Origin of the sequence: Photorhabdus temperata, from assembly GCF_025384845.1 — a bacterium.
In the GTDB taxonomy this organism is placed as follows: Bacteria; Pseudomonadota; Gammaproteobacteria; order Enterobacterales; family Enterobacteriaceae; genus Photorhabdus; species Photorhabdus temperata.
Map to the genome: position 1 here is coordinate 57,672 of NZ_JAJAFX010000010.1, position 56,383 is coordinate 114,054.

A 56,383-nucleotide genomic window follows, 5' to 3' on the forward strand; every position below is an offset into this window, starting at 1 on the left:
CATTATTCAGCGCGCAATACAGAAGGTCCCTTATGCGGTAGGAATAAACAACCATATGGGCAGCGCTATGACTTCAAGCTTGCCAGGAATGCAGAAGGTTATGCGTTCGCTGTCCCGCTATGAGCTTTATTTTCTCGATAGTGTGACGATTGGAAATACTCAAGCAACAAAGGCAGCACAAGGTACTCATGTTCGCGTTATCCGCCGCAATATTTTTCTTGATAATGTGCAATCAGAAGCGGAAACCCGCTATCAGTTAAACCGTGCGATTTCCATTGCCCGTAAGAATGGCTCAGCTATTGCTATCGGTCATCCTCATCCGACAACCATTCGTGCATTACAACAGATGCTGCCAACGCTTCCCGCTGATATTGAATTGGTCAGCCCAAGTAGGTTGTTAAATAGCACATCTGTTGGCGACAATCACCGTAAATGGGGCGAGCAGTGTGAAATAAAAGAGGTGCCAACTACGGTTACCAGCCAAGACTATCTGGCGGTCATTAGCAATACTCTGGTTGATAACCCTGTTGTGAATACAGTGAGCCAACATATCCGGAAACTGGCTGGCGATAAATCTCAGGGTAAAACAGAATAAAAAGTCATCTGAAAAAATGACTAATAAAACAGGCGCCCAAAAAACTGCAAGCGCCTGTTAATCTTAGTGGTAATTTATTGATTAATCCCAGCTCAGAATAACTTTACCAGACTGCCCTGAACACATGGTGTCAAAGCCTTGCTGGAAGTCATCAATAGAGAACCGGTGAGTGATAATCGGGGTCAGATCCAAACCAGATTGAATCAATGTCGCCATTTTGTACCAGGTTTCAAACATTTCACGGCCATAAATGCCTTTAATAAACAAGCCCTTGAAAATCACCTGATTCCAGTCGATTGCCATATCTGATGGTGGAATACCCAACAGTGCGACACGGCCACCGTGATTCATGGTATTCAATAAGGTACGAAACGCCGCCGGTGCGCCGGACATTTCCAAACCAACATCAAAACCTTCAGTCATGCCTAACTCTGCCATGACATCGGTCAGATTTTCCTTGCTGACATTCACCGCACGAGTAACCCCTATTTTGCGGGCCAGTTCAAGGCGATATTCGTTAACGTCGGTAATAACAACATGGCGCGCACCAACATGTTTACACACTGCCGCAGCCATAATACCAATTGGGCCTGCACCGGAAACCAGCACATCTTCACCAACCAGATCAAAGGAAAGCGCGGTATGAACAGCATTGCCAAATGGGTCAAAAATAGAAGCCAGTTCATCAGAGATGTTATCTGGGATTTTAAACGCATTAAACGCAGGGATAACCAGATATTGAGCAAAACAACCCGGGCGGTTTACCCCGACACCGGTGGTATTACGGCATAAGTGAGTACGGCCACCACGACAGTTACGGCAGTGACCACAAGTGATATGCCCTTCGCCAGACACCCGGTCACCAATCTTAAAACCTTTCACTTCCTGACCAATAGCAACAACTTCACCAACATATTCATGACCAACAACCATAGGTACAGGAATTGTTTTTTGCGACCAGTCATCCCAGTTATAGATGTGCACATCCGTACCACAAATCGCCGTTTTACGGATTTTGATCATCACATCATTGTGCCCTAATTCCGGCTCGGGCACATCAGTCATCCAGATGCCTTCTTCTGCTTTTAACTTTGACAATGCTTTCATAGAGATGCCTTATGCAATTACTTTTAATTGCTTACCAATTCGCGTGAACGCCTCAACCGCACATTCAATTTGCTCTTCCGTATGTGCCGCTGACATTTGCGTGCGGATACGGGCCTGATTTTTAGGGACTACCGGATAGAAGAAACCGGTGACGTAAATGCCTTCTTTCAGTAATTCTGCGGCAAATTCCTGTGCCAATTTTGCATCGCCTAACATGACCGGAATGATCGCGTGATCAGCACCTGTCAGAGTGAAACCTGCCGCGGTCATTTTTTCACGGAACAGGTTGGCGTTCTTCCACAAGCGATCACGTAATGCATCACCCTCTTTCAGCATATCCAGCACTTTAATGGATGCCGCGACAATCGCCGGAGCCAGTGAATTGGAGAACAGATATGGGCGTGAGCGCTGGCGCAACCACTCAACAACTTCTTTACGCGCCGCAGTATAGCCACCGGAAGCACCACCCAGCGCTTTACCTAATGTGCCAGTAATGATGTCAATACGATCCATTACGTCACAATATTCGTGAGTACCCCGACCATGTGCACCAACAAAACCTACGGCATGGGAGTCATCCACCATCACCATTGCGCCAAATTCATCTGCCAGATCACAGATAGATTTCAGGTCAGCAATGACACCATCCATTGAGAACACACCATCTGTTGCAATCACAATATGACGCGCGTTATCTGCTTTTGCTTGCTCCAATTGTGCTCTCAGTTCCTGCATATCATTATTAGCATAGCGATAACGCTTCGCTTTACATAAGCGGACACCATCAATAATAGAAGCGTGGTTCAGAGCATCCGAGATAATGGCATCTTCCGGCCCAAACAGCGTTTCAAATAAACCGCCATTGGCATCAAAACAAGAAGAATAAAGAATGGCATCTTCCATGCCCAAAAATTCCGCCAGTTTTTTCTCCAGCGCTTTATGAGTATCCTGAGTCCCACAAATAAAGCGAACAGATGCCATACCAAAACCGTGGCTATCCATTCCCGCTTTAGCGGCAGCAATAAGATCAGGGTGATTAGCCAAACCTAAGTAGTTATTTGCGCAAAAGTTAATAACATGGCTGCCATCGGCTACAGCAATGTCAGCATTTTGGGCAGAAGTGATGATGCGCTCATTTTTGAATAACCCTTCAGAATGGGCTTGCTCTAATTGTTCATTAATTTGCTGATAAAATGATGCTGACATTTATTTTCTCCTGATTTAAGTGAAGGGTCGTTACATATTTTACTCATTGATCAGGCAACTGACGACTCTATCAGGCAGTTAATATTAACTTTGCTGTATCCGTCACGTCATGCAACCTGAATGACCATAATATTTCAGTATATTCCCCTGCTTAAGCTGCTGTCGTCATAGATGTTAGATGTTATTATAGAAGCAATTTGCTTCATTAACCCGATTGATAGAGGTGAGTCTGATGATCATTGTCACTGGCGGTGCTGGATTTATTGGCAGCAATATTGTCAAAGCACTAAATGACGAAGGATATAAAGATATTCTGGTCGTAGATAATCTGAAAGATGGTACTAAGTTCGCCAATCTGGCTGACCTGGATATTGCTGATTACATGGACAAGGAAGAGTTTATTGTTAGCATCCTGGCCGGTGATGATTTAGGTGATATTGACGCTGTTTTCCATGAAGGCGCTTGTTCATCCACAACCCAGTGGGATGGTAAGTATATGATGGATAATAACTATCAATATTCAAAAGAATTGCTGCACTATTGCCTTGAACGTGGAATTCCTTTCTTGTACGCCTCTTCCGCAGCAACCTATGGTGGCCGCAGTGATAATTTTATTGAGGAGCGTCAATATGAAAAACCTCTTAATGTTTACGGCTACTCTAAGTTCCTGTTCGACCAGTATGTCCGGGAGCTCTTGCCGCACGCTGACTCACAGATTTGTGGTTTCCGTTATTTCAATGTGTACGGGCCACGCGAAGGGCACAAAGGCAGTATGGCCAGTGTGGCATTTCATCTGAACAATCAAATCAATCAGGGGCAAAACCCCAAGCTATTTGCCGGCAGTGAAGGCTTTCAACGTGATTTTATCTATGTTGGTGATGCCGCTGCGGTTAATCTGTGGTTCTGGAAAAACGGCGTCTCCGGTATTTATAACTGTGGAACAGGTCGTTCTGAATCTTTCCAGGCAGTTGCAGATGCGGTTGTTGAATTTCATAAAGATAAATCACCAGCCGTTGAATATATTAATTTCCCTGAACATTTGAAAGGCCGTTATCAGAGCTTCACTCAGGCAGATCTGACTAAACTTCGCGCGGCGGGTTATGATAGACCATTCAAAACAGTCGCCGAAGGAGTCACGGAATATATGCATTGGCTTAATCAGGATAAATAATCTACTCGCTATGAAAATATTGGTGATCGGCCCTTCGTGGGTGGGTGACATGATGATGTCGCAGAGCCTTTACCGGACATTAAAGGCCCTGCATCCTAATGCAGAAATTGATGTGATGGCTCCAGCCTGGTGCCGTCCGCTACTGGCAAAAATGCCGGAAGTCAATCAGACACTGGCAATGCCATTAGGCCACAGAGCACTGGCATTGGGAGAACGCCATCGTCTTGGCGTCGCACTGCGTGAACATAAATATGATCGCGCTTATGTGCTGCCAAACTCTTTTAAATCTGCGTTGGTGCCTTTCTTCGCCAATATTCCTCTGCGTACCGGCTGGCGCGGTGAAATGAGATATGGATTGCTCAACGATATTCGTATACTGAATAAAGAAGCTTTCCCATTAATGGTTCAACGTTATGTCGCATTGGCTTACGATACAAAACTCAGTAGCGCTACGGAGCTTCCTCAACCATTACTGTGGCCTCAGTTGGCTGTCAGTGATGAAGATGTTGCTGAATCTACCGCAGCATTCAATATTTCTGATCACCGGCCGATTATCGGTTTCTGTCCCGGAGCAGAGTTCGGTCCGGCAAAACGTTGGCCGCACTATCATTATGCCACGTTGGCTCAACAGCTTATCACTAAAAAGGGATATCAAATTCTGCTGTTTGGTTCCGCCAAAGATCATGAAGGTGGAGAAGATATCCGCAAGTCACTGACAGAAGAAACCCGTGAATACTGTATCAATCTTGCCGGACAAACATCTCTTGAGCAGGCGGTCAATATTATTGCGGCCTGTGATGCTATTGTGGCCAACGATTCCGGTTTGATGCATGTCGCCGCGGCACTCAATCGCCCTCTCGTTGCACTCTACGGCCCAAGCAGCCCAGATTTTACTCCGCCATTGTCTGATAAAGCAGAAGTTATCCGCCTTATTACTGGCTATCATAAGGTCAGAAAAGGTGATAGTGCACACGGCTATCATCAGAGTCTGATTGATATTCAACCAGAGCAGGTTATGGCTTCTCTGGATAAATTATTACAAGCGGAGAACCAGGATTAATGCGGGTTTTACTGGTTAAGACTTCTTCCATGGGAGATGTACTCCACTCTCTCCCCGCACTGACTGATGCAGAAAAAAACCTGCCTGGTGTCCGTTTTGACTGGGTGGTAGAAGAAGGATTTGCACAAATTCCCGGCTGGCACAGTGCAGTCGATCAAGTTATTCCTGTTGCTATTCGCCGCTGGCGTAAGAACTGGTTTGGTGAAGAGATCCGCGCAGAACGCTGTTTATTTAAAGAAAAACTAAAATTACATCATTATGATGCCATTATTGATGCTCAGGGGTTATTAAAGAGTGCATTTCTGGTAACTCGATTAGCTCATGGCCCTAAACATGGTTACGACCGTAAAAGTATCCGTGAGCCATTAGCGAGTTTTTTTTATGATTGCCGCCATGCAGTCAGCAAGCAGCAACATGCCGTAGAACGTATCCGCGAGCTGTTTGCTGTCAGCCTGGGTTATGCTAAACCCGCAGAGCTGGGCGATTATGGTATTGCCCGTCACTTTTTAAAGCAACAATCAGAAAATCAAGGGAATTATCTGGTTTTTCTCCATGCCACTACCCGTGATGAAAAACACTGGCCGGAAAGCCATTGGCGTCAGCTTATTGCTGAAATTCAGCCGACGGGTGTGCGAATTAAACTTCCCTGGGGAGCAGAACATGAGCACCAACGTGCATTGAGGCTGGCGGAAGATCTCCCTCATGTGGAGGTTCTGCCAAAACTGACTTTGGCACAAGTCGCTCGGGAATTGGCAGGGGCACAAGCCGTTGTTTCTGTTGATACTGGCCTGAGCCACCTCACCGCCGCACTGGATCGCCCTAATATTACGCTGTTTGGCCCAACCGATCCGGGCCTGATCGGAGGGTACGGCAAGGAACAGATATCCTTGAAAGCAGAAGATGGGAATATCAAAAGTATTACGCCATCGAAAGTACTCTCCTATCTCCGGCAAAAAATATAAAATTAATTTCAAAATACTGGCTAAATGCACCCTTTAACCAGTATTCAATCTTTTTTAATTTTATATATTTTTCTAACAAAGATTTTCCATAATATATTTTTAATCTTTACAGAAAAGGGCCTTCTTTTCCTTATTTCTTTCCAAATTTTTCCTGCCTTAATATTATGCTCACTATCCCGCCCCGATATGGTTGTATTAACAGCATCCTCACTTTCTGTAACCAAAACAGGCACTGTACAACATAATTTTATAACGCCATTTTCCCTGAAAAACTCCCAGCGATCTGCAACCAGCCATACAGGATAAAGGAAAGCAATGAGGTTTTTAGCTGCCTGATTATTCAATACATAACCACAAGTTAATGAAGCATTCAATACCGATTTAATATCCACACCACAAGGAAGCTTATATTTGGAATGTTCAAAATATTGACCAGCTTTACTCAAAAGAATAGCAGAAGGGGCTATTATCTTTTCTTGCTGGATTTCATTTAAGAATTCAGGCAAATGTTCATTTAAGATAACATCATCCTCTAATATTAATGCCATAGGAATATTATTTTCAACTATATTCCTGTAGATTTTTATATGACTTAAAGCACACCCAATCTCACCAGGCGTTATAGCATCACTTAATTCTCTTGTTTGCCTCTGTAACTCCTCCTGTGATAACAGGCGGCCATCAACAGCCTCAATAAATTCATAATCTAAGTTTAGTTTAATACATTGTTCTTCTATTCTTTGCCTTCTCTCTGTAGAATGTTTAAGATTAACAATAAAAGTTTTCATATCCTGTGCTAATGCTCCATTATTATCATAATGATTAAGGAAAAATCACTCTTTGTAAGTTGTCTCTATTACACCACCTATTTTTATATTCAAATGTTGGCCGCCCGAAACTAAATCTCATCTCCAAATTATTTTCATGACTATATTCAATAGCATCCTTAACATTAACCCATGTAGAAACTGTTCCTAACGACAGATTAGGATAACTCAAATCCATTCCGCTATTAACGTAGTCATAGCAAATCCATTTTTCACATTGTTTTTTAACAATAAATTGCATTGCGCAAGGATTTCCTTCTAACCATAAAATATTACCGAAATTTATAGCGGGTATTTCTTCAAGAATTTCTTGCATTTCATTTTTATATGCATGTTCATTCCTGCGTTTAAAATAGAGATAATCATAAATATCTGTTAACTCTTTCGCATCATAATGATCAACATTAACAACACTCCCCCCACTTTTTATAAAACGATTCAACTCTCTATTTCTTGTTTCTCTTGTTTTTCTAGAGATATCCTTAACCAGACAGATCTGTCTTTTAGAATTTAATTTTTCCGAACAGTTAATAGTATTAACTTTATTTTTTGACGACATAAACTTTGATTTAAATGGAATAATAGATCTAACATCCGATCTAATCGGCAATATTATCTCATCAAAATTAAGTGGATATTTGTTAATTCCTTCTTTAATGACAATTTTCTGCTCACCAGCGAGGTAACGATCTCTCCAGCTACAGATACCACCAATGATATTTCCTGAACCATCTCTTTTTATATGGAATTTCTCATTTAGCTGAAAACGCTTATGGAAAAAATCCAAGACTTTTGGAGAAGTGATCACACTTCCCCCATATAAATTATAAGCCTCTCGATAATCATCAAAAGAACCTAATTTCCAACCAAAATTCAGTAGCATCAGTTAATCCTATCAGTTTTATTTTCTCAATTATTACGACTTCTTTAACTGGTAATATTCAGCCAATGTCATCCCTTGAACCCGCGATTTCAAATAGTTAAATAATTCCTCCAAATCCTGATAAAGACTCTCAATTTGTTCTTCATTTTTAAATGTCGGGCTACCACCAGGCATAAATTCAGATGAATGCAGCATAAATTCAACATAATCACAGCCTTCTGCCAATGTTTGCTGAATAACTTTCTTCATTTGCTCCAGATTACCGCCTTTTGGCCGTAACCAGTTAACGGAAGGAGAACGCTGCTTTCCGCGCAAATTATCGTATTTCTGTTTCAGGGAGTTCATCAACGGCGAGTGCTTATATTGGATGCTCATTGGTACTTCCAGCAAAGAAGAACCGCCTTCTTTGGCGATATCCTGCAAATCCATAAAATAGGCATAAGATGGAAAGTGGCTATAATCAGTTCCACCGTTACCATTAGGATCACCTTTTGTGAAACGCCAATTAACCCGCGGCGTTACCGAACAATCGACTTGATAGCCATATTCCACCAACAATTCAGCATAATATTCATTAAATGCCCAACGACCCGCCCGATGGCTTAACATTTTAGTTTGTAGTTTATCTTCTAATAACTGAGTCATTAAACCAACTTTGGCTCTGACCTGTTCTTTTGGAAATTCAATTAGATAAGGTTTATAGCGCATATCATCGTCGGTAAGAGGAACAAGAGGTGGATTATTCCAGGCATGTAAATGCATACCTATTTCACCTTGACCTCTGGCAATAACATCTTTAGCAAAGTCAATGTATAAATCATCCATAGCCATCTCATAGTTCGTCAACCAAACTGGTTTAAAACCAAAACGTTCGCATAGACTCTGAAATCTTGGTAAATAACGCGTATTTTCTGTCGAAATCTGACTGTGGTTTTGCCACAAGTCATCACCTTCAGTATCAATCGTGATAATAAATGCGGGTAAAGTCATTAGAGATGCGCCCAAAACAGACCCAAAATAATGGCGTTATGGTACGCAGGTCAGCGATACAGCGCAATTAACTTATCGCTAAAACAGTAGCTATGTGCAGCTTTATTTACTCATATTAAACAATTAGTTAGCTTATTCAGCTTTATAAAGATAAATATCTTGCCAAAACAATATCTAAATCAAACTTCTTATACATATCCTCTGTGATGACAGGAGGCTCCAAGAAAACAAGCTTCATTTTTTCTGCAAGTGAGCCAACTGTCAGTTCTGATTTATATTTTTCCAGCTCACCAACCATAATTTCATTCACTCCACCCGGACATGCCACACTGACAATTGGAGTATCGCAAATCAATGATTCAATCAGTACATTACCCAGCCCTTCACTGTCAGAACTCAAGACAACCGCTTTAGCTCCACGAATAACAGGTAATGGATTTTCGAGGAATCCGGTTAAGATGACTTTAGATTGTAAGTTTAAATCCACAATCTTTTGTTTTATCTGTTGAGTAATAGACTCATCTCCATGACCAACAATCAATAATTTACATGGCAAAGCTGCTTTCGCAAAAGCCTCTAATAAACGATCATGCCGCTTAACCTGGTGAAATCGGCCAACATGTAATAAATACGTTTCATCCGAATAAGGATTATTTTGCAAAGATTTTTCTTTAATGTCAGGAATATTAAAAGGATTATAAATTGTCACCATTTTCTTAGGCATGAGTGACAGATTAATTGCTAAATCTTTCCCAACGGCATCAGATACACAAATTAGATTCCGGTTGTTATATGTCCATTTAATTTTCTGTTTTTTTATCCAACGGGGTAATCCGCTTTTATTGCCAAGGTACGAACTCGAGAACACACCATGAATACAAAACCACACATTTAATCCCGCCAGTACCTTTGATTTCACGACAATGCGATCGGTTTTATGCAAATTTGATACAATCAATGAGGGGATTCCCTTCCGAAGAAATATTTTTTCTAAAACTTTATCCATAGATTTAGCCCTACGGCAAATCTCAGTCTGTCTTCTGAAAGGCCCATTGTACTCGTCAGCATCAATAATTAGTTCAATACCACCAGGCACTAAATACTCACATTTTTCCGCCAGAGAAAGCAGCGTAATATCATACCCTTTCTGTTGCAGACCATCACAAAGCCGGATAGTGACATTTTCTGCACCTCCACCAGGTAATCCATCAATGATAAATAATATGTGTCCTTTCATGATGAGAGCACCCTTTCGTATAGTCCAATCAGCTGTTGTGATAAATGTTGCGGTGTATAAGGCAGTACCTTAGTTCTCGCTAATTCCGACATTTTATTATTCAAATGATCAGAAGGCGTATTTTGAATCGCTTCTGTAATATCCCGGATATTCAAAGCATCACATATAAACCCGTTACTTCCAGAGGTAACAAATTCAGCACCACCGCATGTTGTACTGGTTATGACCGGAAGCCCACAAGCCATTGCCTCCAATATCACATTTGGGAATGGATCATATAAGGTAGGTAACAATAAGCCATCTGCAATCTGATAAAAAGGCAGTGTCTTTTTCTGAATGCCCATAAATCTGATTCGCTCATTGCACCCCAGAGAATTGGCTAATTGCTTATATTTCTTCTCTTCTTTATCCTGACCCACAACAATTAAATAGGCATCAGTAGCACTCACTGCTTGAATCGCTACTTTTAGCCCCTTTCGCTCAAACCCGGAACCAACATAAACGAAACATTTCGCCTGTTGGGGAAGATCATACTCTTTCCTTAACAGCATTCTCTGAGATGCTATTGCCGGAAAAAATTGCTTATGATCTATCGCATTATAAATAACTGATATTTTTTTCTGCGAAAGGCCAAAATCCGCCATGACCTCTCGTTTTACCATTTCCGAGTTACAAATAACCATTTTTAGTTCTGGTGCCGAATACATTTTTTGCTCAGCATCCATCACATAACGATGGTAACGACTCGCAAAAAGTAATTTGCCTCTCCAGGAAGATAAAACCCGGGCACGCTGCTGCAACCACCGCTGATGAACACCATCACCCGCACGGTAAATATCGCAACCCGCAATGCGTTCGTGACTTTGAACAAGATCAAATTGCTCTTTTTCCCATACTGCTCTGGCCGCTTTAGCAAATCCTCTCTCACGGCTGATTCTTCCCCATTTATGAGGATTTGCTAAATGAACATACCAGTCAGGGCTAATGTCTCCCTGCCAAGAACGAGTAATAACATTAAGCTCCAGATTTTCATTACCTAAAGCTTCTAAGGCGCGGGAGACAAAACGTTCTGCACCACCATCCGGGCGATATTTCTGCCGAACAATCGCAAGACGTACTGATTTCATAATAAATTTCTCCGGGCAGCAGCAATAACTACATCACTGGGAATGACATTCAGATAACGTATGCCCGTTTTAGTATCAACATCATCAGGATCAGGTAAATCACCGTAATCACCAGCCCAAATTACTTCACCCTTCGCTTCCCATGGGTGCCAGAATACTAACTTTGATGGCCCAAATAAAGCAATACAAGGTGTTTTCAATGCTGCGGCCATATGCATAGAAATAGAGTCTACCCCTATGAATAAATTAGCTTCATCAATCAGCGCTGCAAGTTGAGGCAAGGTTAATAGGCCAGCAAAAGAAATAACTCTTTCTTTTGGGCAGCTTGATAAAATAGTCTCGACCATATCTTCTTCCTTACGATCTGGCCCAGAGGTAACAACAATTGCCCCACCATCAGACTGTAATGCACTAATCGTTTCACCCATCTTTTTCTCATCCCAACATTTGAAAAACCAGCGGGATGTTGGCTGCACAACAATATATTTTTGACTTACCCCGTGCTGCTCAAGAAGTGCCCGGACAACTTCTCTATCTTCCTGACGGTAACTCATTGTCACTTTAGTACTGGTCGATGGAAGATTTAACAGCGAAAGAGTTGACAAATTTTGCTCAACAATATGCAAAAATTCACTATGCTCTGTCGGCACTAGATTTGTGAAACATTTTTTCCAAAACAGGCTTCGTCGTTTTGCTAAATCAAACCCAATACGTACTTTTGCTCTGGTAAATCGTGTCACAAACGCACTATACCATTGATCAGAGAGATTAATAACTATGTCATAGTTACGCTTCCTTAATTGTTTAAGTAATCTCCATTCATGACGAAAACGTGCTCTGGTTCCTTGCTTCTTCCATTGCCTATCCATACAAAATAGATTTGCCACAGAAGAAAAATTAGCCAGTATCGGTTCTGTTTCTTTGTAGAGTAAAACATCAATGTCTACTGAGGGATAATTATCCTTCAGAGTATTAATAACCGGTGTAACTAATAGCACATCACCATGATGTCGTAACTTTATTATCAGAATACGGCTAAATCGAGTTGGTAATTTACTCATGGCATTCCCAGTATAAAGGCACAGATAATAAGGAAAAAGCTGTCTCTATATGTTCGGAAGCTGCAAGAAACCCCTGCTACTTTTATATATAATAGAAGCACAATTTTACCCCAAAAACCTAATTTACCGTTCCTATTCTGTTCAGATTCTAGAAGCCATACGCATTTTCATACTTTCTTTGAAGCAGTGTGGTACTATTGGCGCTAATTTATATAAATGAATTTGATAGAATGTTACTGCGTTTATATCAGGTACTTCTCTACCTTATCCAACCTCTGATTTGGTTGCGCTTATTACTTCGCAGCCGCAAGGCTCCGGCTTACCGTAAACGTTGGGGTGAACGTTATGGTTTCTGTGCCGGTAAAGTTGCCGCTGGGGGCATTCTGCTTCACTCAGTGTCCGTCGGTGAGACATTGGCTGCAATCCCTTTAGTTAGAGCTTTACGCCATCATTATCCTTTTTTACCGATTACGGTGACGACGATGACACCAACGGGTTCAGAAAGAGTCCTCTCCGCGTTGGGAAATGATGTCAATCACGTCTATTTGCCATACGATCTTCCCGGCTCCATGGAGCGTTTTCTCAATCAAGTTAATCCAAAGTTAGTCATCATTATGGAAACAGAGCTTTGGCCTAATCTGATTTTTCAACTCCATCGACGTAACATTCCTCTGGTTATTGCTAATGCCCGTTTATCTGCACGTTCAGCGGCGGGATACCAGAAAGTCGGTAATTTCGTAAAAATAATTTTACGAAAAATTACCCTGATTGCGGCTCAGAATCAGGAAGATAGCGAACGTTTTATTGAACTGGGTTTGCGGCGCTCTCAACTGGCTGTCACCGGTAGTTTAAAATTCGATATCTCAGTAACACCTGAATTGGCCGCTAAGGCCGTAACACTACGACGCCAATGGGCTGCTCGCCGTCCTGTCTGGATAGCGACCAGTACTCATGATGGAGAAGAGAGCATTATTCTGGATGCTCATTGCAAGTTACTAAAACAATGTCCAAATCTGCTGCTGATCCTGGTGCCACGCCATCCTGAACGTTTTGCTAAAGCTGAAGAATTAACAAAGAAAGCCGGGCTAAGTTATATCCTTCGCAGCTCCGATAAAATTCCTGACGCCAATATTCAAGTTGTTATCGGCGATACTATGGGTGAGCTGATGCTGCTCTATGGTATTGCCGATCTGGCTTTTGTTGGTGGCAGCCTAGTTGAACGCGGTGGGCATAACCCACTGGAAGCCGCAGCTCATGCCATTCCAGTGTTGATGGGCCCACATACCTTTAACTTTAAAGATATCTGCGCCAAACTGGATCAGGCTAATGGTCTGATTACCGTTACGGATAGCCAGTCTTTATTCACCGAAATCAATAGCTTACTGACTGACGAAGATTATCGCCTGTATTATGGCCGCCACGCAGCGGAAGTATTACATGAAAATCAGGGAGCACTTCAACGTCTGCTTAAATTACTGGAACCCTACCTCCCATCCCGGAGTCACTAAATGAATGAGAGAAAGCGCCTTTCCGTTGTAATGATTGCTAAGAACTCAGCGGATCTGATAGCAGATTGCCTGGCCTCAGTCAGTTGGGCTGATGAGATCATCGTGCTTGATTCTGGCAGTTCAGACGATACCTGCCAGATAGCACAGGCAATGGGGGCAAAAGTATTCTCTAATATTCACTGGCCGGGGTTTGGTCGTCAGCGTCAACTGGCTCAGCAATATGCTTCTGGCGATTATATTTTTATGATTGATACCGATGAGCGTGTGACGCCAGAACTGAGAATATCCATAGAGCAGGTTCTGGCACATGCTGATGACAATAAGGTCTATAGTTGCGCCCGCCGGAATCTGTTTCTTGGCCGCTTTATGCAACACAGCGGCTGGTACCCAGATCGAGTTATTCGCCTCTACGCCCGCAATCGTTATCAATACAATGATAATCAGGTTCATGAATCCCTTGAATCTCATGGAGTTCCAATTGTTATTTTGAAAGGGGATTTACGCCATCTTACTTGCCGTAATCTGATTGAGTTTCAGACAAAACAGCTGAATTACGCTAAAGCATGGGCAAAACAGCGTCATGAACAAGGTAAACAGTGCAGTTATTTTTCGATTTTCAGTCATACTTTTGGGGCTTTCTTTAAAACCTGGCTGTTGCGTGCTGGCTTTCTTGATGGTAAACAGGGATTAGTACTGGCTATCGTTAACGCTCAATATACGTTTAATAAGTATGTCGCGTTGTGGGAAAAGAGATTGCAAAAGGGTAAAAATTGATGACAACCAAAGCTATTTATCCCGGAACATTTGATCCTGTTACCTATGGGCATATTGATATCGTTACCCGCGCTGCAAATATGTTTGACCACGTTTTATTTGCTATCGCCAATAGCGCCAGAAAGAACCCAATGTTTACTCTGGATGAGCGCATTACCCTGGCGAAAGAGGTGACCTCACATCTGGATAATGTAGAAGTGGTCGGCTTTTGTGAATTGATGGCTAATTTCGCCAAAAAACAACAAGTCAATGTTCTTATCCGCGGTCTCCGTTCAGTATCTGATTTTGAGTATGAATGGCAGCTCGCCAATATGAACCGCCACTTTATGCCTGAGTTAGAAAGTGTCTTTTTACTGCCATCACAAAATCTCTCGTTTATATCTTCATCCTTGATTAAAGATGTCGCCCGCCACGATGGCGATATCTCATCATTTCTACCAGAACCTGTTGCACAAGCCATGCTAAAAAAACTCGGCAAGTAATTTACTGAGCTTACTGGGAGCGACGCACAGTAGGATCGCTCCCTATGCTACGCCTCCCCAAGTTTCCGGTATCAACTAAAACTGACAGCGACGACAAAAGAAAGTACTGCGCTGCCCAAGTTTAATACTTTCTATTTTCTCACCACAAATCCGGCATGGCTCTCCTGCCCTACCATACACAAACAGTTCCTGAGCAAAATACCCCGGTTTACCATCAGATTGCAGGAAATCCCTGAGTGTTGTCCCTCCCTGCTCAATCGATCGTTGCAGGACCTTTTTAATCGTTTCTGCTAGTAAATCCGCCTCACGCTCAGTTAATGTATATGCTGGGCGATCAGGCCGAATATGAGCAGTAAACAACGCTTCATTCGCATAGATATTACCGACACCGACAACCAGTTTATTATCCATTAACCAAGGCTTAATCAATGTTCTTTTACTATTTGATCGGGTGTAGAGATAAGCACCGTTAAAATCATTAGAAAGTGGTTCAGGCCCCAAATGCGTTAATACTGAGCACTGATTGAGATCATCACTCCATAGCCACGCTCCAAATCGTCTTGGGTCGGTATAACGCAAAACCTTGCCGTCTGCCATGACTAAATCCACATGATCATGTTTCTCCGCAGGGCGTTCCTCCAATAAGATCCGCAAACTGCCCGACATCCCCAAATGGACAATAATCCAACCATCTGCCAATTCAATCAGCAAATATTTGGCCCGGCGTTGAACACTGAGCACAAGCTGATCACTCAGCTTCATAATTTCTTCCGCTACCGGCCAACGTAACCTCCCATTCCGGACTACCGCATGTTGGATCACGTTCCCTACCAGATGTGGTTCTATCCCTCTCCGGCTGGTTTCTACCTCTGGTAGTTCTGGCATGATAATAACTCCTGTATTATGTCTGTTTGTTTCAACTCTATTGCATCTCAGCAGATTAAGATAATCTTTTCATGTATCATTTCCAACCAAGTTCAACCGAAATGAAAACAGATTGATGAATATGTTTAATCTTAGAAGTTGTAATAAAAAATCATTATGGAATTTATCGCTTATTGGGATTTATATAGCCCTTGTTTATCTACCTGATATAACAAGATATAAAAACCTGGTTATTATCCTGATTGGCATAACCGCGCTGACCTATCTGGTAACAGATTTTCGTCAGGTAATGCACTCTATGCGTAATTCGCTATTCCTATCTATTTTGCTATTCATCTTAGCAATGTTCTATTCAGTCGCGATTTCAGTCGATCCCGCGTTGAGTTTTCAAGAGATGAATAAACCTATTCTAAATGGATTGCTGCTGTTCAGTTTTACTTTTCCGGTTGTATTGTACAAAGAGAATAAAGAAAGCATTGCCAAGATGATTCTGTTCTCATTCGCCATTGGGATGCTGGCAATATGCCTGACTGATATCGGTAGATACATTATTAACTACAATCGGGGTGAAATGCCGTTTACCGACTACAACCACCGGGAATTTTCTTACGGTTTTATTTTCTATTTCCCAATATTACTTTGCACCTGGGCATTGTGGAAAAAGCATACCTTAGTTAGCTGGCTGATATTGGCTGTTGCTTCGGCTATCAGCCTGTTTCTGTTGTTAGGCACCTTAACCCGTGGTGCCTGGGTAGCTGCTGTTGTTATAACGACCTTTATCATCACTATTAACCGGGAATGGAAACTAATTATAGTGGCAGGTTTAAGCCTTAGTCTTTTGGCCGGAGTTAGCCACCTCACTATGACAGATAATGCAAATACCAAATTACTATTTAAACTTACCCAAACAGATAGCAGCTATCGCTATACCAATGGCACCCAAGGAGCTGCTTTTGAGTTAATTCTGGAAAATCCAATTAAAGGCTATGGTTATGGCAATAAAGTCTACCATAAGGTCTACAACGAACGAGTTGCTGACTATCCAGGCTGGGTATTTCGCACGTCTATCGGCCCCCATAATATCTTTCTGGCGCTCTGGTTTGCAGGTGGAATCATCGGCCTAATCACAACTTTATTGATGACTATCTCAGCACTGTACACCGGTAGTCATATTATCACCCGTAACAACGGAAGGATAAAGCAGGCAGGCACTATTCTACTGACCGGGTTTATCGGGCTATTTATTGTCCGTGGCGCCTTTGAAAATACCTATATCAATGAAATAGGTATTTTATTTGGCTTGATGATTGCGCTGTATAAAAAGAAAAGTGACTAGCAAAATATTCCAGCTATATCATCAGTGGCTGTATATCGCCTATCTCTACACCGATTATTATGCAGAAATGTCCTTTGATATCGTCTGCATAATAAGCCTGGCCCGTTTATCCCAGTTAAGATGCTCTGTTACCAGCATTTTTGCATAACTGACTTGCGCTTTAACTCTCTCTGAATTGTCTCTCAATAACTGGATTTGCTGAGCAAAACTTTCCGCATTCTCACTGTCAGCAAAACTGACTGCATTTTCATCAACCACATCACGAATAGAAGGAAAATCGGAAATAACCACAGGTTTCCCCATCGCCATATACTCAAATAGCTTCAGTGGTGAGGTATAGCGGCTACCAATACTGGTTTTAGTTAATGGCAACAGACAAATATCATTATCTGCAATTATCTGGAAACGCAATTTAGGCTGAATAAACCCAAGAAAATTGACTCGGTCACAAACACCAATCTGCTGAGCAATCTGCCGTAACTGTTGAATCTGTTCTGGTTCACCACCCGCAATATTCAGTACTGCATCTTCAAGATGACTCATCGCCTTAATCGCCGTCGGAACCCCCTTCCAACGATGCAAACTTCCCAGATAAAGAATTTGGGTTGGTAATTTGTGGTTAGTTAATGCGAGTTCATTTGATGATATCGACTCTACTGCCAGCATATCTACACCATCTGGCGTAACAACAATAGATGTATCGACCTTATATTCATTGATAATGTCATCACGCAGTAGCGACGTCAGAACAAAAACAACCCTGGACTGACTATAAACAAGATGTTCAGTTTCTCTTAACTTCTCATATTTATGCTGATCTTTATTTTTACTCAAATCATGTGACTCTTTAAACGATTGAGCAAAAACCTCATGACTTTCGAAAAAAAGAGGAATTTCTGGATGTTTACATAAGAGATACTTCGCCATTTTCAGATTACGGGTAAAAACGGCATCTATCCTGTTCTTTTTCAACCAACTGGAAACCTGAAAATAGAACATCTTTTGGGTATTCAACGGAAAGTACCATTTACGCCGGATATTGCGTAATGATATCAATTTAGCCGATGATGATAATGAGCGTCCAAGAATCTCCTCTACGGTATTTTTACCTTCAGGCGTAACCAGATAGACATCAGCCCCCTGTCGAGCAAACGCATCAACATTCTGCAAAATTTGTAATGATGCAACCCGATAGTCAGGAACCGGATAAGGATCAATATAGGCAATCTTCATTGTTTATTGCTTTCAGTAAACGATTTGCTGAATGTTCCCAGGTATACATTGTTTCAATCCGCTGGCGAGCTTCTTTTCCCATTCTTTGCCCTCTGTCTGGCTGAGACAATAAAAAATTAACTGCATCGACAATGGCTGAAGCATCCCCTGGCGTGACCAAAATACCTGACTTATTCTCGTTACCGACAACTTCCGGTATGCCTCCGATATAACTGGCAATAACAGGTCTGCCACACGCCATAGCTTCCGCGATTGTTATTCCAAACGCTTCATCACCAATACTTGGGAAGATCCCCGCATCACCAGCAACATAATATTCAGGCAATTGATCATGTCCTACCGGTGGGTGAAAAATTACCTGTTTTTCCAATCGCAGTGCCGCAACCCGTTTTTCCAGACGTTTCAGATCTTCACCCGCTCCGATAATCAGTAATTTAACATCTTTATCCTGTAGCTGAGCCATTGCATCAACCGCCACATGCATACCTTTCCAGCCAACCAAACGCCCGGCAAAGGTCAGTAAAAATGTTTCATCACTGATTCCAAGACGAGTTCTGACAGAAGAGTCAGTCGGCCTGAATTTATTAATATCAACTCCGTTGTAAATAACCTTTGGGAATTGTTTAAAATGGTGCTGAATCTGCCAAGCATTAAAATGACTGCATGCTACCCAGGCTGAAATTCGTTTACTCAGCGTCCTGTCACCCTTGAAGAAACTGGTACCGCCGCTCATATAACAAAACTTAGTACGACTCCCTTTTGGCATCATTCGTGGCCAGAAAAAATCAAATGGTTTAGTCAGAATAATCCAGTCAAAATCTTCAGTAATCACCGTATTACGGGCATGGCGGGCAAACGAGTAGCGTTCAATAATACGCTGAAAACGCCGGCCGATATTAATCACTTTCTCTCTGGGAGTGAATGGAAAAGTATGAATCTGTATTGTTCTCCCATTTAGCTCTGGCCGGACATCACCCGTTCCCCCCAAAATATGGATCTCATGACCGGCATCAGTCAGCGCTTTCGCAAGTTCCCAGACTGCCGTCTGAATTCCACCGTAAGACATAGTCACAGTGACATCAATTAAACCTATTTTCATCTGTCTATTACCCTGCTGACCTGGTTGCCAATAATTTCTGAGTTGCCTGCCAGACTTGTTCAACAGATATAGCAGACATCGAATCTTCACGTGTGGCTTGCATATAATGAACAGGATGCTCAATCACTACCAAATGTGCATGTTGTTGAGGCGCTAAAAAACGGCCCGGGTGAAAACTGTGATACATCGCAACCATCGGGATACCTAATGCGCCTGCTAAATGGGTCGGCCCAGTATCAACACCAACGTACAAATCAAGTTTACTCATCATTGCCGCATTCTGTCGCATTGTCAGTCTCCCTACCAACGAAGTACATTTTTCAGCACCGAGTCTTTCTGCCAGTGATTGAGCAACAATTTCACCATCAGCGCTGCCTAATAACATAATATGCGAATGTGGATAACCGCGATAAATGCATTGCGCTAATTTATAAAAATGTTCAACCGGCCAGTCACGATAAGCTTTTGCCGGGAAGCTTTGTAACTGAAAACCAATCAGGAGCTTATTATTCAAATGATGCTGCCGCATAAAATCATCGGCAAAACGGAGTTCCCCTTCACTAACACAATAATTCAACCGCCAATCACTCACCTCAACATCTACCGCATTAGCCAGCATCGCCCGTTCTTGTTGAGCTGGCACTAATACTTCCGGCTTTTTCACTGCCATCCAACCCGATTGCAACGAAGATTCATCTGAAAATGAAACTGTTAAGTATGATTTGCGTTTTGCATACTGTAATAACGGTTTATCGTCGCTATATACTAAAGCTAAATCATAATGCTTACGGGTAAACCAACCACACCATTTTGCTTTGCCTTTTGAAAAAGCAGTCAATCTATTGATATCACTTATATTTTCAAGGATCTGTTTAGTTCTTTTATGCGCCATAACATCAATATTCGCACCAGGCCACTTCTGTTTTAAAGCACGAAGTACCGGTGTCACCAGTAAGGTATCACCGAAACGCGCTATGACAATGACCAGAATATTTTGGATTTGCATAAGACAATTATCTGATTAATCTGCTATAAAATTCAACAAAATATACAACAAAGCTTTTTTGTATGCTATCGTTCGGGGCAGGATAATTAAACTACAATCAACTTTATAGCCATTTAATATCAACAAATTACTTTTCGTCCAGAACCACAAATCAAAGGATAGCACCGAGAATAATCTTAAAGAATGTTAATGATTTTTACCTTTAATGCTATGAAAGAAGATCTTTTCCATTTTATCCAGCATATTATCCATTCCAAATAAAGCAATTGCCCGCTCTAATGAAGAATGGCTGAATTGCAAGCGCAGTTCATTATTATGAATCAACAACTCTAAACTTTCTGTCAATAGCTCTACGTTTCTGGGTTCCACGATATAACCCGTTTCACCATCAACTACCGCTTCGGTAATCGCGCCAACTGAGGTTGATACAACAGGTATCCCACACGCCATTGCCTGCATAATCCCTTGTGGCACGCCTTCATTACCAAAAGAAGGTAATGCAAATAAATCCATCGCATTCAGGCAATCAGGAACATCCTGACGGTTACCTAAAAAAATGACACTATCCGACAAACCTTCTCGCCTCACCAACGGTTCCAGTGACTTACGTTGTGGACCATCACCAACAAACAAAAGCTGCCAGTCAGGATATTTCTGGTGCAGAACTTTCCAACTTTCTAACAGATAACGATGCCCTTTCCAAGTTCTCATCGTCGCAACGACACCTAATGTCGGTTTATCCTTAATACCAATCCGCTGACGGCAAACCTTCTTATCTTCCGGCCGGAAACGATCCAAGTTGACACCGGTGGGTACTGATGTCATATGTTGTAATGGATAACGATTATTGGCATGCAAATGCTGACGTAGTTTTTCACCTGTAGTCGCAATATGCCGGCACGCTTTCAGATACAACCAACGGGTTGTCATTGAATTAGAAACCTGGGTTGAGACATGCCGGGTTCTGATTATCGGCGGCATATACCTCAACGTTGCACAAGCCAAAGCAACCAACCATGAATCTGTCGAGCTGTGTGTATTAATAATGTCAAACTGACGGCCTTCTTTTTTCAACCAGTTACGCATAGCAAGAAAGCTGGACCGCCGTTTTTTCTCAATAGGCAAGGCTACAACCGGCACACCATAAGATTCTGCTTCACGGTAGATGTTAGAATTTGGACAGCAAACAATAACCACCTTGTGCCCACGTTTTATCATTCCCTGGGATTCCGTCAGAATACGAATTTCCTGACCTCCCCAACCACAAGAAGATTCTGTATGTAAAATATTTAGTTTTTCTTTAGCCATTTCGGCTCCATATCCAGCCTGCCGGAAGACGTTAGTATAGCGAAACAGCATCTTACGTCTATGAATAACCGGATATATATGAAACGTTGAGAAGAATGAGTGACTATCGACTATAAAATCTATAGACAACAAAAAACCCGGCCTAAGCCGGGTTTTTTATCAAATCAGCCAAAGTTATTTAATCTTAGCTTCTTTGTACATTACATGCTGACGAACAACCGGATCAAACTTTTTCATTTCCAGTTTCTCAGGCATAGTGCGCTTGTTCTTCGTAGTGGTATAGAAGTGACCAGTACCAGCTGAAGAAACCAGCTTGATTTTATCGCGAATACCTTTAGCCATTTTTCAGCTCCTTAGTACTTCTCACCACGGGTACGAAGTTCAGCCAAAACTGCATCGATACCCTTCTTATCAATCACACGCATACCTTTAGCAGATACACGCAGAGTTACAAAGCGCTTCTCGGACTCAACCCAGAAACGGTGGGAATGCAGGTTAGGCAGAAAACGACGCTTAGTCGCATTCAATGCGTGAGAGCGGTTATTACCACTCATCGGGCGTTTGCCAGTAACTTGGCAGACTCGGGACATGTCTATTCTCCAAAAATCAAATCAGCTCGAGCTTTGTATTTGGTATGGCCGCCTCGTCAGGCTTAGGAGCCCATCTCAGCAAATTCTACTGAAAAGACTCACATTTACTCAGAAAATGTGCTGAGATAGGCTCTTCTCGCCAAACCAAAGATCCTCAAAGGTGGCGTAGTATACGCCCTCAATCGCTGACGCTCAAGTCCCGCACAACTAAAGATCCCCAAGGAGCTTGAAAAAGTTGGCTAAATCCAGCCTCGTTCAGCAAATGAGACACAACATTGCCGACCAATAACCAGATGATCCAACACTTGTACACCAACCAAATTGCAGGCATCAATGACTTTGTCTGTAACAATTTTATCCGCCAGGCTAGGCTCCGCATGACCTGATGGGTGATTATGCGCCAAAATAATAGATGAAGCATTTACCTTTATCGCCGATCTGACAATTTCACGAGGATGAACTTCAACTTTATTGATTGTGCCTTTAAACATCTCCTCATGACAGATGACCTTATTTTGATTATTGAGAAACAACACAACAAATACTTCCCTGTCACGCCCTGATAACAAGTTTTGCAAATACTCTTGAGTCACACTTGGGCTGCTCATAATATCTTCATGAACGAACTGACTGGAGAAAAAACGCTTTGCCAATTCTGCAATAGCTTGCAATTGTGCATATTTGGCTAATCCCATCCCTTTATGAGAACAAAAAGTGTCATAATCAGCAGAGAGTAAATGGTACAGAGACCCAAATTCTTTCAGCAAAAATTCAGCCATCCGTAAAACCGGAAGCCCTCTGGTCCCGGTACGCAGAAAAATAGCCAGTAGCTCCGCATCCGTTAGAGAAACTGAACCATATGCCAGTAATTTTTCTCTGGGCGCTAAATTTGAATATATTTCTTCTGTATTTTCAGCAATGCCAACTTCCATATATTCATCTCCCTGCCCCTGTTTCATCTGATACAAACAGTATTCCATGCCTTAACAATAAGGACGAACATCATATTCATAAGCTGCGTAGCCGCTCGCAAACTTACCCTTTTTCACTATCAAAGTTCAGACTATCCTCAACTCTGTAATCTCTTGTGATAAAATCCAGAACCCTTGCAACTTAATATTCGGACAACCACGATGGCAGGACTTTCCGGCAAACAGATTGTACTCGGTATTAGCGGAGGGATCGCCGCTTACAAAACACCCGAACTGGTACGCCGCCTGCGTGATCGCGGCGCACAGGTACGTGTAGTGATGACACCGGCAGCAGAAGCGTTTATTACGCCACTGACGTTGCAGGCAGTTTCCGGTTACCCCGTCTCCGACGACCTGTTAGATCTGGCAGCGGAAGCTGCTATGGGGCATATAGAACTTGGCAAATGGGCTGATCTCATTATTCTCGCCCCAGCTACGGCTGATTTACTGGCTCGTCTGGTAGTTGGTATGGCAAATGATCTGGTGACAACTGTCTGTCTGGCTTCCCCGGCACCCATTGCCGTGTTACCTGCAATGAATCAACAAATGTTTTGTGCTCAAGCAACACAACATAATCTTAAGGTTCTTGAAGAGCGAGGGGTTTTCCTGTGGGGTCCGGACAGTGGCAATCAGGCTTGTGGTGACGTTGGCCCCGGTAGAATGTTGAATCCAATAGCAATTGTTGAACTGGTAGAACAACATTTTCAAACAAGCCACGACTTAGCTCACCTAAAACTTGCTATTACCGCCGGACCAACCCGTGAAGCACTGGATCCTATCCGTTTTATCAGCAATCACAGCTCCGGCAAAATGGGGTTTGCCATCGCCCAAGCCGCAGCGGCACGTGGCGCAGAAGTTACCCTTATCACAGGCCCCGTTAATTTACCGACCCCACCGGGTATCAAACGAATCGACGTAACCAGCGCCTTGGAAATGAATGAACAAGTACAGGCAGTAGCTGGTTCACAGGACATTTTTATTGGTTGTGCTGCGGTTGCAGATTACCGCGCTAAACAAATTGCCCCAGAAAAAATTAAAAAACAGGGTGAAGAAATTACTTTTACTCTGATTAAAAACCCGGACATTGTTGCCAATGTAGCCACAATGCAAGAAAATCGCCCTTTTGTTGTTGGATTTGCGGCTGAAACCCAGAATGTGGAAGAATATGCACGTAAAAAACTGGACCAAAAACATTTGGATCTGATTTGTGCGAATGATGTATCCCTTACTGGTCACGGCTTTAACAGTGATACTAATGCACTACATTTGTTCTGGCATGAGGGGGATATCCGCTTACCTCATAGTAATAAGTTATTACTCAGCCACCATTTATTAGATGAGATAGTCAGACGCTATGATGAAAAAAATCGACGTTAAAATCCTTGATCCACGTATCGGGCAGGAATTTCCTCTGCCAACTTACGCGACTCCCGGCTCCGCAGGTTTAGATTTGCGGGCTTGCCTCGATAACGCGGTCGAACTGGCTCCAGGACAAACTGAACTTCTTCCGACCGGGCTTGCTATTCATATTGGCGATGAGCAACTGGCAGCGGTTATTCTGCCCCGTTCAGGCCTTGGACATAAACATGGCGTCGTTCTGGGTAATCTGGTTGGTTTGATTGATTCTGATTACCAAGGTCAGCTGATGGTTTCGGTCTGGAACCGTGGTGATAAAACTTTCACTATCGAGCCAGGCGAACGTATCGCTCAGATGGTTTTTGTACCCGTCGTTCAGGCTGAATTCAATCTGGTGGAAGATTTTGAAACCAGCGAAAGAGGCAACGGTGGTTTTGGTCATTCCGGTCGCCAATAAATCTCTGTAAAACCTAATATCATTAACCAATTATCATATTCTTTGCTCAAAATACCCTTGGGCAAAGAATTGCTGATTTGTTTATTTTACTGTTCTTAGCAGAGGTCTTGTCAGACATGGCAGAAAACGAAAATACGAAGAAAAGAAACAGGCGCGAGGAGATTTTGCAGGCCCTTGCGCATATGTTGCAATCCAGTGATGGCAGCCAGCGGATAACTACCGCTAAACTGGCCGCCAACGTAGGCGTTTCCGAAGCTGCACTGTACCGGCATTTTCCCAGTAAAACCCGGATGTTTGACAGCTTGATTGAGTTTATTGAAGACACATTAATTTCACGAATTAACCTGATTCTGCAAGACGAAAAAGACACCATTACTCGTATCCGCCTGATATTGGTTCTAATTCTGTGCTTCTCAGAAAAAAATCCAGGTCTGACCCGTATCATGACAGGCCATGCTCTGATGTTTGAGCAAAATCGGCTGCAAGGGCGCATAAATCAATTATTTGAACGAATTGAAGTACAGATCCGTCAAGTTTTGAAAGAGAAAAAATTACGTGATGGGCAAGGTTTCAGTTATGATGAGTCGTTATTAGCTTCTCAATTACTGGCGTTTTGTGAAGGAATGCTATCACGCTTTGTTCGCTCAGAATTCCACTATCGTCCAACACAGGAATTTGAAGCACGCTGGCCATTGTTATTAGCTCAGTTACAATAAGCTATTCTACTACTCACCCCGCCCGTTATTGGGCGAGGGCTTTTTTTAAAGCTTATCTATTAGATACCGTACTGCTCACGATATGCCTTCACTGCATCCAGGTGATCTTTCATCTCTGGCTGGCTATCTAAATAACTAATCAAATCATTCAGGGTAATAATGGAAAACACATTGCAACCATAATCTCTCTCAATTTCCTGAATTGCTGAGATTTCACCCTTCCCTCGTTCCTGGCGATCAAGACAAATCATCACACCGGCAAGAGTCGCATTATGCTGCTTGATAATTTCCATGGATTCACGGATAGCTGTGCCTGCGGTAATAACATCATCAACCAGAACAACATTTCCTTTAAGTGGACTACCGACCAAAGTGCCACCTTCACCATGATTTTTAGCTTCCTTGCGATTAAAACAATATGGCATATCAATATCATGATGATCTGCCAATGCAACCGCCGTTGTTGTTGCGATTGGAATCCCCTTATAAGCTGGTCCGAACAACAAATCACACTGAGTACCGCTATCCAACAATGCTGCCGCATAAAAACGCCCGATTAACGCCAAATCACGCCCGGTATTAAACAGCCCGGCATTAAAAAAATACGGGCTTTTACGTCCTGATTTCAGGGTAAATTCCCCAAACTTCAGTACCTGTTTTTTTAGCGCAAGCTCAATAAATTCGCGCTGATAGGCTTTCATTGGTGCTTTTCCTCTTATTTAGTTTGGTTATCCGCTACACGACAGACACAAAAAAGGCGACTATTACGTCGCCTGATCAACTTATTGTTTCAACGCATTTCTCTGCGCTTCAAAAATGTCCTCTAATCCCCCCTTGGCAAGGGACAACAAGGACAACAACTCATCATGACTAAACGGCTCGCCTTCCGCGGTGCCTTGCACTTCAATCATCCGGCCATCTTCCATCATCACGACGTTCATATCAGTTTCTGCTGCTGAATCTTCAACATATTCCAGATCGCAACGGCCTTCACCACCCACAATACCGACAGAGACCGCAGCAACCATTGATTTCAGAGGACTTTCTTTTAGCTTACCCGCTGCAATTATTTTATTCAGCGCATCAACCAGCGCTACACAAGCGCCCGTTATAGCAGCTGTACGGGTACCGCCATCAGCCTGAATCACATCACAATCCAGGGTAATGGTGTATTCACCCAGTTTTTTCAGATCAACAGCGGCACGCAGCGAACGGGCGATTAAACGCTGGATTTCCATAGTACGCCCCCCCTGTTTTCCTCTGGCTGCTTCACGGGCATTTCGGGTATGAGTAGAGCGCGGCAACATGCCATATTCAGCCGTAACCCAACCTTGTCCCTGGCCTTTCAGGAAACGGGGAACCCCTTCTTCAACGGATGCATTACATAACACTTTGGTATCCCCAAACTCCACCAGAACCGAACCTTCCGCATGCTTAGTGTAATTACGGGTTATAGTGATAGGGCGCACTTGCTCTGCCGCTCTTCCTGCTGGGCGCATAGTGTTATCTCCGTTGTTAAATCATTATTGGGGGCGCATTATACGGCCTAACAGGGCTAATGCCTATCCTGCATCTACAACGAGCGTTATAATCCCTTAATCTTTTATTTAAATGGGAACGAATCATGATTCGTAGTATGACTGCTTTTGCACGGCGAGATATCAAAAGTGAATGGGGCAATGCAGCTTGGGAATTGCGCTCCGTTAATCAGCGTTATTTAGAGACTTATATCCGCCTGCCAGAACAATTCAGAAGCTTGGAACCAGTGATCCGTGAACGCATTCGTTCCCGTCTGACTCGCGGAAAAGTTGAGTGCAACCTGCGTTTCGAGCTGGATTCACGCACTCAAGGCGAACTCATTCTAAATGAAACTTTAGCGAAACAGCTGGTAAATGCGGCGAATTGGGTTAAACAACAGAGTAATGAAGGCAAAATCAATCCTGTCGATATCCTCCGCTGGCCAGGTGTCATGGCCGCGGAAGAGCAGGATTTGGATGCTATCAGTACCCAACTGCTGGAAGAACTGGAGAAAACACTGGATGCTTTTATTCAAAGCCGTGAAACCGAAGGTACTGCACTTAAGACCATGATTGAACAGCGTCTGGACGCTGTCACCGAAGAAGTCAGTAAAGTTCGCCAGCAAATGCCTGAAATCATGCAATGGCAGCGGGAACGCCTGCAAACTAAACTGGAAGAAGCTCAGGTACAGCTCGAAAATAACCGTCTTGAGCAAGAATTAGTTTTGTTGGCTCAACGCCTTGATGTGGCGGAAGAATTAGATCGCCTCGACGCCCATGTTAAAGAAACCCACAATATTCTGAAGAAAAAAGAGGCCGTCGGCCGTCGTCTGGATTTTATGATGCAGGAATTTAACCGCGAGTCTAATACTCTGGCATCTAAATCTATTAATGCCGATATCACCAATTCCGCTATTGAATTGAAGGTGCTGATTGAACAGATGCGGGAGCAGATTCAAAATATTGAGTGACGTTTCATAGCATATCAGAACAAATCATAAAGCCAGTATATACTTTGTTATAGCTGGCTTTTTAACTATCAGAGCATTGCATAGCGAATCACAGTAGCGCATGATTAGCGTGTACCAATTGGGTGTACCACCAGCGATCACAAAACCCATTTAGTGGTACACGGCTATTTTTTACATTGGAGATTGCACAATGCCTAAAATCACAGATAAAGAGATCAGGGCATGGATAAAATCCGGCGAAAGGTTCGAGGGAAGAGCGGACGGCAACGGGCTATATCTATGCTATAGAAAAACCTTTAAACACCCTATATGGCGTTTTAGGTATAAGTTCGCAGGAACACCCAGAGTGATGATCCTAGGCTCATACATTGACCTATCACTATCAAAGGCAAGGGAGTTAACCAGAGAGCTATCAGCCCGTGTTGCTTTGGGCTATGACGTTGCTGGCGAAAAACAGGAACGCAAAGCCGAAGCACTGGCAAAGATTGAAGCTGAGAAGAACGCTATCAAGGTATCAGACCTAGCGGCTGAATATTTTGAACGCCAGATACTCCCACGCTGGAAACACCCTGACATACTCCGCAGAAGAATAGACAAAGACATTAATCCTCGCATTGGTCATATGAAGCTGGAGGACGTGAAACCTCGCCATATTGATGAAATGCTCAAGAGCATAGTAGACAGAGGCGCACCAACTATGGCGACCGATGTTTTACGGTGGCTAAGGCGCATGTTCGACTATGCCATTAAGCGGCAGATGATAGAGATTAACCCGTGTTCAGCTTTCGAGGTTGCGGACGCTGGCGGGAAAGAAGTATCACGCGATAGATGGCTAACCAGAGAAGAATTAATCATTGTGCTGAGGACGTTTAGAACGTCTACTATCAGCCGTCAGAATGAAATCAGCTTTAAAATACTCCTTGCCCTATGTTTGCGGAAAATGGAACTATGCGGCGCACGATGGCAAGAATTCAACTTTAAAAAGGCGGTATGGCACTTTCCAGCAGAGCGTAGCAAAAACGGTGATGCGGTAGATATTCCACTGTGCCCACAGGTTATAGAGTGGTTTATGGAATTAAAGCCAATGGCTTGTGGTAGTCAGTACGTGTTGCCAGCAAGAAAAATGCAACATCGTATGATCCCACATATTCAGGAAACTACCCTATCCGTTGCGCTTGCCAAAGTAAGACGGGCAATACCTGTTGATATGCCTAATTTCACTATTCACGACTTTAGACGAACTGCCAGAACTCACTTAGCCGTGTTAGGTGTTGATCCCTTTGTGGCTGAACGTTGCCTAAATCACCGTATAAAAGGCGTTGAGGGTATCTATAACAGGCATGATTATTTCGACGAGCGTAAAGCCGCATTAACTCAATGGTGTGATTTGCTGATAGCACTGGAGAAAGGTGAAGATTACAACGTGATCCCGCTGGGTACGCGAAAAGCAAAATAACCGAATTATCCGTATCTAGCCCGACGGGGCGAAAAGTGAGGAAGCCTTACTCACCTGATACGGTAATCCTTAAGGCGCGTAAAAGGTGACGTGATGAGTAGTAAAAGTGTAAAAAGACAAGCGAATAACGATAATGTGTGGAAGGCGAATGGATTACCTGAAATGGAATACTGTAGTTTAACAAGAGCCTCAGAGTTACTTGGCTGCAAAATAAATGACCTACTCCATTTTGCAGAGGAGGAGAAAATACAATTATGTGTAAAGCTATGTCACTATGAGGCAACGCTATTTACACCATTTACTTACAAAAACATAGATGATTGGGAAAATTTTTGCGCGGAAAATTACCATATATCTATGATGAGAAGCTTTACGACAAGAGAGGGCAGCGTCAGCCGATTTACACCCAAATTTCACATCACTAGAGATCAAAATACAGGTGAATCTATAAATGAGTCGCAATATGAATACAAAGAACACAGAGAATTACGACACCCTATTGTTTATCTATCTGGTTTATGGGCTATCTTTAGCAGCTTCGCTCAAGATATTTTTATCACACTAAATGCAAATGGATGTATAGAGTTAAGCGCCTTAGGTTTTTTGCTTGTCGAGGCTGACTATGAGTTTCTACCGGGTAAAGATGATATTTATACAGCTTGCCCGTTAACATCTCACTTATACGAAAATATGGAGCTTATCGAAGACAGGGTAAAACCTATAGTCACTTTAACACCTGCCGACCTATATATAACAAAAACACAAATAAATAAAATTTATGGGAGCATAGGCGGTGAGATCCCAAGATCAAAAATGCCGGAGAATGAACAACCTCACGTGATTCAAAAGCATCACACACAAATAAAAGATGAATTAACACTTAGAAATATTATTAGTGACTATTTGAAAGATATGGGATGTAAGAATGAGTAGCTTTTAATTGGTGCTTGATACATCGAACATATGTTTGATACTTCATCCCTGTTTCTTTATCCAGTTATTTGAACTTAAATATGCCTAGTGACCAACAGAACGGAGCTAGGCAAATCATGGAATACCAGCGCAAACGCAATCCACGTACTAAAAGCAATACCCCATACCCTACCAGTGGCAATGCTCGCAAACGCCACACAGCCGACTTTTTAGGCATATCGGACGCAACTCTCAACCGTTGGGTTAAAGTCGGAAAACTGCCATTACCCTTTGAGCTTGAGGAGGGTTTTTCTGTCTTTGACGCAGCGGAGATCCGTGCATGGGTTGAATCTAAAAAAGCACAACGAGAGGTGGCATAAGATGAAAAAAAACCGCCCTTGTGGTGGCGGCTTAAATATTTCAGATATTGAAAATTGCCCCACCATTATAACCAAACGGACACCAAAGAAACAGCGCAGCTTTATTTATATTGCAAGCACAGGTGTTAATGGGTTTACCGAAAATGACAGCTTGAAATATTGCCGCTTATCTTCTTTCCGTAACTACGCTTCTGAATTAGAGAGAACGTTAAAGATTACCTTAGAGCGTATAGATGAACCGAATCCTGATGGCATTGGCAGCCATTACCGCTATCGCATTCGCAGTCAACAGGACGCACAGAAGATTGTCAGTCTTATTAATAAACGCGCTCAAGCTGGTGGATATGAGGGCATACCTGAATCACAAGCTGAATTAATTTTGTCGCCGTACCCTACCGAATAACGGAGTAATAAACATGACATCTAAAAATGTGGCCTTAACTGGTCAGGGACTTGCTCACGCTGAAAACAGCCAGAATGATATTTTAAATATCCGCAAAGCAGTTATTTCAGGTGACTGGTCATCGATTAACAAAGGTATTTCTACACTGACTGACTTGGGTTTACGCCATAACGGACAGGGGCTTGTTTGGCTTAATTCTGGTGTATCGGTTCATGATGCAGAAAGTGATACTGGCTTGACAGGCAAGGATAAGCAATCCCATGAGTATCATTCAGAGGTGTACTCAGTTAACCATTTGAATAGTGGTAACTATTATGGCTTTGTCCAGCTAAAAGATATTGATAGCTATGCCCTGAATATCATCACTTCAATCAGTTCTGAATATCACACCCGTAAAAATGGCGCACCTTTAGCGACGTTCGCACTACTGATTGACCAGAAGCAACGGAAACAGGCCGTGGATAACTGGATTTTATACCGCAATCCGAACCAGCCAGATAAGTACACCATTCTCAATAAACAGCATCATCATGAACTGGCAAAGTGCTATCAGGCGAAAGGCTGGAGACGTGAGCCGTTGGAATATTTAAGCCAGTTAATCCGTAATGATGCTGAGTTCAGCAAGCTTATGCGTCGGTTGGGTTATGTTCCCGTTCGCACAAGAAAACTAACCGGAAAACGTGAGAGATTTTGGTTATACAGAAAAACAGGAAATGATAAGGGGGTTGGGACAAAAGAAATAAATAAAATCAATAGGTTTACTCCATTTGTCCAGTATGCAAAACGACCAGTGAGAGCCTTCGAGCGTATTGCTGTGGATGGTCAGTGGCTCTACGTCTATGCAGATCACGTTCGCCTTCTGACAAAGAAACGCCACCGTGTTGAGGGTGTTCGGGTTCAGGGTTATACGGCTCAGGGTGTAGAGCTACGAGAGGTGGTGTGATGGTCATTATGTCTGGTGACTCCTTGAGGTTAAGGAGTCCTGTCGCCGTAGTCCTCAGTTTGGGAGGGTCCCTGATAATTTCGGGGTGGCTACCTAACCCATTGAAATATAGTCACACGGCATATTTGCAGTCTGGTCATAATCTTCGCGTATCATTTAGCGACGCGGTTAATTTGCAGTCATCATTGAGTGGAGCACAAAAAGAAAAGGATAGCACGGCGAATGCTACCCTTTGGCGTAAAACACATTTGCTTTACAGGCTAAATCAATTAGTTATACGTAATCCAAATTTGGATTACGAGGAATTACAAACAATTAAAAACTACAAATCTTTAAGAGGGTTAGTTAATTATTGCTCAGATGATGCTTTGGCTTTGCGTTGCTGGAGTTCTTCTTGTGCAACACTGATAAGTAATCTTATTTCTTCATTGGCTTTTGTACCGATTTCTTCGATACGGGCAAGGGCATCAAGGGATGAAAGTAGTGGATCTTTACAGTCGCCCTCACTTTGGCGGCGAACTATTTCTCCGCGCATCGCAGTAATAATAAACCCAGCATTGCTTTCATTGCCTTGCTTTACTGCTTCCATTCCCTCCATTACATCATGCGGTACACGGACAGTAGTTAACTGTGACTTTGCATTTTTATTTGGTGTTGGCATTAATAAAACTCCTCACAATAGGTGTGTTTCATTATACACAAAAAAGAAATACAAAAAAGCCTTGACGTGTGTTTCTTGTGAATGCAATGTGAAACACACCTTGAGAGTTCAAGGTATACAAACAGCGAAGCCCAGTAGTGCACGAACACTAACTGGGCCTCTAACCAAAAACGTAAAGGAGTCTTACGCTATGGATACACCACAGCATAACCAAACTCGCCTTAAATTTACATTCCTAATTGCATCCGGCAATCAACGTCTGGTGGATATTCACCCTGTACGCCTTATCACGGTACTGGCAGACAGTGAAGGTGAAGCTCGTCTACTGGCTGGCATCTCTTCCCTGATATTCGTTTCTCGTCAGGAGGTGAACCATGCGTAATCCTGCCTCCCACGACTATTACACCCACAAGAACGGGGAAACCGTTCAAGTATTGTCGGTGGCCTTTAACCGCGTGACCTTTGTCCGTGATGGTTATCACACCCCGTGCATCATGCCAGTAAGCCGTTTCACTAAAGAATACACCTACGCAGGGAGAGCCTGATTATGTCTGATATCTATAACCACTTGGTACGCACCAGCTTTAACGATATGAGCACTGAGGAACTCAAAGATTTGCGTATGAATTCCGAAGCGGCATTCAGTGGTGTAATGGCTGCACTGTCCTCAATAGGCGAATTGGGATTCTGGGCAGGGGATAATGAAAGCTATGCAGATTGTCAGGCAAGGGAGGATTTACGCCGTATCGGTGAAGCCCTGATGTATTTACCCCGAATTGCCGAAGCCCTCAACGACACAGCACAACATGCTCGGTTTGAAATCTATCACCGTGAGGGATTCCCCAAATGGTAAATCATATTGATATCCGTTCAGTGAAAACAGCGGCGAAGGATCACTGGCAAGGTTTGCTGGCTGCCTGTGGTGTTGAGGTTCCTGCAAAGGGTAAGCATGGTGCTTGCCCGATATGCGGGGGTACTGACCGCTTTCACTTTATTGACGACCACGGTCACGGTGACTGGCATTGCCGCCAGTGTGATAACCCGAGTTTTGGGGATGGACTGGATTTGTTGGTAAGAGCCAAGGGGATCACCATTATTGAGGCGGCTAAAGTCGTTGCTGATGCACTGGAGTTACCTTTGCCAGAACCCAAGCCAGCCAGAAAGGAGGCTCCCAAATCGGAGGCTCAACCAATCACCGAGAAAGTTAATAAGTTGATAGCTCAATCTACTGCCGGGCAATCCGACTATCTGACTAAAAAGGGGCTGCAATGCCCCAATCAGAGGTTACTGAAAGATGGCTCTTTGTTGCTGCTCACTCAGTCACTGGACGGCACAATCACCGGTGCTCAAATCATCAAACCGAACGGTGAAAAGCACCTCGTCTCTGGTACGCAGAAAAAGGGGAGTTTTATCCCCTTATCAGCGATAACCGGAACACCAGATACGTTCATCATTACAGAAGGCTATGCAACGGCGTTAACGGTCAGCCTAGTTACATGATGGCGTGGTGTTGGCTGCGATTGATGAAGGGAATTTATTCGCTGTTGCCGGGCACGTCAGGGAACGGTGGCCAGACGCGAAAATCATTCTGGCGGCTGATAATGACTGGCATGAGAAAGGCGAACTGGACAACAACGGCAAGCCGAAGAAGAACGTTGGCAGGATTGCGGCAGAAAAGGCAGCCAAAGCGATTAACGGCTGGATGACATTACCGCCAACAGAGCACAAGGCTGACTGGGACGATTATCACCAGCAGCATGGTATTGAGGCAGCAAGGCAAGCGTTTAACGAGGAACTATATTTAGTCGAGGAAACAAAGAGCATGAATAAAGCTGTAGTGATTCCTATCGAGAAAGGAAAACGGAAGAAGAACGAAGATCTAAAGCCTTTTTTTGATAAGCGATATGGCGGCTTGTATTACATTGAGCGCAAGCAAAACAACAGCACAGGCGAGATTGACGAACAAGAGACATGGGTTGCTGATGAAATGGAAACCGTGGGTATTGGTAGTGATGGTAAAGAAGGTCATTTAGTTATTCAGATGAAGCAGGAGGGTAGCGGTAAAACGATTTTTGAAGCTATTCCTCGCCGTGAAATAGGTTCACTTCAAGGATGGGGGCGCTTGCGATCCCGTGGGGTAAATATCACGACTAAACGCGGTCATTTGGACTCACTAGCTTTATATCTTCAACGCAAAGGAACACGTGAAGAATGGACTATCACCCATACGGCAGGCTGGCATGATGGCGCTTATGTCATGCCGGATGGTCACATCATTGGAACACCTACACGCCCTGTTGCGTTTTGTGGTGGTACATCGGCAGTAGCGGGCTATGTTGTGAGAGGAACGGTCGAAAGTTGGCGTAAAAATGTAGCCAGTTTAATGACTGGAAACCAATCGATGATCTTAGGGGGATTGGTAGCATTAGCCGCACCGCTTAACTCATTGGCTGGCGGTAGTTCCTTTGGTATTCACTTATTTGCACAATCCTCAGCAGGAAAAACAACAACCGTTGAAGCAGCCTCCAGCATTTACGGTGTACCAGATGACCTCAAATTAACATGGGATGCAACCAAATACGGGCTAACTATCGAGGCTGCATCACGTAATGACGGTTTTATGCCCATTGATGAAATCGGACAGGGTAACGATGTTAAACACGTTGCAGGTAGCGCATACAGCCTGTTTAACGGCACAGGACGTATACAGGGCAATAAAGACGGTGGCAACCGTGCAGTTCTAAGATGGGCAATTGTCGCCTTGTCTACAGGTGAAGAAGACTTCGAAACCTATCTGATCCGTAATGGTGTAACACCAAAAGCAGGTCAATTAGTCCGCTTGGTCAGTGTACCGTTTGCCGATACCGTAGAATTCCACAGTCTTGATGATGGCGATTTGCACTCAAGAGCCATTAAACGTGCGTCAACTCAGCATTGCGGGGCAGCAGGTAGGGCATGGATAGAAATTCTCGCGGCAAAACAAGATGAAGCCAGCCAGAAGGTAACCCAAAAAGAAAAGGAATGGTTAGAAAGCTTGCCTGATAACGCATCGCCACAAGTAAAACGAGTTGCTACACGATTCGCTATACTGGATGCCACCGCCGAACTATCAGCATCTATCACAGGATGGGATACAGCAGAATGTAACCGTTTTGTTCGTGACAGCTTCAATGAATGGATGGAGAACTACGGGATAGGCAACCGAGAGAAATATCAGGTTGTGAAACGGGCGCGTGACTTTATTCAACGCTATGGCCTAAATCGCTTCCAGCCTTATACCTACGGAAAACGTAATGGTGAGCTAGACCGAACACATGCAGGCAGGATCACAAACCTTGCGGGCTACCTTGTCTCTGGCAGACGAGAAGATGGAAAAGACGAATATCATATTATCCCGTCAGTATTCGAAGATGAAATACTCGCTGGGGTTCAAAAGAAATTGGGCGCTGAGGCACTAGAAGAAGCCGGGATTTTAATTAGACCTGAATCGGGTCGGGTAGACGGTAAAACTATCAGCATTAATGGCAGCCAACAGCGATTTGTTGTGCTCATTGATAACGAGGAAGATTAGCCAGTCAAAATAGAAACCCCCTTAATAAGTCAAAAATATTGGGATAAGTGGGATAACGGGATAACGGGATAACGGGATAACGGGATAACGGGATAACGGGATAACGGGATAACGGGATAAGTAATAAAAAAGATATAATTATTAATATCTTATTGTATCAGTATGTATCCCAAGTTACCCCAAATAAAATGATAATGAGTTGTTATTGGCACTAATCAAGAATCGAAGTTATCCCAAAAATCAAAATCATGGGATAAGTTTTTAGGGTGTCTGGGATAAGTTAACGTGATGATATAAAACAAGAAATTTAATCTTATCCCGTTATCCCAAGAAAAAACCGATTTCCCTATATATGAGAGATACAAAATGAGAGATAAATTAAATATCAAAAGTATTTCACCCGCAGCTGCTGGATGGTGGGCTAAGTTTACCGAGAATAATGCGACGGGAACAAAATGGTATTCGCCCGTAGCGGCATGGGCGTTATGTGATGTCAAATATGAGAAACAAGAAAGGATATGCACGCAAATATTACCCGTTTTAACAACAGAGTTTGGCATGGAACCCTTGCACCCTAGTGATGGCTCTTGTGAATTACTCTATCTACCCGAAGATAAGTTTATACGTTCTGATGAGCCTTATTGTTATTCATGGCACATGATGAGTTAGCGATGAATATTCGCGGAATAGCCGAGGCATTAGAAACGTTCCAAGTCACAATATTTAGAGAAGTAGAATAACGCCAATTACCCAACAAGATATTTGACGGTATTATCGGCATCTCTCACTACATAAAGAGCCGCTGATAAATTGGCGGCTTCTGAAAATCAATATAAGCAGCAAAAAAGTATTAACTGACGATTACTCACCGAGTCTGTAACCATGAACAAAAGATCTATATTGACCCTAAAACGTAAGACCCTGCCACCCGCAAGCGAAGCACCAAAAGTTGCAGCCTCTAAAATGGCACAGAACGCACCAGAACAGCCGAAGAAGACAAACAAGGCTGACATTCACGCTAAACGCAAACAGCATCGTATAGACCGGATAGCAAAGCATTGGGCGCTATTCAGTGAGCCAGAGGTCAGGCCTCTGATGATTGATATTGATCAGCAGATGATGACTGATGTTATAGCGCGAGGGCTGGACGTGGCAGAATCCCATATCAAGCAGGGCATACATTCTTACGTTAACCGCAGAGCGTACCTGAAAGCCCTTATCTTGGGCGGCAGTCGATTTGATATGAACGGACAGCCTGACGGTGAAGTGACACCGGAACAGCAGGAAGCCGCTGAACAAAAGCTGAAAGGCTGGCAGCAGACAAAACCGCAGTAATTCCACTCCCGCCAACGCATAAGCCGAGGCGGTAAACTATGATGATTGAGTGACCAGTACGCGCAAGGGGAAATTATGCACCAGAGCACGAAGAAACAGACCAACCGCTATTTTAATGGCACACCGACAATACGCCTGATAGTGACCTGCGAACAATCGGTTATTGATGCGGCAGACAAGCATATCAAAGGTAACAGGTTAACACGGGGCAACCGTGCCGAGTTTGTCAGACAGGCGATTATAGAGAAGCTACAGCGTGAACGTTGATGATTAAAGGACATGTCAGGGAATGATGATTTATGTACATCGTAGGCCAGTTTTTTTGAGTCCGTAAAAAGGCGTGTTGCGACAGCCATTTAATCTTAACATTTCTTAACTCTTTGATGATTTTTAGAGTCCATAAAAAGAGCCTGAATTGAGTTTTGTCAGCCCATAAAAAAGAGCAGAATCTTAACATTTTCTAACATTTTTCTGGTGGATGAATCTTGAGTTTTCTTAAGGGAATGGTAACAATTGATAACGTTCAGATGATAAGTTTTGATAAGGTTGATGTTAACAATTGTAAACATTATTCGACTATTAGCCTAATTTCCCAGCAATATCTTTGTGACGCTTCCACGCTGAATAGATATCTTTATCCCATGCTTTACCGGCTTTAGTCTGATAACCCGCCTCATTAATCCGTTCAGCGATAACACGACCGTTATCAATGCCCTCAGAAAGCACCTGATTCACCACAGCAACAATAGCCGGTTTATTGTAGGCATGAGGTGGAATATCAGCCTTGCCCACAATCAGGGAAGCCGCAGCCGATTCTAACCGTTCTACCAGCGATAGCATACGAGAGTCGAGATTGCTCTCTGGACGGTTTAACTTTTCTTTGATAGCTGAGACTATCCACGATGTTTTATCGCTGCCAGAAGTTGCTACAGCGTCATTAAACAGGGCTTGAAGTTCAGCAGGGAGTCGAAAGGCAATGAGATTAGACTTACTCATGACAATAATCCTTATTTTAATTAAATAGATGCTTATTATATCAGCGTATGACCGTGTTATACGGATTAGATTTTGTTGTCAAAACTTGACATGAGAACCTGATAAAACCTGACTTTTATCTGACCTTTTTCACTACCTCAAACTTAGTTAGTGGCTTGATATCACTGGCTTTGAATATAACTCACTTTGTGACTTGATGATGGCGGTACGCAAGCAGGTACGCGGCGAAACGGCATTTATAATGCGTACTGTACAGGCAAGGTATAGTGATAATCACAACACCTTAAGGGAGAGCCATGTTAAACCAAAAGACGACAGAAGCCGTTATGATGGAATAAGCCCTTTAGCGGGTTCACTGGGCGAAAATTCGGCTGATTGACAGGCCAAAGTGAGGATCTTGACTACAGGTTAATACGTTAAACGTACAAAGCTGTTTTAACCTACCTGACGAGGAAGAGTCTCTCAAATCGGTGACTCAATCCCTGCATTAGTTTTCCCCGAATAAAGGGTTAAATGAGTACACTGCTGCGATTTCAAATGACGGCAGTGAACCAAGCTGATCGCTATATCACGCTTCCGTTTGAAACGGAAGAGTACCTGCACCATGCAGGAGATACTCTCAAGGGGTTAAAAGGTGAGAAATCCCGCCTTTATCTCATAGTTTTATCAGTGGGATATGGATTTTATTAATTTCCAAACAGCCATTCCGTGCCATCCTAATCAGAAGTTCTCTCCAGTATTGATGAACCTTTTTATTGATGTTCACAGGCGGAGAAGTAGCCCGCCTTCATGTTATTTAGCAATGTTTATTGTTGATTAAATGAGGGATTAAGTATGAGTAATGAATATAACAAGCCTGATGTACCAGTCTCAGAAGATGGTGATTTTGTTGTCGTTCCAACCCCTAAATATGTCAAAAAAACTATTGAAGAGCACGCCCTAAGCCGCAACCATCCAAATGCAACACTGCAAGATAAGGGATTTGTTGTCTTGAGCAATGATGTCGGTAGTAATAGCGAAACTATGGCAGCAACGCCAAAGGCAGTGAAAGCAGCATATGATTTAGCCAGTACCGCTAACCAAAACGCCACAAAACCTCAAACTAAAGGCTCTATAAAATCAGTCATTGGATCTTGGAATGTGAATTCAACCATTTCTATTCCTGCTGATTTACGTGGACAAGTAATCACTTTTGTCAGATTGAGCGGATTAAATGCACGGCATCAAGCACTACCAGTTCCTCTTGTTGATGGTATAACTGAACAAAGACTAGCTGGTCCTGATAATAACTGGGTGTGGTTAGAATTCCAATTCTCTGACAATTCGACACATATTACTGTAATACATGGCAATGGTGCTAATTTTATTCAGATTTTTTATCGAGAATAACGAAAATACGCACCAACCTTCAGGGGCACACCGCCCCTGTTCTCACCCCCACCTATCCAGACAATTCAACACCTGCCTCCCCCAGCCCCACATTCCACATTGAATCTTCCAACATCAGCCTACAATTACCCCAATCCACCCAACTACCCGCTAATCTCACCTATTGGCTATTTATTGACGGCTGACGTGGCGCTATGCTCCTGCTGAGGATCAGACGCCAATACCTGTTTCTGGTCCCAGATAGAATCCTCCGGCATCTGGACACGGATGTCTAATCTACACCCTCCGCAAATATCACATACCCACACCATCTACAGAACGCACACCAAAATGCAAAGATTTGTCAGTATCCTGTCCTCATGTTTCCAGTATCAGAACAGGGGCTTTACCTTGTGAACAGTCAGCCCCATATTGATCACTCACTCCTTAATTTCCTTTCATCAAAGCCTCACTAAACGGCAGGTGACATAGCTCTGCCGTTCCTTGTGTGTCCACAATTTGTGTAATTTATAATATTTCACTATTTGCATCATTTATTTGATTTGTTGCATATATTGCAATAATATAGCTGTATAAATTATCAGCATTTGAGGTTGGAGATGAAAGTCGATAACAAAGCTATCTTACTGACTCGTCAGCAGATGGAGGCCTTACGCAAAATCCAGCAGGACGAGTACAGCCGCTCAGAACTCGGTATTAAGCCGACACTTCACGAAGTCGCCCGCAAGCTGGTAGATCGGGCTTTATCACAGACAGGGAGATAAATAATGGCAACTTACAGTATGTCCGATTTACTGGGATTGAGCCGATTAAAACGCAAGCTATCCCGTAAAAGCCCAACAAAGACAGCCACAGCAAAAACCAACTTTGATCACCTGTCAGCACGGGCTGATGATGATTCTGGACACTACACGACTGAGCCGGCACAGGAACTCGCTACAGATCTCATCACTGAGCAAGACAACCAGCCCGAACCCATCAAAAAGCACAGCAGAGGGCACAATGTCGCAGTATCGGAAGAGGCAGAAAAAAGCCCGGTACTGGCCGTTAAGCTATTGCGTGAAACAGACCTGTCTTCGAAGAAGATTAAGGCGAAGTTACAGAACGAACCCGAAGCCCTGTCAAAGTTCACCAGTAAGTATATGGAAGAGCATGATCCGTCATGGGAGTTTCTGGATGATGAAGATAAAGCCTTTAAAGCCATGACATTTGCGGTTAATAACGGCGATGCTAACGGCTACAACCAAGCAAGACATCATGCTGTCAACGCGCTAAAAAAGATGGAAGAGCCGATGACTAAGGACGAAGTACAGGACTTGGTAGAAAGAAACCGGCAGATGATGAATGAAAGTAACCCAGACACCGCAGACAATGTGGAAGCTCGCAAGTAGGCCGATCAGGAATATCAGAAGGCCATAGCAAAAGCGGCTGAGAAGCTGAGTGCGGCCTATGCTAAAACAGGCATCAGGCAGACGGATTACAGTCACTACTGACAGGGGGCAGTATGAAGCCTGATTTATACGACTTTAGCCACTTACGCCCTGATGCCAACCGTGCCCGTGGTTATACCGGGCGTTATGCTTCATGGCGCTCACCGGATATTCAGACAGAGCCGCAGGAAGATAACACCACTGACACACACAGCAATGCCCACTGGATAGCCCGCAGTCAGGAAGCCAAGAACAATCCTGTCTATGCGCTGCACCTTATCGACAATCACACGCCGCACCAATCCGCAATCACAATGCTTAGGGAGAGCTATCGCCATCTCAGCCGGTACACCACACGCAAGATGGAAGCGGTCTGTTCAGGTTGGGAACTGTTAGACGGGGAAGATAAGAATCTGGAAGCGTTCAACTACAGCCTGAGAACCGATGATGCCAACGGGTATCAGGCATCATTACGGGCAGCGGGTGAGAAGCTGGAGTGGTACATTGAGCCGCTGAACCGGGAAGATATCGAAAGACTGGGCAGCCATCATGCTTAAAACTTTTTGGGTCCTTCCTGGCACTTTTATAAAACGGGGGCATTGCGCGCCGTGCAGTTTCACTCACTAAAAAATTCTGAAATTTGGGTAACAGGTAACACATCGGTTTTTTCGATGTATACATATCTATTTGAAATATAAAAATTAAATTGTATTTTATCCCGTAAGAATGTGTTACCTGAATTGTTACCTTAGTGAATGGGTAACACTTCAGGTAACAACAAAGGTAACAGTCAGGTAACAACATGAATCAGTCAGATTTTGCAAAACTTCATGGCGTTAGTCGTAAAACCATTACCGTATGGAAGTCACGAGGATGGTTAGTGATGGAGGGTGACGAAATTGATGTTGATGCCTCAAATGCCAATATTGAACGGTATCGAAAATCCTCCTCGACGGCTGAAACCAAACCAAAACTTAAAAAAGTAAAAAAGCAGCAAGTTCATGAGCCAGTTGATGAATCACCAACACAAACGGCAGAAAGATTGATCTGTGAAATTGGTGCGGATATGTCGCCGCATTGCAGGAAGTTATCTATGAGGCGATGTACGAACTGAGCCTTGATGATGAGGCCGCTACGGTGTGATAAGGGCAGAGTATGCGCCAGTAAGAAACAGTCTATACACCCCACACAGCCAATGGGAGGGCTTGAAATTAAGCCGTTCCCATAAACCTCTATGCGGTTTAGCCTTGATGATATAACCCCTTGATTTTACTAATTTCCGGCACAGTGACAGAATTACGTAAAATCAATAGGTTACGATTAATATTAATGCATCTATTTGATTTTAATCATGAATCAAAAACGGGATCATCTCAAAGTGTGATATCCCACTTTGGGTATTGTGATTTCCGCAATACCTTTTACTTTTGTACATGCGGGACTTTCCCTGATGTAACTTAATGGCTACTGACTAATCTGACGGCAGAGCAAAGCCCGAATTCGGGCTTAGGTGATAACCCATTGATATTTAATCAGACGCCAGATTTGGCGTTTGCTTATATTTTGCTCATCTCAAAATCAGGGGGTGCAAAATACTAAGCACTGCCCTGATTATTTCGGGTCAGCTTGATCCCCTCGATAAAATCAGCCTGGTGATTTTATAGCTAAAATAGCATATAACTCATTGATATTTAAGCATATCCCGAATTTTGGGTCTGCTTATAATTTGAGCGCAGATAATATCGGTATGCAAAATCTAATATCCGATAATCGGACTTTGAGTGTAATTGACAGTTGGTCAGTCGCAAATGACGGTGAGCGTAAATGATATTGACTCGCAAAATTTGCACAACTCAATAAGAGGTGCGCACAAAAGAGTGAGCTAGAAACAAAGGGTTAATGCGTTTTGTCCAGACCGTTATGTCCAAGTAATACGCTGAAAAGCAATGCATTTATGGCTTTTGTCCAGCACATAAAGTAACCATTGGGATTTCCCCAACGGTTGGAATAAAGACGAATTTACGGAAGGGATGTCTCGGGGTGGTCAAAGTGACGGCCTCGGAGAAATCAATGAGTTAAGCAACTAAGGTGGAAATCACCACGGTTGCCACAGGTCATTGCTTCCGTGAGCGGTGGTACAGATATGGCGCAGTTATTTACAGTTATTTTTCGTATCTGTACCACCTTAATTTCTTGATATAAAAGTAAAATATTCCAAGTGGTACAGATGGTACAGTTATTTTGTGTTTTTTTCGCTGGAGCGTGATTTTCGAATAAATTTGCTAAATCTCTATTGTGAAAATCACAACACAGGAGAGCTTGCGTTTAAGCTGTCATAGTAAAGGCCTTATAAAACAACATGGTCAAAATCGTGACCATCTTTAAAGTGGGTATCACCATTTCGATGATACCTTTTGCTGAATGTAACTGACTCCATACGTATTACGTTCGCAGTGATTTAACTTATTGATTATTATCATGGTTGAAAAACCAGTTCATCTATAGGCGGTGGAAAATGGCACGAAGACAGAAGAAGAATACACCCTCGATAGTCGCCACGGTCACAGGAAAGATTACCGTTGCCCCCAGACGCATAAAAAGCCAGACAGGGAAAGTCATGGCAGTCGCTACTATGCAGGTACAGAGCGATAAGCGCAGTGATTATCCGCTGCGTGTCGTGGGCTTTGATGAGATGGCGCTGTCAGTGATGTTGTTACAGAAAGGTCAGGTGATCACTGTTATGGGGAGATCTTCTTACTGGCAGGGCTATCAGCTAGCTGTCTCCTCAATCACTCAACGTCGCGACCTCTATAGCTTAGAACGTTAAACGTACCAACCTACTCACTTCCGACGAAATTCGTCGTCAGTCATTAGCTCAAGGCGTTTAGTGTACTGACTTCACTTCATTGATTGTGGGGATATCAGATAACGACAAAGCAAATGATTAATAAAGTGAAAGGTAACAAAATAATGTGGAGGTTCAACTACCGAGGATTTTCCGATAGTTCGATAGCCACAGTGAGATTACGGAGAGGGTTATTCTTGGATGGCATAACAGTATTTGAATTACACTAAAGGTAAGCTATCCGTATTATCAATCTATACCACTAACAAATATGAGAGGTTCGATACATGGAGCACCACCACCAGCCATTTGAAGAAATAAAAAGAATTGATGAGTCTGGTATCGAATTCTGGTCGGCTAGAGAGCTTTCTAAGCTTCTTGAATATTCAGAGTACCGTCACTTCACACCTGTTTTAGAACGAGCTAAAGAAGCCTGCTCCCATAGCGGACACAATATTGAAGACCATTTCGAGGATGTCCTCGATATGGTCAATATTGGCTCAGGTGCACAAAGAAAATTAAAGGATGTAATACTGTCTCGCTATGCCTGCTACCTCGTTGTACAAAATGGCGATCCTAGCAAGCCAGTGATAGCGGCAGGGCAGACATATTTTGCGATTCAAACTAGACGGCAAGAGCTAGCAGATGATGCGACATTTAAAAGACTACGAGAAGATGAAAAGCGGCTATTCCTGCGCAATGAGCTAAAAGAGCATAACAAGCAGTTAGTTGAAACAGCCCAGCGAGCAGGCGTAGAAACAAATATTGATTTTGCTATTTTCCAAAATCACGGCTACCAAGGTTTATACGGTGGACTAGACCAGAAAGCAATCCACCAGCGAAAAGGCTTAAAAAAATCACAACGAATATTAGATCACATGGGGTCAACAGAACTTGCGGCTAACTTGTTTAGAGCAACGCAGGCCGAGGAAAAGCTGAGACGAGATAACGTAAAAAGTAAAACGCAAGCAAACCAGACTCATTTTGATGTTGGAAGAAAAGTAAGAGATACGATCCAAGAGTTGGGCGGAACAATGCCAGAGGATTTACCATCACCAGAGAAAAGCATCAAACAATTAGAAACGATAGCAAAGAAAAAACTCAAAAAGTAATCACATCGCTAATATGTAGCTTTCATGATTGTACACATTTCAATCATCCCAGTGGTACACCTCGTTTTACCGTGTACCCAAGGGTGTACCCCTAGAAAATATTGAATAGAGCCAACCCAGTAATGACAAGGCCTAACACCCCATACTCAATGAATGGATTCATTCCACATCACTACACGAAGCCAGTATAGATACTGTTTTTACTGGCTTTCAATTCAAATAAAAGGGTAGAAATTTGCCACTACGGTATTACCGGTAGGTTGGAATATTATCTGTCTTAACAATGGAAACACAGCTAACAACAAGATTATGCATCTAGTTGAAGAGGAAACCGTATATGAGGATTAATCCTGAGGATTTTGAGCTGCTAGTTGAGCGGGCAAATTACAAAAAAATACATAAAATTAAAGGCAATAAACCATCAGCCAATATTCAGATTCGATCATCTTGACGAAATGGCTATACTAAGGAGTTTTTAGATAACACAGAATTCTGAACACGCTCTGGATTATAGTAAAACTTTCTAGATGTCAAAATCGAGGGATTTATGCCTAACACTATGATAAATAAACTACCAGCATTTGATTTATTACTCTTGCCTCCTGTAAATGAGGCTCAGGTAGCCAGTTCAGAACTGCCTAAAATGGCTGAATCAATAGAATCATGCTTGGCAGCTTATGGTATTGAGGCCAATGTAAAACATATATCTCCGGGACCAATGTATATTCATTTTGATCTGCTTCCAGCATCCGGCATTAAAGTTTCCCAGATTGCTAATTTATCTCACGATATAACACGCTCTCTTTCTGCATCTTCTATACAAGTTGTGCCAGTCATACCGGGTACACCATATATCGGCCTGGATGTACTTAAAAATAGTCGTGATACCGTTTACCTACGTACAGTTCTGGATTGCGCTCAGTTTAGAGACGTTGATTCTCATCTAGCGATAGCTTTGGGTAAAGATATTTCTGGAAAACCCATCATCACAACTTTGACTAATATGCAGCACTTGCTAATCGGGGGAATTACAGGATCTGGTAAGTCTACGTTTATTCACTCCATGATTCTTAGCATACTATATAAAGCTACACCGGTAGACGTTCGCTTTATCATGATTGATACGAACATGTTGGAACTTTCTGTTTACAAAAAACTACCTCATTTACTGACAAGAATCATTAGCAATACAGAAGAGGCTGTTCATACGCTACATTGGTCCATCAGTGAGATGGAACGGCGTTATAAACTACTGTCAGTACTTGGCGTTCGTAGTCTGGTTGAATATAACCAGCGTGTACAGCAAGCAGCAGATCTGAGCCACCCTATCCCTAATCCTTTCTGGGTCCCTGCTGATGGGGCAAATATGACAATGTTGATGCAATTACCCAATATTGTTGTTGTGATCGATGAGTTTTCCGATTTGATACTTAAAGCAGGTAAGGAGGTAGAAACATTACTAATATCTCTCGTTCAGCAAGCTCATATTACTGGTATTCATCTAATACTTGCTACTCGATATATCTCAGTTGATATCATTACCAATCTGATTAAAAGTAATATCCCTACACGAATTGCTTTTTCAGTATTCGATAAAACTGACTCACGTATTATCTCAGGCCAAAATGGCGCTGAATTACTGCCCATAGGAGATATGCTTTACATGGCTCCTAACTTGGTTGAGCCACTTCGTTTACACGGTGCTTTAGTGCATGAACAGGAAATATACGCAGTAATACAAGACTGGCAAACATATGGTCAACCTCAATATATTGAAATTATTCCTGTGAATGATTATGAAGCACTAACGTTTGAAGATGAAGAGCTTGATCCATTGTTTGATCAGGCTGTCATTTTCGTCGTAGAAAAAAAACGGGTATCAATATCTGGAGTCCAACGCCAATTTCGAATCGGCTATAACAGGGCTACGCGTATTATTGAACAAATGGAGACCTCTGGTATCATCAGTATGCCTGATAATAATGGCAACCGGAGTGTATTGGCTCGACCATCATAAAAAAACAAAGAGCAAGTTACTTCTGCAAATCACATTCAACTTTTTTCTCGTTGTATACCAGTAGCACTGGAATAGCATTAAGAGGCGCATCTGGCTGCCATGTCATGTTTACATTTCCTATTTTTTTCGATACGTTGCGAGTATATGTTGATGACATCGACACGTAAAGATTTTATGTCGAAAAAATAAGAGAATATCGACGTGTCATCAACAAGCGTCGATGCACTATCCGTAAGCAGTTAGGTGAGAAAGCGATAGATTTGTTGATTGATACCCGCGAGCAGGAAACCCGTATCAATTACAAACAGGCAATGAATGGAACAACCAATCTGCAAGAACGCGTCGAACATCTGGTTGCCATAAGATGCCGTGAAGGTTACATGGCTCAATGGTCACATACAGAAAATGGCGCCATTTTGCTGATAGAAAACCATTGCCCAATTTGCGCTGCCGCTAAGGTATGCCAGGGTTTTTGCCGCGCTGAACTGAATGTATTTCAGGATATACTTCAAGCTCAGGTAGAACGAGTAGAGTATATGCTCACCGATTCACGGCGCTGTACTTATCGCATAACTAGCAATATTCACCCGGAATAAAGCAAAAAATAAAAAGTGAATATTCATTCAATTATAGGGTTGCCCATTGGCGAAAACGTGTTGCGGTATGGCTCTGCACCCGATAACCAACAGAGATAATAGCATCCAGATTATAATGTTTAGTTCGGTAGTTTTTACCATCTACGGCAGTAGTAAAGAATTCCTTTACTACTGCATCTTCAATTAATTCCTTTTCTCGAAAGATATTTTTTAAATGTTGGCCAATATTTTGCTTACTGGTCTGAAACAACTCCGCCATCAATGCTTGCGTCAGCCAAACTGTTTCATCCTGAAAACGAACGTCCAATCGGGTTTCCCCATCTTCGGTTTGATAGATAATAAACTGCGAATGATTATCCGTGTTTTCCATTTTTTTCTCTTCAAACAAGTACCGGGTATTGCACAAAGCAAACCATGAACACGATGTCTTTGGCAATACCAGCTTTATTAAACTGCTCTGCTACTTTCTATATTCTCTTCTCCGTTAAACATAAAAAATATCCCGCCAGTCAATAATATCAATACACCGGATATCATTAAAAGGAGTTGAATATTAATATAGTCAGCAATTGGACCAAATATCACCATCCCTAACGGCAAAGAGCAGGATATAGCAATTTGAACCAAACTAAATACTCTTCCCATCATCTCCGGCTCGACTTTTTCCTGCATAATAGAGATCATTGGTGCGTTAAAACAAGGCGTTATAGCGCCCAAAGAGATGTTTAATGCCAGATACAGTGGAAACCAATATGCATTACCAAGAGCAATCATAAATATACCGAACAGTGTGCAAGCTATTCCCGTTATACGCAGTTTATTTTTATATTCACTCCAAAAAGAAATCAGCAATCCACCTAACAATGCTCCGGCACTAAATGTCATTTCATTAACGGCTAAACGCCATGACTCTTCACCAAATGTCCTGTTAACCAATAGAGGTGTCAAAAAAGCAGCCGGACTAATCAGGAAGCAAACACAAATCAGAAAAATCAAAATATTTCTGATTAGCTTATTCTCTTGCAGATAGCGAAAACCCGCTAGCATCGCCTGAAATTTATTATCCGGTATGGAATCAGAAGCTATTTTGGCAATAGGAATAAATGCAACAATACTGATACCAATAACAGCAGTAGCAACATCCACTAAAAGAATATTCTCAATCGAAGTCTGAGAATACAAAAAACCACTAATGGCTGGAGAAGCCAGCATCGTCAGTGAATTCAGAGAAGTATTAAGACCATTAACCCGCAACAGTTTCTCTTTCGGGACCAGTTGTGGAATGATAGCACTAGCCGCCGGAGCCTGAATGCCTGTACCAAATGAGCGGATAATCAGTGCCACAAATAGCAGCTCAATACTCTTAAACCCAAGCATAAAAGAGATCGCTAAACCAAGGGTCACTAATGCAATCAGCGCATCAGAGGCAATACAGAGTAACTTACGGTTGTAAGTATCAGCCCAAACACCGGCAAATAAAGAGATTAATACCTGTGGAAGAAATGCGCAGAGTACCGCGATAGCCAACATTTCTCCTGATGAAGTATTTAAGGTGATATACCAGACAATCGAGAATTGGACAATAGAAGAACCAAGCAGAGAAATTGTCTCAGCTAATAAAAAAAGAGTTATTTTTCGTTTCCAACCTGTATGTAATGCATTCATTTTAATCACACCTTTAGAAACCTGAATCCCTTGTGTTTGATTGATAATTATTCAAACACAAATTCCTTTAGTTCTTTTATGGTCGGCGCACCCGCAGCACCAGAACGACTGACAACAATGGCAGCAACGCGATTGCCAAGTTCAACAGCATCTTTCAGCGACATTCCCTGTGATAAACCAGCCAGCATGCCACTACTATGAGCGTCACCCGCACCGATGGTATCCACCACTTTCACTTTATAGGCAGCAACATGTTCTGGGTCACGATCAGGCAAACATATCCATGTACCCTGTAAACCTAACCGACAGATAATAGTGATTTTTCTTTTGCTGGAATAATGGCTGGCCTGAACGACAGGATCACCTTCCCCACACAACATAGTCATTTCATCACGATTCAGTGTCAAAATAGTTCGGCCAACAGGCAATGCATCAATAAAAGCGGAATCTATATTGGGTAAACGGGGACCAAAATCCAACAATAATGTCTGTCCAGGTGGTGACGCCAATAACCAGTCACACAAAATCGCCGTTGTTTTGCTCGCCATAACATAACCACTGGAGTAGATATATCCCCTTTCCGGTAAAGCAATAGCCGAGAGCATTGCCGAACTCCAGTCAACCTCACAACCACTAACAGAGACAAAACTTCTTTCACCATCCGGTTCAACCATTGCCAGACACCAGCCATTATCAAGCGATGAGTTGGTTAATGTAACCTCAAGCCCAAGAGCCTGCATCTCTTTAGTTATCCGCTTCCCCCAATACCCGTTACCAACGGGTATACCATTAACCACAGGGATTTGCAGACGAGCCAAAGCCCGGGCAACATTAAAACCTGAACCGCCAATCTGTTGATCAATTTCTTTGGCTTCCTGGTCTTCACCACTGCGAGGAAGCCTTGGTAAGCTAAGAACAATATCACCTGCGGCAGCACCAATTACGGTAATCGGCAGTAAACCCCCCATTAGTCCCTCCTTTTACTGGTCAAATATAAGTCATAATTCCATCAGACTGACAAAGAAAGAGGCAAATAATCCAGAACTGGGATCCACATCAACAGACCATCAATAAATCCACTGTTGATAATCCTATTTACGGTAGATAAAGATCGCTTCCCAGAAATGGCCCCGGCCATGGTACCGATGGCATCCGCATCTCCCCCGAGGTTGGCGCAAAAAATCACACACCGAACCGAATGACCATCAACTCAATCCACCATGACCAGAGCACAAGGAACAGACTCCAATGATGTCCATTCCGGCACCAATAAAGTCATAAAGTTCTTTCAGTTTATCCAGCCAAAATGCAGCCACTTATTGCAAGATCCATCGTTCAGAAGACATACCTGTTGCATCACCAATTGCCTGACCATAGCCATAGAAATAACCTGGAGTAGTATCTAATACGGGTTTAGTCATCCTTAATATCCGAATCAAATGCATAAGAAATATTTATACTTTAACATCAATCAGCCTCAATAAAAGTCGGCCTGTATAATTATGTGATATCAATGTGACTGCTCCCTGTCAGATCGGACCAGACTGATTACTTTATCCGTTGTTATTCGCCCCTGACACGTCTGACATAGGTATGCGAACAGTCCGATAAGAAAAATGATTGAGAGTGAAATTGAAAAACAGTTGCAGAAAGTTGAAATTGGAGAATATTTACCGACATCTGAAGTGCGGCAAGCGCCATATTCATATGACACCCACCCACTTATTATTTTATGGCTTACTTTTTACCTGCCACTTCTAGTTGCTGATAAATATAGTATTTGTAACTATCCACCAGCGCTTTATCCTGACAATCATCCAGCGCCCCCCGACAAAGGTGACGCATCGTCATATTCGCCCGGTAAAAAGGTGAAGCATCCAATTTAGCCCTCTCCATAATCATTCCACCAAGGAATGAAATATCCGTCAGCTCATTAGTCTGAACAGGGTTTCCCTGTTTTAGGTTATCCCGCATAGTGAACTGAGTGATATAACCCGGATTTAAAAATACGCTATTGTACTGACTTAGCTCAATATTGGGTTGATGATCACCAAAGTAGAGAAAAATGGTAGGCTTTTCCCGTTTAGCGACAAACTCACTGAAATCTTTGAATGCCGGGTCAGAAGCCTTGATTTTCTCCATATAGTGACTGAATTTACCAACCGCCTGTAAATTTTTCACATGCCCGGAAAGTCCGTAATCATCTGAATGATCTTCATCATATGGGCCATGTTCATACATAGTCAGTGAGAAAATAAACAACGGCTTATCGGTTTCCTGTGCCAGAATTTCTTTCACATAACTCAACATCTCTTGTGTAGAGATGGTCCACAGATTTTCATCAGGGCTGGCGGGATACCCTAACTCCTGCGGTTGGATAATACGGTCAACACCCAGTGTCTGATAAGCATGACCAGAATGATAGGAGGATTTATTAAATGGTGTCAGAACAACAGTGTAATAGCCATTCTGTTTCATCTCACGGAATAAGCTGTATTTCAGGTGATCAACGATAAAATAAAAAACAGCATTTTTGCGCGAGCCAAAATCATCGGTATTCAACCCCGTCAGGGCAGAGAATTCAGATAACCAAGTACCCCCACCGAAAGTTTGTACCCGCATTGGACTTTGTGCGCTGACCCCGGGATCCCGCTGGAACATATAAAGATCCGGCAGATGGGCATCATCAGGCAACTGATAGATATGCGGAGTAACAGTAGACTCCTGCAATAACAACACCACATCGGGTTTGATTTCTGACTGAGGCACAGGCAGCGTGACATTCTTAGCCTGTTGCAGGAAATAATCGGATGATTGCCCAAACTGAGGCACACGATGTTTGGCATCTTTAGCCGACATCACCATATTGGTCACTGTACCACGCCCTTTTGGCAGTGAAGATTCCCATTGATCTCTAAACGCGTTGGCAGTAACGCTCACTTCCCATGTACAGAACGCAACCAGCACCAGGCTGGCAGTACGCCATTTGAAACTACGTAAAGGTGATGATTTTTTCCAGCTCAGAGTCATATTAAACATCAACCAGATAAACATAGCGACAATTCCCAGGCCAGCCAGCCAATAGTGTCGCAATGTTTCCTGATTAGAAGGATCAAACATCAGGTTAAGGTCAGAGAACATCAGTTGTTCTTTGTAGTAATGAACCTTTATCTGATTAAGGAATTTAAAGATAATAAACAGTGTTCCGGTAAAGGCGGCAGAAAACAGCAACCGGGCTGACACAAAAAACACCAGACCAAATATCACACCAAACACACCGACAGCTATCAGCGCCGGGTAAATATCTTCACTTTTTTCAAAAACCAGTATTAAAGTTGCAATAAACAATAATCCCAGATAAACACCCGATATTATCTTTCTTTTCATACCGTACCAAATCCCGTTAATAGAAAGCTCACGCCGATAACAGTTAGCAAAAATAACACAGGCTGGTTAAATCAACAGAAACAAAACTGTAATTCTGCTGAAATTGCCCACATTTTAGGCAAAAAATTATCAGAATAGTCCATTATCCCTAAGAATATGTGATTCAGCCTGACGGCGGGTAAAACCACTGTGATCAAAGAATTCCAGGATCTGAATAGCCAATTTACGACCAATACCTAATTCATCACGAAAATCGGCGGCAGTAATCGCACCATGATTTTGATTAAACTTGCGGATAAGTTCCGCGAACTGCTGAATTCGTTGGCTACCGTAATAGCGATCCGGAACAATGGCGGTAATATGTCCCAATTGAGCTGATTTTTTCAACAAACTGCGAATTATCGCCTCTTCTTCCTTTAAATCAGAAGCCAAGTCACGCACCCACCAGGGATCATCTGTAAAATAGGGAGCGACTCGTTGCCACAGTTTTGCCTGTTCATCACTGAAAGCCAAACCCTGCTCAGGAAGATATAACCAACCATGTGACTGTTTTAATTGCCCATCCCTGAGCAAGAGATCTATCAGAGTATAAACCAGCGCTTCATTCAGCGCCGGCAACGCCATCCGTTTCAGACGAGCCCTTCCCAAACCCAGTTGATCAGCATGTTGCTGATGGTATTCAGCCAAAACCTGTAACAATTTCTGTTCCGCCAATCCAGCATTGCTCTGTGATAACACCATACCATCGGCAATAATCACATCCATATCAGCCAGTAATTGGTGGAGATCCGCTTCCGTTAACTGGCGCGCCCAGGAAAAATGGCTGAGAGAAAGTGCGCCTCGCAGCAAATGGAGTGTTAAGTTAGCCGCATGGTCCGATGTTTTGGCAAGCTGGGTAAGCCAATGCAAAAATTCTGGCTGGCGCTTACCACGGCGGGGAGAATTGAGGTTTATCACCCGTGCCCCGGCAAGTGTTTTTCTGGCACTGATATCGCGCAATATCAGCCGGTCATGCTCAACCAACCATAATGGGCTATCAAGCACCAATTCAGCCAGCCGAGGCGTATCAGAAAGCTGATTCAGTAATGAAATCCGACCCGTTATATGGCTAGCGGCATGATGAATATGCAGAGATTGCCAATTTCGCAAAGGTTCATCAGTTTCCACTTCCACCAGTACCCTCTCCACATTTTCAAAAGGTTTTTGGGAAAGTAGCCAGTCACCGCGAGAAACCTGTTCTTTACTCACATCACCGATGATATTCAGTGCAATACGCTGCCCGGCCTGAGCCATACTTGTCTGTTGATTCTGAGCGTGCAGGCCACGCACTCTGATTTGTTTATCACTACCGGTCAGCCAGAGAATATCTCCGGCACTAACCTGGCCGGCCAATGCCGTTCCCGTCACCACCAGACCCGCGCCTTTTACACTGAAAGCGCGGTCGATTGCCAAACGAAAACGCTGATGTAATTTTTCATGCTGCTTATTTTGCTGATGTAACTGCAACAGATGTTGCCTCAGAGGAACAACACTTTCTTCCTCAGTGGCAGCCGTGACAAACAGAGGGGAACCAATCCAACCTTGAGTTACCAGCTCATATTCAATCTGTTGGCGAACGTCAATTATCCGTTGCGGTTCCACCCGATCTGCTTTAGTGAGCGCAACGATCACCACCGGGCAGCCAATCAAACGCAGAATAACTAAATGTTCTCTAGTCTGAGCCATTACCCCATCGTCACAAGCGACCACTAACAAAACATGATCGATACCACCGACCCCAGCCAGCATATTGGCGAGGAATTTCTCATGTCCGGGCACATCCACAAAACCAATCGAAGATCCATCCGACTGCGGCCAATAGGCATAACCGAGATCGATGGTCATACCCCGTTTTTTCTCTTCCGGCAAATGTGCCGTATTAACGCCGGTAATAGCTTGAATCAGTGTGGTTTTACCATGGTCAACATGACCTGCTGTGGCAAAAATCATAGTAGTTTCAGAAAATTATGGTAGTTCCAGAAGATTATAGTAATAGTGCCTGCAATAATTCCTTTCCATCTTCAAGGCAACGTAAATCGAGCCACAAGCGCCCTCCAGAGATACGGCCAATAACGGGTTTCGCTAATCCACGCCAACAGCGGGCCAGCTGTTCCAGTGTACTCCCTTGACCATCAGCGGCAGCGAAAGTTAAAGCCCAACTAGGCAAACGATCAACCGGCAGCGAACCACTGCCAATCTGTGAATAACATGGCTCACTACGAACAATAAACCGGTCACCATAATATGCCTGAATCTCAGGCAATAGCTGTTGTGCCATATCATGCATTTCTTGCTGTTGGCGGGTTAACAAACGCAACGTTGGCAACTGCCGGCAGAGTTGTTCAGGGCGCTGATACAACCGTAAAGTCGCTTCCAGAGCTGCTAAAGTCATTTTGTCTGCCCGCAAAGCACGTTTCAGTGGATGACGCTGGATAGCTTCTATCCATTGTTTTTTACCAAGAATAATTCCAGCCTGTGGCCCCCCCAGTAATTTATCACCAGAGAAAGTCACCAAATCAATGCCTTGGTCCAGATAATCCCGGGGCATAGGTTCAGCCGGCAACCCATATTGCGCCATATTAATCATGGAGCCACTACCCAGATCAATTGCCGTAGGAATTTGAGATTTCACCCCCAAAGCGGCCAATTCACTACCAGACACTTCCGCAGTAAAACCTTCAATAATGTAATTACTGGTATGCACCTTCATCAGAAGAGCAGTCTCTTCATTGATAGCCTGCTGATAATCTCTCAGGTGAGTGCGGTTAGTCGTACCGACTTCAACCAACTGGCATCCTGCCTGAACCATCA

Annotated in this window: 59 protein-coding genes and 2 pseudogenes (1 of these 61 running past the window's edge); 35 read left to right on the plus strand and 26 right to left on the minus strand. The window is 43.1% G+C overall.

Going from position 1 to position 56,383, the window contains the following annotated elements; translation table 11 throughout:
* Nucleotides 1-595, plus strand: the 3' portion of a protein-coding gene (locus tag LGZ99_RS05805) for a divergent polysaccharide deacetylase family protein (RefSeq protein ID WP_390894003.1). The gene continues 290 nt to the left of window position 1, outside the view; 595 of the gene's 885 nt are visible here — the last part of the coding sequence; its start codon lies off the left edge, out of view; it ends in the stop codon at nucleotides 593-595.
* An 81-nt stretch (nucleotides 596-676) separates the two neighbouring features.
* Here the strand turns inward: LGZ99_RS05805 and tdh are convergent, their stop codons facing one another.
* Both tdh and kbl read right to left on the minus strand, forming a co-directional pair.
* Nucleotides 677-1,702, minus strand: a complete 1,026-nt coding sequence (gene tdh, locus LGZ99_RS05810; protein WP_036838880.1) for an L-threonine 3-dehydrogenase — start codon at nucleotides 1,700-1,702, stop codon at nucleotides 677-679.
* A 9-nt stretch (nucleotides 1,703-1,711) separates the two neighbouring features.
* Nucleotides 1,712-2,908 (minus strand): glycine C-acetyltransferase, encoded by a 1,197-nt coding sequence (gene kbl, locus LGZ99_RS05815; protein WP_036838877.1) that lies wholly within the window; start codon nucleotides 2,906-2,908, stop codon nucleotides 1,712-1,714.
* Between the two features lie 232 nt (nucleotides 2,909-3,140).
* Between kbl and rfaD the strand changes: the two genes are divergently transcribed.
* From rfaD to rfaC, 3 genes are read left to right on the plus strand one after another with little or no spacing between them, the layout of a single operon-like run.
* A complete protein-coding gene (rfaD, locus tag LGZ99_RS05820; protein ID WP_036838876.1) occupies nucleotides 3,141-4,079 on the plus strand; it encodes an ADP-glyceromanno-heptose 6-epimerase in 939 nt (312 codons plus the stop codon).
* Between the two features lie 10 nt (nucleotides 4,080-4,089).
* Nucleotides 4,090-5,139 carry an ADP-heptose--LPS heptosyltransferase RfaF gene (gene rfaF, locus LGZ99_RS05825; protein WP_262978944.1) on the plus strand — a complete coding sequence of 350 codons (1,050 nt, stop codon included), beginning with the start codon at nucleotides 4,090-4,092 and terminating at the stop codon, nucleotides 5,137-5,139.
* Nucleotides 5,139-6,101: a lipopolysaccharide heptosyltransferase RfaC gene (rfaC, locus tag LGZ99_RS05830; RefSeq protein ID WP_262978945.1), complete on the plus strand. Its 963-nt coding sequence runs from the start codon at nucleotides 5,139-5,141 to the stop codon at nucleotides 6,099-6,101. Before rfaF ends, rfaC begins: the two co-directional genes overlap by 1 nt.
* A 44-nt stretch (nucleotides 6,102-6,145) precedes the next feature.
* Here the strand turns inward: rfaC and LGZ99_RS05835 are convergent, their stop codons facing one another.
* The 6 genes from LGZ99_RS05835 to rfaQ form a co-directional block, all read right to left on the minus strand.
* The gene (locus LGZ99_RS05835) at nucleotides 6,146-6,889 is read right to left on the minus strand and encodes a glycosyltransferase family 25 protein (RefSeq protein ID WP_023043848.1); all 744 of its coding nucleotides are present in this window, start codon (nucleotides 6,887-6,889) and stop codon (nucleotides 6,146-6,148) included.
* Between the two features lie 34 nt (nucleotides 6,890-6,923).
* Nucleotides 6,924-7,811 carry a GNAT family protein gene (locus LGZ99_RS05840; RefSeq protein WP_036838870.1) on the minus strand — a complete coding sequence of 296 codons (888 nt, stop codon included), beginning with the start codon at nucleotides 7,809-7,811 and terminating at the stop codon, nucleotides 6,924-6,926.
* Between the two features lie 33 nt (nucleotides 7,812-7,844).
* Complete coding sequence (locus LGZ99_RS05845) at nucleotides 7,845-8,801, minus strand: polysaccharide deacetylase family protein (protein WP_023043850.1); 957 nt, start codon at nucleotides 8,799-8,801, stop codon at nucleotides 7,845-7,847.
* 142 nt (nucleotides 8,802-8,943) lie between these two features.
* The gene (locus tag LGZ99_RS05850; protein ID WP_036838869.1) at nucleotides 8,944-10,038 is read right to left on the minus strand and encodes a glycosyltransferase; all 1,095 of its coding nucleotides are present in this window, start codon (nucleotides 10,036-10,038) and stop codon (nucleotides 8,944-8,946) included.
* Nucleotides 10,035-11,165 carry a glycosyltransferase family 4 protein gene (locus tag LGZ99_RS05855; RefSeq protein ID WP_036838868.1) on the minus strand — a complete coding sequence of 377 codons (1,131 nt, stop codon included), beginning with the start codon at nucleotides 11,163-11,165 and terminating at the stop codon, nucleotides 10,035-10,037. Before LGZ99_RS05855 ends, LGZ99_RS05850 begins: the two co-directional genes overlap by 4 nt.
* Entirely contained in the window at nucleotides 11,162-12,226 is a 1,065-nt protein-coding gene (gene rfaQ / locus LGZ99_RS05860) for a putative lipopolysaccharide heptosyltransferase III (protein ID WP_021324102.1), read from the minus strand. The genes LGZ99_RS05855 and rfaQ overlap by 4 nt, the downstream gene beginning before the upstream one ends.
* Nucleotides 12,227-12,456: 230 nt before the next feature.
* Between rfaQ and waaA the strand changes: the two genes are divergently transcribed.
* The 3 genes from waaA to coaD are packed head-to-tail and all read left to right on the plus strand — an operon-like array spanning nucleotide 12,457 to nucleotide 14,990.
* Nucleotides 12,457-13,734, plus strand: coding sequence for a lipid IV(A) 3-deoxy-D-manno-octulosonic acid transferase (waaA, locus tag LGZ99_RS05865; RefSeq protein WP_021324103.1), 1,278 nt, complete (start codon nucleotides 12,457-12,459; stop codon nucleotides 13,732-13,734).
* Nucleotides 13,735-14,508 carry a glycosyltransferase family 2 protein gene (locus LGZ99_RS05870; RefSeq protein ID WP_036838866.1) on the plus strand — a complete coding sequence of 258 codons (774 nt, stop codon included), beginning with the start codon at nucleotides 13,735-13,737 and terminating at the stop codon, nucleotides 14,506-14,508.
* Complete coding sequence (coaD, locus tag LGZ99_RS05875; protein WP_036838864.1) at nucleotides 14,508-14,990, plus strand: pantetheine-phosphate adenylyltransferase; 483 nt, start codon at nucleotides 14,508-14,510, stop codon at nucleotides 14,988-14,990. Before LGZ99_RS05870 ends, coaD begins: the two co-directional genes overlap by 1 nt.
* Before the next feature lie 75 nt (nucleotides 14,991-15,065).
* Here the strand turns inward: coaD and mutM are convergent, their stop codons facing one another.
* Nucleotides 15,066-15,875: a bifunctional DNA-formamidopyrimidine glycosylase/DNA-(apurinic or apyrimidinic site) lyase gene (gene mutM, locus LGZ99_RS05880; protein WP_021324106.1), complete on the minus strand. Its 810-nt coding sequence runs from the start codon at nucleotides 15,873-15,875 to the stop codon at nucleotides 15,066-15,068.
* Between the two features lie 121 nt (nucleotides 15,876-15,996).
* Between mutM and rfaL the strand changes: the two genes are divergently transcribed.
* Nucleotides 15,997-17,211, plus strand: coding sequence for an O-antigen ligase RfaL (gene rfaL / locus LGZ99_RS05885; protein ID WP_036838913.1), 1,215 nt, complete (start codon nucleotides 15,997-15,999; stop codon nucleotides 17,209-17,211).
* Between the two features lie 57 nt (nucleotides 17,212-17,268).
* On the opposite strand, the gene LGZ99_RS05890 is transcribed toward rfaL, so the two are convergent.
* The 7 genes from LGZ99_RS05890 to radC all read right to left on the minus strand — a co-directional run bounded on the left by LGZ99_RS05890 (nucleotide 17,269) and on the right by radC (nucleotide 23,379).
* Entirely contained in the window at nucleotides 17,269-18,444 is a 1,176-nt protein-coding gene (locus tag LGZ99_RS05890; RefSeq protein ID WP_023043857.1) for a glycosyltransferase, read from the minus strand.
* Nucleotides 18,425-19,543: a glycosyltransferase family 4 protein gene (locus LGZ99_RS05895; protein WP_036838862.1), complete on the minus strand. Its 1,119-nt coding sequence runs from the start codon at nucleotides 19,541-19,543 to the stop codon at nucleotides 18,425-18,427. Before LGZ99_RS05895 ends, LGZ99_RS05890 begins: the two co-directional genes overlap by 20 nt.
* A 7-nt stretch (nucleotides 19,544-19,550) precedes the next feature.
* The gene (locus LGZ99_RS05900; RefSeq protein WP_036838861.1) at nucleotides 19,551-20,549 is read right to left on the minus strand and encodes a glycosyltransferase family 9 protein; all 999 of its coding nucleotides are present in this window, start codon (nucleotides 20,547-20,549) and stop codon (nucleotides 19,551-19,553) included.
* A gap of 186 nt (nucleotides 20,550-20,735) precedes the next feature.
* Nucleotides 20,736-21,857 carry a glycosyltransferase family 4 protein gene (locus LGZ99_RS05905; RefSeq protein ID WP_036838859.1) on the minus strand — a complete coding sequence of 374 codons (1,122 nt, stop codon included), beginning with the start codon at nucleotides 21,855-21,857 and terminating at the stop codon, nucleotides 20,736-20,738.
* A 174-nt stretch (nucleotides 21,858-22,031) separates the two neighbouring features.
* On the minus strand, nucleotides 22,032-22,199 hold the full coding sequence (gene rpmG, locus LGZ99_RS05910) for a 50S ribosomal protein L33 (RefSeq protein ID WP_010847629.1): 168 nt from the start codon (nucleotides 22,197-22,199) through the stop codon (nucleotides 22,032-22,034).
* An 11-nt stretch (nucleotides 22,200-22,210) separates the two neighbouring features.
* On the minus strand, nucleotides 22,211-22,447 hold the full coding sequence (gene rpmB / locus LGZ99_RS05915; RefSeq protein ID WP_004265123.1) for a 50S ribosomal protein L28: 237 nt from the start codon (nucleotides 22,445-22,447) through the stop codon (nucleotides 22,211-22,213).
* Nucleotides 22,448-22,686: 239 nt separating this feature from the next.
* A complete protein-coding gene (radC, locus tag LGZ99_RS05920; protein ID WP_031280586.1) occupies nucleotides 22,687-23,379 on the minus strand; it encodes a RadC family protein in 693 nt (230 codons plus the stop codon).
* Between the two features lie 201 nt (nucleotides 23,380-23,580).
* On the opposite strand from radC, the gene coaBC reads away from it, so the two are divergent.
* The 3 genes from coaBC (at nucleotide 23,581) to slmA (ending at nucleotide 25,947) form a co-directional block, all read left to right on the plus strand.
* On the plus strand, nucleotides 23,581-24,795 hold the full coding sequence (gene coaBC, locus LGZ99_RS05925) for a bifunctional phosphopantothenoylcysteine decarboxylase/phosphopantothenate--cysteine ligase CoaBC (protein WP_262978946.1): 1,215 nt from the start codon (nucleotides 23,581-23,583) through the stop codon (nucleotides 24,793-24,795).
* Entirely contained in the window at nucleotides 24,773-25,231 is a 459-nt protein-coding gene (gene dut, locus LGZ99_RS05930) for a dUTP diphosphatase (protein ID WP_036838854.1), read from the plus strand. Before coaBC ends, dut begins: the two co-directional genes overlap by 23 nt.
* A 116-nt stretch (nucleotides 25,232-25,347) precedes the next feature.
* Complete coding sequence (slmA, locus tag LGZ99_RS05935) at nucleotides 25,348-25,947, plus strand: nucleoid occlusion factor SlmA (protein ID WP_021324114.1); 600 nt, start codon at nucleotides 25,348-25,350, stop codon at nucleotides 25,945-25,947.
* Nucleotides 25,948-26,006: 59 nt separating this feature from the next.
* Here the strand turns inward: slmA and pyrE are convergent, their stop codons facing one another.
* Together pyrE and rph are read right to left on the minus strand one after the other, a co-directional pair.
* Nucleotides 26,007-26,648 carry an orotate phosphoribosyltransferase gene (pyrE, locus tag LGZ99_RS05940; RefSeq protein ID WP_262978947.1) on the minus strand — a complete coding sequence of 214 codons (642 nt, stop codon included), beginning with the start codon at nucleotides 26,646-26,648 and terminating at the stop codon, nucleotides 26,007-26,009.
* Nucleotides 26,649-26,729: 81 nt separating this feature from the next.
* The gene (gene rph / locus LGZ99_RS05945; protein ID WP_262978948.1) at nucleotides 26,730-27,446 is read right to left on the minus strand and encodes a ribonuclease PH; all 717 of its coding nucleotides are present in this window, start codon (nucleotides 27,444-27,446) and stop codon (nucleotides 26,730-26,732) included.
* 125 nt (nucleotides 27,447-27,571) lie between these two features.
* Between rph and LGZ99_RS05950 the strand changes: the two genes are divergently transcribed.
* From LGZ99_RS05950 to LGZ99_RS05975, 6 genes are all read left to right on the plus strand, one after another.
* Nucleotides 27,572-28,435 (plus strand): YicC/YloC family endoribonuclease, encoded by an 864-nt coding sequence (locus LGZ99_RS05950; RefSeq protein ID WP_021324117.1) that lies wholly within the window; start codon nucleotides 27,572-27,574, stop codon nucleotides 28,433-28,435.
* 190 nt (nucleotides 28,436-28,625) lie between these two features.
* A complete protein-coding gene (locus LGZ99_RS05955; RefSeq protein ID WP_036838847.1) occupies nucleotides 28,626-29,891 on the plus strand; it encodes a tyrosine-type recombinase/integrase in 1,266 nt (421 codons plus the stop codon).
* A 93-nt stretch (nucleotides 29,892-29,984) separates the two neighbouring features.
* Nucleotides 29,985-30,824, plus strand: a complete 840-nt coding sequence (locus LGZ99_RS05960; RefSeq protein WP_036838844.1) for a hypothetical protein — start codon at nucleotides 29,985-29,987, stop codon at nucleotides 30,822-30,824.
* 116 nt (nucleotides 30,825-30,940) lie between these two features.
* The gene (locus LGZ99_RS05965; protein WP_036838842.1) at nucleotides 30,941-31,183 is read left to right on the plus strand and encodes a helix-turn-helix transcriptional regulator; all 243 of its coding nucleotides are present in this window, start codon (nucleotides 30,941-30,943) and stop codon (nucleotides 31,181-31,183) included.
* A 1-nt stretch (nucleotide 31,184) separates the two neighbouring features.
* Nucleotides 31,185-31,586 carry a PM1773 family protein gene (locus tag LGZ99_RS05970; RefSeq protein WP_036838839.1) on the plus strand — a complete coding sequence of 134 codons (402 nt, stop codon included), beginning with the start codon at nucleotides 31,185-31,187 and terminating at the stop codon, nucleotides 31,584-31,586.
* Nucleotides 31,587-31,599: 13 nt separating this feature from the next.
* Nucleotides 31,600-32,529 (plus strand): hypothetical protein, encoded by a 930-nt coding sequence (locus LGZ99_RS05975; protein ID WP_036838837.1) that lies wholly within the window; start codon nucleotides 31,600-31,602, stop codon nucleotides 32,527-32,529.
* A 349-nt stretch (nucleotides 32,530-32,878) separates the two neighbouring features.
* Here LGZ99_RS05975 and LGZ99_RS05980 read toward each other — a convergent pair whose 3' ends face one another.
* Complete coding sequence (locus LGZ99_RS05980) at nucleotides 32,879-33,190, minus strand: YlcI/YnfO family protein (RefSeq protein WP_036838834.1); 312 nt, start codon at nucleotides 33,188-33,190, stop codon at nucleotides 32,879-32,881.
* 190 nt (nucleotides 33,191-33,380) lie between these two features.
* Here LGZ99_RS05980 and LGZ99_RS05985 point away from each other — a divergent pair, with 190 nt between their 5' ends.
* The 7 genes and pseudogenes from LGZ99_RS05985 to LGZ99_RS06015 all read left to right on the plus strand — a co-directional run bounded on the left by LGZ99_RS05985 (nucleotide 33,381) and on the right by LGZ99_RS06015 (nucleotide 38,363).
* On the plus strand, nucleotides 33,381-33,572 hold the full coding sequence (locus tag LGZ99_RS05985; protein WP_036838832.1) for a hypothetical protein: 192 nt from the start codon (nucleotides 33,381-33,383) through the stop codon (nucleotides 33,570-33,572).
* Entirely contained in the window at nucleotides 33,565-33,735 is a 171-nt protein-coding gene (locus LGZ99_RS05990; protein ID WP_072008851.1) for a DUF4222 domain-containing protein, read from the plus strand. The genes LGZ99_RS05985 and LGZ99_RS05990 overlap by 8 nt, the downstream gene beginning before the upstream one ends.
* Nucleotides 33,736-33,737: 2 nt before the next feature.
* A complete protein-coding gene (locus LGZ99_RS05995; protein WP_036838830.1) occupies nucleotides 33,738-34,043 on the plus strand; it encodes a hypothetical protein in 306 nt (101 codons plus the stop codon).
* Nucleotides 34,037-36,761: pseudogene (locus LGZ99_RS06000) on the plus strand (DUF927 domain-containing protein). The gene LGZ99_RS05995 and the pseudogene LGZ99_RS06000 overlap by 7 nt, the downstream one beginning before the upstream one ends.
* 366 nt (nucleotides 36,762-37,127) lie before the next feature.
* Nucleotides 37,128-37,430, plus strand: coding sequence for a hypothetical protein (locus LGZ99_RS06005; RefSeq protein ID WP_036838911.1), 303 nt, complete (start codon nucleotides 37,128-37,130; stop codon nucleotides 37,428-37,430).
* A 213-nt stretch (nucleotides 37,431-37,643) separates the two neighbouring features.
* On the plus strand, nucleotides 37,644-38,096 hold the full coding sequence (locus LGZ99_RS06010; RefSeq protein WP_036838827.1) for a ProQ/FINO family protein: 453 nt from the start codon (nucleotides 37,644-37,646) through the stop codon (nucleotides 38,094-38,096).
* A 75-nt stretch (nucleotides 38,097-38,171) separates the two neighbouring features.
* Entirely contained in the window at nucleotides 38,172-38,363 is a 192-nt protein-coding gene (locus LGZ99_RS06015) for a hypothetical protein (protein ID WP_036838824.1), read from the plus strand.
* 312 nt (nucleotides 38,364-38,675) lie between these two features.
* Here the strand turns inward: LGZ99_RS06015 and LGZ99_RS06020 are convergent, their stop codons facing one another.
* Nucleotides 38,676-39,092, minus strand: a complete 417-nt coding sequence (locus tag LGZ99_RS06020; RefSeq protein ID WP_036838821.1) for a hypothetical protein — start codon at nucleotides 39,090-39,092, stop codon at nucleotides 38,676-38,678.
* A 196-nt stretch (nucleotides 39,093-39,288) separates the two neighbouring features.
* Here LGZ99_RS06020 and LGZ99_RS06025 point away from each other — a divergent pair, with 196 nt between their 5' ends.
* From LGZ99_RS06025 to LGZ99_RS06075, 11 genes and pseudogenes are all read left to right on the plus strand, one after another.
* Complete coding sequence (locus tag LGZ99_RS06025; protein ID WP_036838820.1) at nucleotides 39,289-39,471, plus strand: hypothetical protein; 183 nt, start codon at nucleotides 39,289-39,291, stop codon at nucleotides 39,469-39,471.
* Between the two features lie 134 nt (nucleotides 39,472-39,605).
* Nucleotides 39,606-39,782: a hypothetical protein gene (locus LGZ99_RS06030; RefSeq protein ID WP_160171155.1), complete on the plus strand. Its 177-nt coding sequence runs from the start codon at nucleotides 39,606-39,608 to the stop codon at nucleotides 39,780-39,782.
* Between the two features lie 144 nt (nucleotides 39,783-39,926).
* A complete protein-coding gene (locus LGZ99_RS24660; RefSeq protein ID WP_315903467.1) occupies nucleotides 39,927-40,481 on the plus strand; it encodes a tail fiber protein in 555 nt (184 codons plus the stop codon).
* 599 nt (nucleotides 40,482-41,080) lie between these two features.
* On the plus strand, nucleotides 41,081-41,245 hold the full coding sequence (locus LGZ99_RS06040; protein WP_200875279.1) for a hypothetical protein: 165 nt from the start codon (nucleotides 41,081-41,083) through the stop codon (nucleotides 41,243-41,245).
* A gap of 3 nt (nucleotides 41,246-41,248) precedes the next feature.
* Nucleotides 41,249-41,872 carry a hypothetical protein gene (locus LGZ99_RS06045; RefSeq protein WP_051769444.1) on the plus strand — a complete coding sequence of 208 codons (624 nt, stop codon included), beginning with the start codon at nucleotides 41,249-41,251 and terminating at the stop codon, nucleotides 41,870-41,872.
* 113 nt (nucleotides 41,873-41,985) lie between these two features.
* Nucleotides 41,986-42,468, plus strand: a complete 483-nt coding sequence (locus LGZ99_RS06050) for a hypothetical protein (RefSeq protein WP_036838818.1) — start codon at nucleotides 41,986-41,988, stop codon at nucleotides 42,466-42,468.
* Nucleotides 42,469-42,713: 245 nt separating this feature from the next.
* Complete coding sequence (locus tag LGZ99_RS06055; RefSeq protein WP_051769441.1) at nucleotides 42,714-43,025, plus strand: hypothetical protein; 312 nt, start codon at nucleotides 42,714-42,716, stop codon at nucleotides 43,023-43,025.
* Nucleotides 43,026-44,426: 1,401 nt separating this feature from the next.
* On the plus strand, nucleotides 44,427-44,738 hold the full coding sequence (locus LGZ99_RS06060; protein WP_036838817.1) for a hypothetical protein: 312 nt from the start codon (nucleotides 44,427-44,429) through the stop codon (nucleotides 44,736-44,738).
* Nucleotides 44,739-45,043: 305 nt separating this feature from the next.
* Nucleotides 45,044-45,868 carry a DNA damage-inducible protein D gene (dinD, locus tag LGZ99_RS06065; RefSeq protein WP_036838815.1) on the plus strand — a complete coding sequence of 275 codons (825 nt, stop codon included), beginning with the start codon at nucleotides 45,044-45,046 and terminating at the stop codon, nucleotides 45,866-45,868.
* A 559-nt stretch (nucleotides 45,869-46,427) separates the two neighbouring features.
* The gene (locus tag LGZ99_RS06070) at nucleotides 46,428-47,885 is read left to right on the plus strand and encodes a DNA translocase FtsK (RefSeq protein ID WP_262978949.1); all 1,458 of its coding nucleotides are present in this window, start codon (nucleotides 46,428-46,430) and stop codon (nucleotides 47,883-47,885) included.
* A gap of 224 nt (nucleotides 47,886-48,109) precedes the next feature.
* Nucleotides 48,110-48,481: pseudogene (locus tag LGZ99_RS06075) on the plus strand (helix-turn-helix transcriptional regulator); the annotation flags it as partial.
* Nucleotides 48,482-48,512: 31 nt separating this feature from the next.
* Here LGZ99_RS06075 and LGZ99_RS06080 read toward each other — a convergent pair.
* The 6 genes from LGZ99_RS06080 to selA all read right to left on the minus strand — a co-directional run.
* Entirely contained in the window at nucleotides 48,513-48,851 is a 339-nt protein-coding gene (locus LGZ99_RS06080) for a virulence RhuM family protein (RefSeq protein ID WP_036838812.1), read from the minus strand.
* 77 nt (nucleotides 48,852-48,928) lie between these two features.
* A complete protein-coding gene (locus LGZ99_RS06085) occupies nucleotides 48,929-50,146 on the minus strand; it encodes an MFS transporter (RefSeq protein ID WP_036838810.1) in 1,218 nt (405 codons plus the stop codon).
* Between the two features lie 47 nt (nucleotides 50,147-50,193).
* Nucleotides 50,194-51,114, minus strand: coding sequence for a PfkB family carbohydrate kinase (locus LGZ99_RS06090; protein ID WP_021324121.1), 921 nt, complete (start codon nucleotides 51,112-51,114; stop codon nucleotides 50,194-50,196).
* 769 nt (nucleotides 51,115-51,883) lie between these two features.
* Nucleotides 51,884-53,533 (minus strand): LTA synthase family protein, encoded by a 1,650-nt coding sequence (locus LGZ99_RS06095; protein WP_036838809.1) that lies wholly within the window; start codon nucleotides 53,531-53,533, stop codon nucleotides 51,884-51,886.
* Between the two features lie 129 nt (nucleotides 53,534-53,662).
* Nucleotides 53,663-55,522: a selenocysteine-specific translation elongation factor gene (gene selB, locus LGZ99_RS06100; protein WP_036838807.1), complete on the minus strand. Its 1,860-nt coding sequence runs from the start codon at nucleotides 55,520-55,522 to the stop codon at nucleotides 53,663-53,665.
* Between the two features lie 34 nt (nucleotides 55,523-55,556).
* Nucleotides 55,557-56,383: L-seryl-tRNA(Sec) selenium transferase (selA, locus tag LGZ99_RS06105; protein WP_262978950.1), on the minus strand; the 827-nt coding region annotated here is incomplete at its 5' end.

Excerpts from the sequence above, each read along its gene's own strand:
- tdh (WP_036838880.1), bottom strand. The coding sequence starts at position 1,702 with ATGAAAGCATTGTCAAAGTTAAAAGCAGAAGAAGGCATCTGGATGACT.
- kbl (WP_036838877.1), bottom strand. The coding sequence starts at position 2,908 with ATGTCAGCATCATTTTATCAGCAAATTAATGAACAATTAGAGCAAGCC.
- rfaD (WP_036838876.1), top strand. The coding sequence starts at position 3,141 with ATGATCATTGTCACTGGCGGTGCTGGATTTATTGGCAGCAATATTGTC.
- rfaF (WP_262978944.1), top strand. The coding sequence starts at position 4,090 with ATGAAAATATTGGTGATCGGCCCTTCGTGGGTGGGTGACATGATGATG.
- rfaC (WP_262978945.1), top strand. The coding sequence starts at position 5,139 with ATGCGGGTTTTACTGGTTAAGACTTCTTCCATGGGAGATGTACTCCAC.
- LGZ99_RS05835 (WP_023043848.1), bottom strand. The coding sequence starts at position 6,889 with ATGAAAACTTTTATTGTTAATCTTAAACATTCTACAGAGAGAAGGCAA.
- LGZ99_RS05840 (WP_036838870.1), bottom strand. The coding sequence starts at position 7,811 with ATGCTACTGAATTTTGGTTGGAAATTAGGTTCTTTTGATGATTATCGA.
- LGZ99_RS05845 (WP_023043850.1), bottom strand. The coding sequence starts at position 8,801 with ATGACTTTACCCGCATTTATTATCACGATTGATACTGAAGGTGATGAC.
- LGZ99_RS05850 (WP_036838869.1), bottom strand. The coding sequence starts at position 10,038 with ATGAAAGGACACATATTATTTATCATTGATGGATTACCTGGTGGAGGT.
- LGZ99_RS05855 (WP_036838868.1), bottom strand. The coding sequence starts at position 11,165 with ATGAAATCAGTACGTCTTGCGATTGTTCGGCAGAAATATCGCCCGGAT.
- rfaQ (WP_021324102.1), bottom strand. The coding sequence starts at position 12,226 with ATGAGTAAATTACCAACTCGATTTAGCCGTATTCTGATAATAAAGTTA.
- waaA (WP_021324103.1), top strand. The coding sequence starts at position 12,457 with ATGTTACTGCGTTTATATCAGGTACTTCTCTACCTTATCCAACCTCTG.
- LGZ99_RS05870 (WP_036838866.1), top strand. The coding sequence starts at position 13,735 with ATGAATGAGAGAAAGCGCCTTTCCGTTGTAATGATTGCTAAGAACTCA.
- coaD (WP_036838864.1), top strand. The coding sequence starts at position 14,508 with ATGACAACCAAAGCTATTTATCCCGGAACATTTGATCCTGTTACCTAT.
- mutM (WP_021324106.1), bottom strand. The coding sequence starts at position 15,875 with ATGCCAGAACTACCAGAGGTAGAAACCAGCCGGAGAGGGATAGAACCA.
- rfaL (WP_036838913.1), top strand. The coding sequence starts at position 15,997 with ATGTTTAATCTTAGAAGTTGTAATAAAAAATCATTATGGAATTTATCG.
- LGZ99_RS05890 (WP_023043857.1), bottom strand. The coding sequence starts at position 18,444 with ATGAAGATTGCCTATATTGATCCTTATCCGGTTCCTGACTATCGGGTT.
- LGZ99_RS05895 (WP_036838862.1), bottom strand. The coding sequence starts at position 19,543 with ATGAAAATAGGTTTAATTGATGTCACTGTGACTATGTCTTACGGTGGA.
- LGZ99_RS05900 (WP_036838861.1), bottom strand. The coding sequence starts at position 20,549 with ATGCAAATCCAAAATATTCTGGTCATTGTCATAGCGCGTTTCGGTGAT.
- LGZ99_RS05905 (WP_036838859.1), bottom strand. The coding sequence starts at position 21,857 with ATGGCTAAAGAAAAACTAAATATTTTACATACAGAATCTTCTTGTGGT.
- rpmG (WP_010847629.1), bottom strand. The coding sequence starts at position 22,199 with ATGGCTAAAGGTATTCGCGATAAAATCAAGCTGGTTTCTTCAGCTGGT.
- rpmB (WP_004265123.1), bottom strand. The coding sequence starts at position 22,447 with ATGTCCCGAGTCTGCCAAGTTACTGGCAAACGCCCGATGAGTGGTAAT.
- radC (WP_031280586.1), bottom strand. The coding sequence starts at position 23,379 with ATGGAAGTTGGCATTGCTGAAAATACAGAAGAAATATATTCAAATTTA.
- coaBC (WP_262978946.1), top strand. The coding sequence starts at position 23,581 with ATGGCAGGACTTTCCGGCAAACAGATTGTACTCGGTATTAGCGGAGGG.
- dut (WP_036838854.1), top strand. The coding sequence starts at position 24,773 with ATGATGAAAAAAATCGACGTTAAAATCCTTGATCCACGTATCGGGCAG.
- slmA (WP_021324114.1), top strand. The coding sequence starts at position 25,348 with ATGGCAGAAAACGAAAATACGAAGAAAAGAAACAGGCGCGAGGAGATT.
- pyrE (WP_262978947.1), bottom strand. The coding sequence starts at position 26,648 with ATGAAAGCCTATCAGCGCGAATTTATTGAGCTTGCGCTAAAAAAACAG.
- rph (WP_262978948.1), bottom strand. The coding sequence starts at position 27,446 with ATGCGCCCAGCAGGAAGAGCGGCAGAGCAAGTGCGCCCTATCACTATA.
- LGZ99_RS05950 (WP_021324117.1), top strand. The coding sequence starts at position 27,572 with ATGATTCGTAGTATGACTGCTTTTGCACGGCGAGATATCAAAAGTGAA.
- LGZ99_RS05955 (WP_036838847.1), top strand. The coding sequence starts at position 28,626 with ATGCCTAAAATCACAGATAAAGAGATCAGGGCATGGATAAAATCCGGC.
- LGZ99_RS05960 (WP_036838844.1), top strand. The coding sequence starts at position 29,985 with ATGAGTAGTAAAAGTGTAAAAAGACAAGCGAATAACGATAATGTGTGG.
- LGZ99_RS05965 (WP_036838842.1), top strand. The coding sequence starts at position 30,941 with ATGGAATACCAGCGCAAACGCAATCCACGTACTAAAAGCAATACCCCA.
- LGZ99_RS05970 (WP_036838839.1), top strand. The coding sequence starts at position 31,185 with ATGAAAAAAAACCGCCCTTGTGGTGGCGGCTTAAATATTTCAGATATT.
- LGZ99_RS05975 (WP_036838837.1), top strand. The coding sequence starts at position 31,600 with ATGACATCTAAAAATGTGGCCTTAACTGGTCAGGGACTTGCTCACGCT.
- LGZ99_RS05980 (WP_036838834.1), bottom strand. The coding sequence starts at position 33,190 with ATGCCAACACCAAATAAAAATGCAAAGTCACAGTTAACTACTGTCCGT.
- LGZ99_RS05985 (WP_036838832.1), top strand. The coding sequence starts at position 33,381 with ATGGATACACCACAGCATAACCAAACTCGCCTTAAATTTACATTCCTA.
- LGZ99_RS05990 (WP_072008851.1), top strand. The coding sequence starts at position 33,565 with ATGCGTAATCCTGCCTCCCACGACTATTACACCCACAAGAACGGGGAA.
- LGZ99_RS05995 (WP_036838830.1), top strand. The coding sequence starts at position 33,738 with ATGTCTGATATCTATAACCACTTGGTACGCACCAGCTTTAACGATATG.
- LGZ99_RS06005 (WP_036838911.1), top strand. The coding sequence starts at position 37,128 with ATGAGAGATAAATTAAATATCAAAAGTATTTCACCCGCAGCTGCTGGA.
- LGZ99_RS06010 (WP_036838827.1), top strand. The coding sequence starts at position 37,644 with ATGAACAAAAGATCTATATTGACCCTAAAACGTAAGACCCTGCCACCC.
- LGZ99_RS06015 (WP_036838824.1), top strand. The coding sequence starts at position 38,172 with ATGCACCAGAGCACGAAGAAACAGACCAACCGCTATTTTAATGGCACA.
- LGZ99_RS06020 (WP_036838821.1), bottom strand. The coding sequence starts at position 39,092 with ATGAGTAAGTCTAATCTCATTGCCTTTCGACTCCCTGCTGAACTTCAA.
- LGZ99_RS06025 (WP_036838820.1), top strand. The coding sequence starts at position 39,289 with ATGATGGCGGTACGCAAGCAGGTACGCGGCGAAACGGCATTTATAATG.
- LGZ99_RS06030 (WP_160171155.1), top strand. The coding sequence starts at position 39,606 with ATGAGTACACTGCTGCGATTTCAAATGACGGCAGTGAACCAAGCTGAT.
- LGZ99_RS24660 (WP_315903467.1), top strand. The coding sequence starts at position 39,927 with ATGAGTAATGAATATAACAAGCCTGATGTACCAGTCTCAGAAGATGGT.
- LGZ99_RS06040 (WP_200875279.1), top strand. The coding sequence starts at position 41,081 with ATGAAAGTCGATAACAAAGCTATCTTACTGACTCGTCAGCAGATGGAG.
- LGZ99_RS06045 (WP_051769444.1), top strand. The coding sequence starts at position 41,249 with ATGGCAACTTACAGTATGTCCGATTTACTGGGATTGAGCCGATTAAAA.
- LGZ99_RS06050 (WP_036838818.1), top strand. The coding sequence starts at position 41,986 with ATGAAGCCTGATTTATACGACTTTAGCCACTTACGCCCTGATGCCAAC.
- LGZ99_RS06055 (WP_051769441.1), top strand. The coding sequence starts at position 42,714 with ATGAATCAGTCAGATTTTGCAAAACTTCATGGCGTTAGTCGTAAAACC.
- LGZ99_RS06060 (WP_036838817.1), top strand. The coding sequence starts at position 44,427 with ATGGCACGAAGACAGAAGAAGAATACACCCTCGATAGTCGCCACGGTC.
- dinD (WP_036838815.1), top strand. The coding sequence starts at position 45,044 with ATGGAGCACCACCACCAGCCATTTGAAGAAATAAAAAGAATTGATGAG.
- LGZ99_RS06070 (WP_262978949.1), top strand. The coding sequence starts at position 46,428 with ATGATAAATAAACTACCAGCATTTGATTTATTACTCTTGCCTCCTGTA.
- LGZ99_RS06080 (WP_036838812.1), bottom strand. The coding sequence starts at position 48,851 with ATGGAAAACACGGATAATCATTCGCAGTTTATTATCTATCAAACCGAA.
- LGZ99_RS06085 (WP_036838810.1), bottom strand. The coding sequence starts at position 50,146 with ATGAATGCATTACATACAGGTTGGAAACGAAAAATAACTCTTTTTTTA.
- LGZ99_RS06090 (WP_021324121.1), bottom strand. The coding sequence starts at position 51,114 with ATGGGGGGTTTACTGCCGATTACCGTAATTGGTGCTGCCGCAGGTGAT.
- LGZ99_RS06095 (WP_036838809.1), bottom strand. The coding sequence starts at position 53,533 with ATGAAAAGAAAGATAATATCGGGTGTTTATCTGGGATTATTGTTTATT.
- selB (WP_036838807.1), bottom strand. The coding sequence starts at position 55,522 with ATGATTTTTGCCACAGCAGGTCATGTTGACCATGGTAAAACCACACTG.